This window comes from Aerolutibacter ruishenii (assembly GCF_007830115.1).
GTDB classification, from domain to species: Bacteria; Pseudomonadota; Gammaproteobacteria; order Xanthomonadales; family Xanthomonadaceae; genus Aerolutibacter; species Aerolutibacter ruishenii.
Window position 1 is genome coordinate 1 of sequence record NZ_VLKP01000013.1, and the last position, 56607, is coordinate 56607.

Consider the following 56607-nt stretch of genomic DNA (forward strand, 5'->3'; position numbering starts at 1 on the left):
CTCCAGGCGGGGTCCGCAGCTCGTACACGCCAGCCGCAGCCGCGGCACCCACAGCTCCACCGAATCGTTGAAAACCGGCAGATCACGGATCCGACGTACGCTGCGGTCATGGATCGTGGCCGCCGACTCGCCACAGCCCGAGCAATGGCGCACCACGCCGTCCAGCGGAGCCAGTTCCACGACCAGCCAACGCTGCTGGCCACGCTGCTCATGCCGCCATCGCGACACCCCATACCCCACCCAGCCACCCAGCTGGGCCATACAATCCTCTTCGGCCACGGCCGACCCCAGTTTGTAGTCTCGACAACCACAAATTAGCCGGGTCGGCCGTGTGCCACTCCCTCAGTTGGGAGAAGAACCTTTCTTTTCATCGCCTTGTGGTGCGTGGCGCGCCGACTGCGGATCAGGCGGCCGCTTCCTCAGGCGTCATGACGGGGACTTGAGCTTTGGCGTCATCTGCCTTCTGGGCGTTGTAGAGGTGCTTCGCCTTCTCCCATACGAGGGCAGCCGTGACGCGTGCATGGAGTTCGTGCATGCCCTCGAATCCGCGCAGGTAGTCAGTCAGCGCGGCGGTCGGCCAGTCCTCTGCGCCGTAGACGTCCGCCAAATCGATGTAGTAACGGTACCAGTCGTACTCCGCGTGGCAGTCGAGTACGTCCGCGCCGAACCCGCGCAGGGCAGTCGCCTCGTCGAGGTCCTTCTTCACCGCCTCGAGGAGTACCCAGCCCTCGTCGTTGTCATGGTCTCTGTCACTGAGGATACTCGTCGGCATCAGCTTCCAGGCCGAGACGAGGCGCTCCGTGGAGCCGCCGGTTTCCGACGGCGCAAGATCGATCGCGACCGCAAACAATTGGTAGCGAGCGAACTCATAGATACCAGCCACGGCCTTGGTGTTCGTTTCGATGTTTCGGTTCTGGCTCATGTGCATTTTTCCCAGTTGGTTGTCACTGATCGGGCGACCAGCTGGTGAGGAATGCTAAGCACACTTTTCGACGCCGTATGTAAACGAATGCTGGAACTGCCGCCTTCCCGACATTTCCGAGGAACGTTTATTTACAGCGCACCAGCGCGCGTGCTTGCGAGGCGAGGGGGCCACTCGCCCTCCGTCCACGCGAGGCCGAGCTGTTCGAGGATGTAGCGCGACGCCGCCTCCTGGTGCTTGCGCAGGTGCTCGGGCCCGACGTGGATGTAGCCCATCGTGACGTTGCTCGCCGCGTGGTTGAGCAGATACTTCAGCTCAAGCAGCGGGACTCCCGCCTGCACGGCGAGCGTGGCGAACGTGTGCCGCAGGGCGTGCCCCGTCAGTCCGTCCAGCTCGTGCTGCGCGACCTCGGCGACGTGGCCCGACTTCGAGTCGGCGGGGAACAGCCACGGGCTCTTGCGGTGCAGGCGCGGGTTCTCCTCGACGCGGTGGCCGAGCAGGTCGGCGAGCGGCCCGGACAGCGGCAGGTCGAACGCGCGGGTCGATCCGCCCTTGGGCTTGGGCACGTGCAGGCGCCCGGAAGCGAGGTCTAGGTCCGAGGCCCGCGCCTCGCAGGCCGACGTGCGCCGCATGCCGGTGAGCACCATGAATAGGTGCAGGTCCCGCCGCACCGGGTGGAGGCCGAGCACCGCCTTGCCCCACGCCTTGAGCCTGTCCGTCGGGGCGTCCACCTTGCGGCGCCGCAGCCCGTGGTAGTCCACGTTCCCGCAGGGGTTCGGCGGCAGGTCGGGGTGCTCCCGCAGGCCCCGGTTGTACACGGCCCTGAAGATGCGGAAGGCGTTGTCCGCCGAGGGCGCACCGTGCCGCTCGGTGATCCTGCGGTGCCTGTCGCGCACGCCCGAGCGGTCCGCGCCGAGCTCGGCCAGCGGCCGGTCGAGCCAGTCAGATAGGTATTGCTCGCAGTTGTAGCGGTAGTCGCCCTTGGTCCGCGGTGACAGCGGCTTGGCCGCTAGGTGGAGGTCGAGCGCCTCGCGCAGGGTGATCCCTCGGGCACGCGCCCGGCGGCGCTCCTCGTTCGGGTTGACCCCGCCGCGCATTCCGACCAGCGTTTGCCTGGCGGCGTCGCGGGCCTGCTTAGCGTCCATCGCCGGGTGGTCGCCCAGCTTCGTCCTGACTTGACGGCCGTTGACGAGGGATTGCACGTAGAAGCTGCGCTTGGTGGCGGTGACGATGAGGTAGAACCCCCTCATCTCTGTGTCGGCGTACAGGACCGACTTGCTGGGCTCGGGGCGGGGAGCCCTCTCGACGAGGGACTGGGTGATCTTCGACTTCATGCTGGCTCCGTGGGTGGCGGGGCCACGACGCGAACACGCTTTTGCGCCACAAGTTGCCGTGTTCAGACGCGCCGTAACTGCCCCTGAAGCCTCATTAAGTCGTGGATTTCCCTCGGTGTAAGCGGCCCCGGGCCGTCTGATTTCAAATCATGGCACTAAGCGCACGCAGCGATTCGTAATGCGTAGGTCGTAGGTTCGATTCCTATTTCCGGCACCATCTTCAAAGTCCCGCTCCGGCGGGACTTTGTCGTTTTGGGCCTGACGGCTGCGCGTTCGATGGCGCCTATTGCCAGCGCAGCCCAAACCGGCCGTCCGGCCCCAGATCCACGTCGCATCCGAACGGACGGCACTCTCGGCGCAGGCGGTCTCTCAGCCAGATGCGATCCCGGTCCCCGGCTTGGTTGATCCGCAGCCGACGGATACGGGTCGGCACCATGGCCAGTTCCAGCAGACGGCCGCTGCCTCGCGCCAGCGTGGGGAAATACAGCAGTCCGAGTTCGCCGCGGTACGCGTCGTGGCCCTCGATGCCCTCGTAATCGTTGAGCAGGTCGCCGCAGCCGTGCAGGATCAGTCGATCGCGATGCACCTCGATGGCTTTGACGTGGTGGGAGGAGTGGCCGTGGATCACGTCCACGCCTGCTTCGTCGATCAAGGCATGGGCAAATTCGCGTTGATCTTGTGGGACGGAGTAGTCCCAGTTGCCTCCCCAGTGCATCGAGAACACCACGCAATCGCCGTCCTGCCGGTATCGCTGGACGAGGGCAGCGAGCCGCCCCACGGTCCGGGATGAAAGGTCCGGAAGGCGATGCACGCCGGCGCGGGTTGATTGGGCGGCCCACGATGGCGGCACCCCCGAGTCGCCGGTCGCGGCGGCGAATACCAGCATGCGCGCGCCATTGCCCAGCGGCAGGATCGCCGGTGCCTGCGCCGCGGCCACGTCGTCGCCCGCCCCGGTGCTCGCCATGCGTGCGCCATGCAAGCTCGTGATGGTATCGCGCAGGCCAGTGCGACCCCAATCCAGTACGTGGTTGTTGGCGAGCACGCAACAATCGATGCCTGCGGCTGACAGGCAGGGCAGGTTGCGGGGATGCATGCGGTAGTGGATGCCCTTGGGCCAGTGCCGGTTGCTGAGGGTGATGGCGGTTTCCAGGTTGACGATGCGCACATCGGGCCGTTGCCGCTCCAGTTCCGCCAGCGCCTCGCCCCAGACATACGCGTACGTGGCAGGGCGGGGAATTTCACCGCTCTGCCGCTCGGCCAGCGCCACGTACCTGCGTGCATCGCGGACGTAGGTTTCATGGAGGGCCGGATCCGAGGGGTGCGGCAGGATCTGGTCGATGCCGCGCCCCAACATGACATCGCCGCACAGGAACAAGCGGATTGCATGTGGCATGGGAGTGCTCTCCGGTGCCGGTGCGGCGGCTGCCGCCAGCAGTGAGGCGACAGGCCCGGCCGTTGCGATGCCGCAACCCAGTCCGGTTGAAAGCTGCAGGAAGTGTCGTCGTCCACGCATGCCGGCTGCCCATCCAGCACCATCTTGGTCCTTCCATGCAGGTCACGCCAGCCGATGGAGACCAACGGCCGCACGCGGCGATGCGGGTAACGTGGGACGGGCAGCGGCATGTCGTCTCGTCCCGCGCGACACCGACCGGCTACAGTGTCGGTATCCAACCACCCACACCGTCATGTCCGTCTCCAGCAAGTCCACGTCCAGATCCCGCACCGCCTACGTCTGCTCCGAATGCGGCGCCGACCACACCAAGTGGCAGGGCCAGTGCGCCGAGTGCGGGGCGTGGAACACGCTGAGCGAGTTCGTGGTGCAGCCGGCGGCCAGCGTGGCGAAGGGCGGCGTGGCGGCCTCGCGCCGCAGCAGCTGGGCCGGCAAGGCCGACGCGCCGGCCATCACTCCGCTCAAGGACGTGCGCCATTCCGAGGAAAGCCGGGTCAGTACCGGTATCGGTGAACTGGACCGGGTGCTGGGCGGTGGTCTGGTGCACGGCGCCGTGGTGCTGGTCGGCGGCGACCCCGGCATCGGCAAGTCCACGCTGCTGCTGCAGGCGGTGGTGAAGATGGCCGGCGAGCTGCCGGCGCTGTACGTCACCGGCGAGGAGTCGTTGGCGCAGGTGGCTGGCCGCGGCGCGCGCCTGGGCCTGCCGCTGGACGGCGTGCACGCGCTGGCCGAGACCGGCATCGAACGCATCCTCGAACATGCGGCGACGATGCGGCCGCGGCTGATCGTGGCCGACTCGGTGCAGACGCTGTGGACCGAGGAACTGAGCGCGGCGCCCGGTTCGGTCAGCCAGGTGCGCGAGAGCGCGGCGCGGCTGGTGCGTTACGCCAAGGAGACCGGCACGTCGGTGTTCCTGGTGGGCCACGTCACCAAGGAGGGCGGCATCGCCGGCCCGCGTGTGCTGGAGCACATGGTCGATGCGGTGCTGTATTTCGAGGGCGAGAGCGGTAGTCGTTTCCGCGTGCTGCGTGCGTTCAAGAACCGCTTTGGCGCGGTCAACGAGCTGGGCGTGTTCGCGATGGGCGACAAGGGCCTGCGCGAGGTGCCCAACCCGTCGGCGATCTTCCTGTCCGGAAGCGAGCGCCCGCAGCCGGGCAGCTGCGTGATGGTCACCCGCGAGGGCACGCGCCCGCTGCTGGTGGAGGTGCAGGCGCTGGTGGATGCCTCGCCGCTGTCCAACCCGCGTCGCGTGGCGGTGGGCATGGAGGGCAACCGCCTGGCCATGCTGCTGGCGGTGCTGCATCGCCACGGTGGGGTGGGCGTGGGCGACCAGGACGTGTTCGTGAACATCGTCGGCGGTATCCGCGTGCAGGAAACCGCGGCCGACCTGCCGGTGTTGCTGTCGGTGCTGTCGTCGCTGCGCGACCGGCCGCTGGCCGAGCGCACGATTGCCTTCGGCGAGGTGGGCCTGTCCGGCGAGATCCGCCCGGTGCCCAACGGTGAGGAGCGGTTGAAGGAAGCGGCCACGCACGGCTTCAAGCGCGCCATCGTGGCCAAGGCCAATGCGCCCAAGTCCGGGCACGTCGGTGAGATGCAGGTCGTTGCCGTTGAGCGTCTGGCCGAGGCGTTGGACGCCGCGAGGGAGTGATTCCTGTCGGGGCGATGGGTGCCAGCGGCGGATTCGCGCTGGCACCCAACGGCGGGCGTACCCAGATCAACGCAGGTTGATCGTGCCCTTCATCAGCGTGGAGTGCCCCGGGAAGCTGCAGAAGAACGAGTAGGGCCCGCCGGCGGCGAGCTTGGCGACCGGGATCTTCACGGTGGTCGATTCGCCGCCGCCGATCAGCTTGCTGTGGGCGATGACCCGGGCATCGTTGGCCTTGAGATAGTCGTTGGCGACGCCCGCCTTGATGCCGTCGGCGTCGATGCCGGCCATGTCGCTGCTCTTGGCGATCACGATGTTGTGGCCCATGGCGGCCTTGGGCATCTTGCCGACGTGCTTGAGCGTGACGGTGAAGGTCTGGCAGGTGCGCGGGATGTCCAGGCTTGCCACGTTGTAGCGCATGGCGTCGTTGGCATCGATCGTGGCAGTGCAGCCGGACTGGGCGAAGGCCTGGGGTGCGAAGGCCAGCCCGCCCAGCAGCAGGCAGCCAGGAAGCGCGTATCGGAACATGTGAAAACTCCTTGGTGGGGGGAGGGACGGCTCAGTTGCCATAGAGGCTGGAAAGGTAGGATGACAGCGCGGCGATGCTGTCCGGGTCCAGGCGATGGCCGACGCCGCTCATGACCAGGTCGGGCGTGGAGTCGTTGAACTCGTCGCCCTGGTACTGGCCCAGGCGGATCTGCAGGTAGTCGCGCTGCTGGCCGCGCAGGATGGGATAGGTCGCGTACGGAACGTGGCCGCTGCGGTTGGGCTGCAGTGCGTTGCGGAAGCCGAGGGCATCGCGGCCATGGCAGCCCTGGCAGGGCGGGATGCCCGCCTCGGGCGAACCCTCCAGGTACAGCGCTTGTCCACGGGCCAATACGTCGGCCGCAGGCGGTGTAGCGGTCTCATCGCCGGGACGGTCCGCCGGCAGCGGTGGGTTGGGCGGCAGGCTGGCGTAGTACGCCGCGAGGTCGCGCATGTCCGCATCGCTCAGGTCGGCCACCAGGGGTGTCATCGTGCTGGGCGGCAGGTTGCCGAGTTTGCTTTCGACGAGTTGCCAGTACATGTACTCGGCACGCTGTCCGGCCAGGTTGGGGAAGATCGGCACGATGGAGATGCCCTGTTCACCATGGCAGTTCGAGCACAAGGCGGATTTGGCCTTGCCCGCGGCTGCGTCGCCCCGGAGCGGCTGGATGCGCCTGAGGTCAAGCAGCGGCCCCGCGGCGTGAGGCGCAGCCGATTCGTGTACCCCGTCCTGTGGTGCGGGCGGCGGTGCGTCCTGCGCGCGGACCTGGGCATACGCCAGCAGCACCAGCAGACTGCCGGTGGCCAGCGACAAAATCGTGGAGAGCGTGCCTGTTGGTTTCACAGCTCCATCTCCATCGTGACGCCGACCATGTTGACCGAATAGTCTTCCGGGCCGCCGTCGGTGTAGACCATGCGGCCGATCACCTGTCCGTTTTCGAAGCCGGTGTAGTGCCAGTCGAACAGGCTTCCCTTCTGCCAGGTATCGAACAGGCGCAGGTTGAGCCGTTCGTTGACCGGGAAGGTGATCCCGAGGGTGACGGTATTGGTCCGCCAGCTCATGGTGGGAAACTCACCGCGCAGGTCCGGGGTGGCTTGGGCCGGCACACTTAATGCGCCGGGCGAGACGTAACGGTAGCGGGTGTCGCCGCGGGAGTAGATGAAGTTCCAGTCGGCCGTCAGCGTGGCCCGGCCCATGCGCTGGCTGAGGTTGGCGCCGGCGTAGTGATTGCGCTGGCGGTCGTTCATCCACCAGCGGTTGGCCAAGGGGTAGCTGGTGCCGCCCAGGTTGGGGTCGGGGGTCAGGGCGAGGTCGTTGACGTTGGCGCTGTCCAGCTCGGACTGGTCGTGCCCGTACCAGGCGCTGGCCACGGTGCGCCAACCCGGCTGCCACTCCCATTGCAGGCTGGTGCCGTAGGTGTCCCAGCCGGTGCGACCGAGCTGGGCGTCGTAGTCGTTGCTTTCGCCGCGCACCTGCGCGCTGAGGGTCATGTCGTGCGGCAGCGTGAACATCGCCATCACGTTGAGCTTGTTGCGGGTCAGGCCGCCGACGTCGTACTTGCGCAGTTGCGCCACGGTGTGGGCAGCCGTACCGCCGGGCGGCGGAGTGTAGCCGGGCAATGAACTGGAAAAAGTGAAGTCGTAGGGGTCGTAGTTGTACTCGCTGCCCGTGCGATGCAGCCAGGTGTAGTTGGCGCGCAGGGTCAGCCAGTCGATGGCGCGGTTGTTCCACGTCAGCTTGACGCTGTGGTCGCGGCTGGTGGCGACCTCGCGGTGGGTGCGCTCCACGCGGTCGAAGGTGTAGCTGGCGCCGACGTTGTTCTTGTTGCCCAGCCGCCAGTCGCCGCCGAGCACGAATTGCTGCGTCTGCTTGTCCAGCGGCAGGTTGCGGATGCGGGTCAGGACATGGCTGTTCAGCCCGTCGTCCCAGAGGCCCATCTCGAAGGGAACGGCGCTGCCCTGCGCGCCATTTTCCGCGATGTAGCCCCATTGGTTGGTCAGCGGGTTGTAGCTGCGGTAGGTGCCGTCGTAATCGTCGCGCTGGTGGCGGGCGGTGACGCGCCAGGTGAACTTGTCGCTGGGCTGCATCACCAGCTTCGCATCAAGCAGGTGCGAGTTGATCGCCAGGTCCGCGTTGGGCCGGGATAGCGCGGCGGAGGTGTTCCAGTTGGCGCAGTCGATCAGTCCGCCGGGGATCGGAATGCCCAGCTGTCCCTGGCACTCGTTGTGCGCGGTGAGCGCTTCGTTCTGCCGGGAACGGCTGCCGGACAGCGCAAGGCTGAACTCGCCATCGCCGGACACCTTGCGGGTAAAGCTGGCGCGCAGGTTGTGGTAGTCGTTCTCGGGCTCGTAGGCAAACCCGCCACTGGTGATCAGCGGCGTCGTCACGCCCGGCACCACCGACCTGACGTTGAACGGCACTTCGTAATCGAAGCTGGAGAACGTATTGCGGAAGAACGAGCCCGAGTAGCTGAAGCTCATCCGCCAGACATTGCCGCTGAAACGCGCGCCGCCAGTGACGTTGATGGTGCTGTCGTCGATGGGGCGCGGGGTCTCGTAGATGCCGCCCAGCGAGGAGAAGAAGAACGCGCCGCCGAACGGCCGCGTGCCGTTGCGGCTTTCATGGCTGGCGTTGCCGAAGAAGCTCCAGCGGGGATTGAGGTAGTACTGGAGGCCGACGCCTTGCTTGTCGCGCACCACGCTCAGCATCCGTTCCGGACTGGCGGCCGATACCGCGGCCACCTGCGCGGTCGTGCTGGCTGCCGGGGCCAGGCCCGGCTTGAGGGTGAGATGGCGGCTGCCCACGCCGTTCCAGATGGAACGGGCGTTGCCGCTGGTCACATTGCTCTGCGCGCGCGCGAAAGCCTGGACGCGGTACTTGCCGGCCTGCCCGAAGACGGTGCGCAGGTAGTAGCTGTCGTCATTGATGAAACTGCTGCGCACCTCGGCGTAATGGCCGTCGGCGGGCCGCTCGAAGCGCAGGTTGGCGCTGAAGGTCACGCCGTCCTCGAAGTTGGAGAAGCGCCGCCAGGCCATGTTGTCTTCGTCCCCGCTGACCGCGAGCCAACCCAGGCCCAGCGTGCCGCGGTGGCGCCACGCGCCCGTGCCGGTGAAGGGCGGGTAGTCGGGCGTGCAGGCGAACAGGGCGCCCGTGGGGGTGTGCTTGCGCTCGTCGTTCAGCCAGCTGCTGCCGTAGGGCGTGCAGCCGTGGACGTTCTGTCCGTTGGGGTCCAGCGGTGTGCCGAACTGCAGGTCGACGCCGCTGCCGCTGTCCTGCGCCCATGCGATGCAAGGGGCGAGCGCCAAGGTCAGCAGGCTGCGCTGGAACAACATAGTGCGCTGGCATCCGGACATGACGGATTCTCCTTCAGCGGTGCAGACGCGGCCCCGATGGACTGTTGGACCCATGGATCTGCGCGTGGCAACTGATGCAGGCGCGGCCCATGGCCCGTTCATTGGGGCCGGCGCCGCTCGCCAGTTGCTGCGTGGTCATCAGGTCGTTCGGGTGGCGCATGTGCGAATGGCATTGCTGGCACAGCATCGGCATCGGCGCGACCAGCAAGGCGTGCTGGTTGGAGCCGTGCGGGGTGTGGCAGTTGAGGCAGTTGTCGCGTACCGGGGCATGCTCGAACAGGAAGGGACCGCGCTTCTCTGCATGGCACTGGTAGCAGGTCTCGTTGACCGTGTCGGTCTTGACCAGCGACGCGTTCAACGTGCCGTGCGGGTTATGGCAGTCCACGCAGGCCATCTGGCCTTCGGGCAGCGGCATGTGCGAGCGGCGGTTGAACTGCTGGCGGATGTCGTTGTGGCAGGTGGCGCAGGTCTGGTTGATCGATTGCTTGGCGGTCAGCCCCTCGGCGGCCACCTGGGTCATGGGGTTGTGGCAATCGCTGCACGACAGCCCGTTGCGCTGGTGGACGGAGCCGAGCCAGTGGTCGCGCGGGCCGCCCGAATGGCAGGCCATGCAGGTGGCGGCCTGGGTTTCAACCGGCGTGCCGCCCTTCTTGGTGAAGGCGATGATCTGGCCCGGCTGGGTCGGATTCCTGGCGTGCGTGGACCCGGGGCCGTGGCAGGCCTCGCAGGTGGCGGTGGAGCCATCGCGCTTGAGCGCGGTTTCCATGCCCAGGGCATGGGTGGAATGGGCAAAGTTGTCGGCCTCCTTGGCGTGGCAGGCGGTGCAGACCTGCTGGCCCACGGGCCGGGCGTCGGGCGCTTGCGGGTTGCGCGCCGCGCGCGCACCGCTGAAGCCGGTGACCATCCCGGAGGTGAGCGCCTGGCCGGAGTCGGGGGCACCAAAATGCGTGGCCGGCAGCTGCTGCTGCGCCTGGGCAGTGCCGGTCTTCAGTACGCTGGTGCCACCAATGGCCAAGGCCACGACGATCAGCAACAGCCAGAACAGGGCGTTTCGCATGCCCGTCTCCCCATGCGTCACTGCAAAGTGTAATTACTGTTACGGATGATTCAGCTGGCGTTTGGGGAATGTCAAGTTGCGCCGCGTCAACGCTCCCGCAGGCGGAAACCGTCCAGCATGATGGCGAGCGCGGCGTGTGCGGCCTGGCGGGTCCGGTCGGGGTCGGGGGTCTCGTCGATGCCGCTGATGCAGCGGATCAGCGTTTCCCCGACCAGGCCCATGAAGAACATGCGGGCCGCGTGCGCCGGGTGGGGTGCGTGCAGGCGTCCGGCGGCGTGCTGGCGCTGCAGGTAACGGCACAGGATGTCCTGGGCCGGCGCCACGGTCTGGGCAAAGAACATGTCGCGGATTTCCGGCACGTCCCGCCCGTCGGCGATGGCGATGCGGTTGATCAGCAGCGTCTCGGGCTTGAGCAGGACGTCGATCACCCCGTCCGCGGCCTCGGCCAGTGCCCGCGCCGGGGGCGTTGCGTCGTTGCCCAGCGGTAGCAAGCCCGCGACCAGCAGGTCGGCCTCGCGCGAAATCAGCGCGTGCGCCAGCCCCTGCTTGTTGCCGAAAGCGCGATAGAGCGTCGCCATGGAGCCGCCCGAGCGGGCGACGATATCGCCCAGTCGCGCGTTGCGCCAGCCCTTGGCGCTGAATTCGGCAACGGCCGCTTCCAGCATGAGTTCCGCACGCCGTTCGCCGCGCGCATCAAGCGAGGTGGGCGGGGGCGTGGCTGGTTCTGGTGTTCGGGGCATGGCGAAAGGACGTTGGGCCTCGCTCCATGCTAAGCCCCACTGCAGTGGAATCAACTCATCAATGCCCACCTGCCGCCGTACCCCCCATCTTGGCCGTGAACGGCGGCCTGGCCAGCCACACGAACGCGATCACCACCACGAAGGCGATGCCCAGCACGTGGAAGATCTCGTTGAAGCCGATTTGCCACGCCTGCTGCGCGATCATCCGGTCCAGCAGCATCGCGCCGCGCTGCAAGTCGCCCTGGCCCAGCGCGCCCACGGTCTGCTGCATGGCCGGGTCGGTGGCGCTGATGTGTTCGGTCAGTTGTGCGTGGTGGATGGTGCTGCGCTGCGTCCACGCCCACGTGGTCAGTGATGCGGCAAAGCTGCCGCCCAGCGTGCGCACGAAGGTGGCCAGGCCCGAGCCCGCGGCGATCTCGTGCGGCGCCAGGTCCGACAGCAGGATGGTCAGCACCGGCATGAAGAACAGCGCCACGCCCAGGCCCTGCCACAGCTGCACCATTGCCACGTGGTTGAAGTCCACGTCCAGGTTGAAGCCGGCGCGGATGAAGCTGGTGACGGCCAGCACGACGAACGCCAGGCTGGCCACCAGGCGCAGGTCGAAGCGCGCCGCGTACAGGCCCACGAACGGCGTCAGCAGCACCGGCAATATGCCGATAGGCGCGCTGGCGAAACCGGCCCAGATCGCGGTGTAGCCCAGGTTGCGCTGCAGCCACAGCGGCACCAGCAGGCCCACCGCGAAGAACGCCGAATAGGCGATCGTCAGCGCCAGCGTGCCCGCCGCGAAGTTGCGATGGCGGAACAGGCGCAGGTTGACGATCGGGTCCTTCTCGGTCAGTTCCCAGATCAGGAACACCGCCAGCGCGATAGCGGCGACAATGGCCAACACCACGATGGTGGGCGAGTTGAACCAGTCTTCGTCGTTGCCCAGGTCCAGAAGCACCTGCAGGGCGCCCACGCCGATCACCAGCGTGGCCAGGCCCACGTAATCCATCTTCGGTTTTTCCAGCCGCTCCGGACGGCCCTTGAGCTGCCGCCCGACCACCACGCTGGAGAAGATGCCGATGGGGATGTTGATGAAGAAGATCCATTCCCAGCTGTAGTTGTCGGTGATCCAGCCTCCCAGAATCGGGCCCGCGATGGGCGCGACCACGGTGACCATGGCCAGCAGCGCCAGCGCCTGCCCGCGCTTGTTGGGCGGGTAGATGGAGATCAGCAGCGCCTGCGTGACCGGGTACATCGGCCCGGCGACGAAGCCCTGCAACGCGCGCGCGGCCACCAGCAGGCCCATGCTGTTGGCCAGGCCGCACAGCAGCGAGGCCATCACGAACAGCAACGTGGACCACATGAACAGCTTGCGCTCGCCGAAGCGGCGGGTGAGGAAACCGGTCAACGGCAGCGCGATCGCGGTGCTCACCGCGAACGAGGTGATTACCCACGTGGCCTGGCTGCTGCTGCCACCGAGGTTGCCGGAGATGGTGGGCAGCGAGACGTTGGCGATCGTGGTGTCGAGTACCTGCATGAACGACGCGAGTGCAAGACCCATCGTCGTCAACGGGAGGCTGGCCGGGCGGAACGGGCCGGCGGCGGCCGTCGGGGCCGCGCCCGTGCCGTCGCCGGCCGTGGTGGCTTGCGCGCTCATGGTGGGGTCAGCCGTGCTTCGCGCCGGGCAGGTTGCGGCGGATAACATCCTCGATCAGCGCATCGGCATCGGCCAACTGCTTTTCGTAGGCCTTGGTCGCCAGCACCGGACCGGCCGGCGGCGCGGAGGCGAGCACCGCGCCGTTCTGGTCACGAATGCCGACGTCCACGTGCATGCTCAGCCCAAGGCGCAGCGGGTGCTTGGCCAACTGCGCCGGATCCAGTTCGATGCGCACCGGCACGCGCTGCACGATCTTGATCCAGTTGCCGCTGGCATTCTGCGCCGGCAGCAGCGAGAACGCGCTGCCGGTGCCCAGGCCCAGGCTGACCAGCTTGCCGTCGAAGGCCACGTCGTCGCCGTACAGGTCGGCATGCACTTCCACCGGCTGGCCGATGCGCATGTGGGCCAGTTGGGTCTCCTTGAAGTTGGCCTCCACCCACACCTGTTCCAGCGGGATGATGGTCATCAGTGCGGCACCCGGCTGGATGCGCTGGCCCAGCTGCACGTTGCGCTTGGCCACGTAGCCCGACACCGGCGCGACGATCGCGGCGCGTTGCAGGTTGAGGTAGGCCTGGCGAAGCTGCGCGACGGCGGCCTGCACTTGCGGCTGTTTCTGCAGCGTGGTCGCATCGACCAGTGCGCGGTTGCGCGACAGCTGGCCACGCGAGGCGGACAGCGCGGCTTCGGCCGCTGCGAGTTCCTCCCGGGCGTGTGCGAGTTCCTCCGCCGAGACGGCGCCGCTGGCGACCAGGCCCTGGCGACGCGCCACGTCTGCGCGCGTCTTCGTTACCGCCACCTGGCGCACCGCCAGGTCGGCCTGGCCGGCATCGACCGCGCTGTACAACCCGCGCACCTGGCGCACCGTGTTGGCCAGGTTGGCGGTGGCCTGCTCGTAGGCGACCTGTGCGTCGCTGGGGTCCAGCTGCACCAGCGTCTGGCCGGCGATGACCTTCATCCCGTCGTCCGCGCCGATGGCAATCACGGTACCCGTGGTCTGCGGAGTGATGGCGACGACATTTCCCTGCACGTAGGCGTCATCGGTGGTTTCGTGCCAGCGCGCGACCAGCAGGTACCACGCGGCCCAGGCGAGGGCAGCCAGCACGAGGAAGGCGAGCAGGATCAGCAGGGCGCGGTTGCGCTTGCCGTTGGATGGCGTGGCGGGCGCGTTGACGTTGGGGTTGAGTTCGGTGGTCATGGCGTGGGCCTTGGGATGCCGGGCGCGGACGCGGCGGCGTCAGGGGGCGGAGGTGGTGGATGCGGAGGCGGTAGCGTCGGTGGCGCTGGCGGGCGCGGTCAGTGGCAGCCCGCCCCCGAGCGCGCGGTTGAGTTCGATGGCGGCAAGCGCGCGTTGCGCGCGCAGCGCGGCCAGTTGCTGGTCGGCCTGCAGCAGCGGCCGCTGCGCGGCGAGCACGTCGAGTTGGGTGCCGAGGCCGGCGCGGTAGCGGGTACCGGCCAGCGTCCATGCCTGCTGCGCTGCATCGCGCGCGACGGTGACGTCGGCAATCTGCGCGTCCAGCGAGCGGGCGCTGGCCACCGCGTCGGCCACTTCGCGCAGCGCGGTGCTCAGGCTGCCGTTGTACTGCGCCACCGCCAGGTCGTAGTCGGCGTCGCTGCGTGCCAGTTGGCTGCGCAGGCGACCGCCGTCGAAGATCGGCAGGCTGATGGCGGGGCCGCCCTGCAACAGCAACGCGTTGCTGGAGAACAGGTCGCCGAGGTTCCCGGCCGCCAGGCCGACCATCGCGCTGAGGTTGATGGTGGGGTAGAACTCGGCCTTGCTGGCCTTGATGCCGTGTTGTGCGGCGTCCACGCGCCAGCGCGCGGCGACCACATCCGGGCGATGGCCCAGCAGCTCGCTGGACATCAGCGCCGGCACGGCGGGCGCTGGCGTCTTGAGCAGGGTGGGGCGCGCGATGGACAGGCCGCGGTCCGGCCCCTGTCCCAGCAGCGCGGCCAGGGCATGGCGCTGCGTCTCGATCTGGTGGCTGGCCGCCTCCTCCTGCTGCCGTGCGGTGGCGATGGCGCTCTCGGCCACGCGCACCTGCGTCTGGTTGTCCAGACCCGCCGCCACGCGTTGCTTGCCGAGTGCCAGCAGATGCTGGGCGCGGGCCTGCTCGGCCTTCGCCACGTCCTGCGCGTCGAACGCCTGCGCAAGGCCGACGTAGGCACTGCCAATCTGCGCCGACAGGGTCAGGCGCGCAGCCTGCGCATCGACTTCCGCCGCACGGGCCTGGCCGATGGCGGCCTCCCACTTGGCGCGATGGCCGCCCCACAGGTCGAAGCTGTGCTTGAAGTTGAGGCCGACGATGCCGACGCCGGTGTAATCACCGCCCAACGGCTCGGGCGCGAGGGTTTCCGGTATCCGCAGGCCGGCGTACTGCGCGCTGGCCGACAGCGACGGCTTGCGTGCGGCATCGGCCAGGCCGGCTTGGGCCTGCGCCTGGCGCATGCGGGCGTCGGCCACGTCCAGCGACGGCGTGCCGCGCAGGGCTTCGTTGATCAGCGCATCGAGTTGCGGGTCGCCGAGGGCCGTCCACCAGTCCTGGCGCGGGAAGGTGGCCTGGTCGCTGACGGCGTCGCCCAGCGTGAGGCGCGCGGAGAGCGCGTCGGCATCGGCTGGGGCGCCCGACGGCGCGAGGCCGTGCGTGCTGGCGCAACCGGTGGCGAGGGCGGCAAACAGCGCCATCGGCAAAGCCGCCGCCGTCCAGCGGCGGGTGCGGGGGAGGGAGGTCATGGTCAGGAGCCCGAAGGGGTGAGGTTGTCGCGGACCTGGATGAGCAGGGTGGTGAGGCGTTCACGGTCGGCGTCGCTCATGCCTTGCGTGGCCTGTTCGCGCACACGCTGCCCGCAATGGCTGACGTCGGTCCATAGCGACTCGCCGGCCTCTGTCATGTGGATGCGCCAGGCGCGGCGGTCCGCGGGGTCGGCCACGCGGCGGACGATGCCGCGCTCTTCCAGCCGGTCGAGCAGGCGGGTCATGGCGCCGGGGTGCAGTTGGACCACGCGGGCCAGTTCAGTCACGCCCGCGGGACCGTTGGCCAGTTCGTTCAGGGCCACGTACTGGCTGAACGTGAGTTCGTGACCGGCCTGGGCCAACTCCCGCTCCATCTGCGCCCACATGGCGTCGCGGACCTGCCGGAACAGCAGGCCAAGGGTGGAGCCGCTGCAGCTGCCAAGTTGGTTCATGCGGGCACAATATGTGCGAAGTATATATTTGTCAATGCAAATACATGTGCATGACGAATGACGCTGCAAGCCTGTTCAGATGTGTCATCTGATCAGCAGGGGCGTGAAGGGTCGTCAAACCCCTCGACGCAACACCAGCTCCAGCACGAACTTGCTACCAAAGAACGCGAGTACCAGCAACACCATCGCCACCAGGGTCCAGCGCACGGCGGTGGAACCGCGCCAGCCATAGCGCCAGCGGCCGATCAACAGTGCGCCAAAGGTCAGCCACGACAGCACGCTCAGCACGGTCTTGTGCACCAGGTGCTGGGCCAGCAGGTTGTCGACGAACAGGATGCCGGTCAGCAGTGTGGCGGTCAGCAGCACGAAGCCGGTGCTGATGGTGCGGAACAGCAGCGTCTCCAGTTCCACCAGCGGAGGCAGCGCACGCAACCAGCGATGGAACTCGCGGCGACGCAGGGCGCGTTCCTGCAGCCACAACATGATCGCCAGCAGCGCGGCCACGGCCAGGGTGGCATACGCCAGCAAGGCCAGCCAGGCATGCAACTGGAGTCGCCAATCCAGTGCTTCCGCCGCAGACGTGCCGTGGCCCTGCGCTGCAAACAGGAGCAGCATGGTGGACGCAAGCGGATAGACGACCACGCCCAGCGCGGCCATCCGCCCGCCCAGGCCGACCAGAGTGGTCAGCAGCGCCATGCCCAGCCCGACCAGCGACAGTGCGGCATAGAAGTGCATGTCGGCACCACCGTCGGCCCGCCACGAGACGGCGTGCACCAGGACGTGCGCCAGCACAGCAACGACGGCCGCCCAGGCCCAGTGGCGCGCGGTCCGGCGGTCGCTATGCATGCCATTGACGAGCAGCCCGGTCGCCAACAGGTAGAACAACACGGAAACGAGAACGAGTGTCATCGGCGAAGTGTCGCACAGCCACGCGGCCGCGGGGGTGGCGCGCACTTGGCCGCACCCGCTGGGAGCGGTGCTATCCTCGACATGGACGACTGCCTGGAGGGTTGCCATGCACGCTTCGCACGTGACGCATTCCACGGAGCACGGCCACAGTCCGCTGTGGAGGGTGTTCTGGCTTTATGGCGTGATTCCCAGCAACCTGCTCTGGATCGGGGTGCTGTGGCTGATGACCCACGGCGGGGCGCCGGGCGCCACGCTTGGCCTGCTGGCGTTCCTGCTGCCATATACCGCTTGGATCGTCTGGGCGGTATGGCAGGCCGCTCCCCACGCCAAGGACCAGCGTTACGGCGTCCTGGCCCGCGCGCTGACCGTGGCCTGGGCCATCAACACCGTGTTGATGGTGTTTTTCCTGGGGTTGCCCATGCTGCGCTGATGGCGCAGCCTCGCGTCATCCCATCGGTCAGGTCAGCCGAACTGCAGTACCTCGCCATTGCGGTCGAAGGCGGCGAAGTCCGACACCCGGCCGTTGTTGATGGCGTTCACCATGAACCGCAGCGGTTGCGCGGCCTCGTCGCTGTTGGGCGCCACGCCAGCGCGACCGCCCATGCTGCCGACGAACACGATGTCCCACGGCTGGCCGGTGGTTTCCGACTCGACCACCAGCGCCTCGAAATTCGCCACCTCGGCGGGGGTCTTGTCCACGCACAGGCTCGGGGACAGCGTTCCGCCTTCGCGTTGCGCGTGGCGCTGACGCTGGTCGTCGGTGGCGTTCTCCGGCAGGTCCACACGGGCGAACACGAACAGCAGTCGCTGCGGGTCGGGCTGGCGGTGGGCGGCGTCAAGCAGATCCTGGAAACTGGCAAGGCTCATGGTGCGGTGTCGCGTTGTAGGTGGCGGCACGCTACCACGGCCCAACGGTGGTTGCGCGTCCCGTGCTCCGCGCCGTAGTGGCAACCTGAACCACCTTGACTTCAATCAAGCGCGCCCCCCGGCTTTGGGTCTAATCTAGGCGGCAAGTGGGGTTACGCCCCGTGAGATCTCCAAGCCCGGCCGCCTGTGTCCACGTGGATATGGCAACCGGGCCGTGACCCCATCCCTGGTGGGGCCACCGGGTCGGACTGGAAACGGGCCGGCTTCCCTGTATCGGACTGGAGCACAACATGCAGACCCTCGTAGACGGCTTCGGGCGGGCGTTCCCGTACCTGCGTCTTTCATTGACGGAGGCCTGCAACTATCGGTGCAGCTATTGCCTGCCCGATGGTTACCACGCCGACGGCCCGTCCAAGTTCCTCGCGCTGGACGAGATCGAACGCCTGGTGCGCGGTTTCGCCGCGCTGGGCATGAGCAAGCTGCGCCTGACCGGCGGCGAGCCGAGCCTGCGCAAGGACCTGCCTTCGATCATCGCTTCGGTGTCGGCCGTGCCGGGCATCCGCAAGGTCGCCATCACCACCAACGGCTGCCTGCTGCCGCGCCACATCCGCACGTGGCGCGAGGCGGGCCTGACCGCGCTCAACGTGAGCCTGGACAGCCTGGACCCGGCACGCTTCGTGGCCATCACCGGTCATGACCGGTTTGCCGAGATCACCGAAGGCGTGGAGATGGCACTGGGACTGGGCTTCGACTCGGTCAAGCTCAATGCGGTGCTGTTGCGCGGTCTCAACGACGACGAGTTGCCCGCGTGGTGCCAGTACCTGCGCGAGCGCGACATCGCCATCCGCTTCATCGAGCTGATGCGCACCGGCGACAACGCGGCCTACTTCGAGCGCCACCACGTGCGCGCCGAGGCCCTGGAGGAGCAATTGCTGGCGACGGGCTGGTCGCTGCGGCCGCGTGCCGCCGATGCCGGGCCGGCCCGTGAGTACACCCACCCGGATTACCGTGGGCGCATCGGCGTCATAGCGCCGTATTCCAAGGATTTCTGCGCCGGCTGCAACCGCCTGCGCGTCACCGCGCGCGGTGACCTGCGGCTGTGCCTGTTCGGCGACTTCGGCATCGCGCTGCGGCCGTTGCTGCAGTCCGACGCGGACCACGACGCACTGGTGGCGCGCATCGCCACGCAACTGGGACTCAAGGCGGCCGGTCACGGCCTGCACCAGGGGAACACGGGCATCACCCCGCACCTGGCATCGATTGGAGGTTGAACTGGCAATGACGACGGACCGTGGCGCTGCGTTCTACATGGCCGATATCCGCAACAAGCGCCCCACGCGGCGGCGCGCCGTGGCGGTGGGTGAACTGAAGGCGGGGCCGGTGGCCTACCCGTTGATCGTGGAGCGGCGCCTGCCCAAGGGCGATGCGCTGGTGATGGCCGAAGTGGCCGGCCTGCAAGGCGCGAAGATGGCGTCGGCACTGATGCCGCTGTGCCACCCGCTGCCGCTGGAGCTGGTGCGCGTGCGCTGCGAGCCGGTGCCCGAACGCCATGCCATCCGCGTGTACTGCGAATGCGCGACCGAGGCCCGCACCGGCGTGGAGATGGAGGCGCTGGCCGGCGTCAACGCCGCGCTGCTCACCCTGTACGACCTGAGCAAGCCGGTGGAGCCGGCGCTGGGCATCGACGCCATCCGCCTGCTGTTCAAGGAAGGCGGCAAGAGCGGCCTGTGGCTGCACCCGGACGGCATGACCGACGCCGAACGCGAGCACTACCGCCCGCGCGACATGGCGCGCCTGCACGACGTGCCGTGCGCGGTGATCACGCTCAGCGACCGCGCCAGCCGCGGCGAGTACGAGGACCGCTCCGGTCCGGTGCTGGTGGAGGGCCTGCGTCGCCTGGGCGCGCGCGTGGACCACGTCGAAGTGTTGCCCGACGGGATCGATCCGCTGGCCGAACACTTGCGTTCGCTGGCAGCGCACGGCGTGCGCATCTGCCTGTGCACCGGCGGCACCGGCCTGGGGCCGCACGACGTGACCCCCGAAGCGCTGCGGCTGGTCGCCGACCGGCACGTGGAGGGGCTGGCCGAGATGTTCCGCAGCGAGAGCGCGAGACACACGCCGCTGGCGTGGCTCAGCCGCGCCGAGGTGGTGCAGGTGGGGCGCATGCTGGTGTTCGCGCTGCCCGGCAGCCCGCGCGCGGCAAAACAGGGCATGGACATCCTCGCCCCGTTGCTGGCGCATGCGCTGGCCATGGTCGATGGCGAGGCGCACGCGTGATTGGTTACGACGAGGCACTGGCCATCATCCAGCGCGAAACCGCGCGGCTCGACGTGCACCGTTGCACGCCGGAGCAGGCGCTGGGTCAGGTACTGGCCGAGACCGTGGCAAGCGGCGAGCACCTGCCACCGTTCGACAACTCGGCCATGGACGGGTTTGCGCTGCACGTGGGCGGGGCGACGCTCCGCACCGGCAGCGAGTTCGACGTGGCCGGGGCGCAGGCGGCCGGCGATGAGCGCGTACAGGCGATTGGCGGCGCGTGGGAGATCATGACCGGCGCGCGCATGCCCGAAGGGCTGGACGCGGTGGTGCCGGTGGAGCAGGTGGAGGTGCTGGCGCGCGATGCCGACGGCCGTCCGCTGCGCATCCGCCTGGCGGCTGACGTGGAAGCCGGCCAGCACGTGCGCCTGCGCGGCGAGGACGTGCTGCACGGCGCGACCGTGGTGGAAGCGGGCACGCGACTGGCACCCCAACACCTGATGCTGCTGGCGGCGCTGGGTGTGCCGTCGGTTGCAGTGACGCGGCGTCCGCGATTGGCGGTGATCACCACCGGGCGTGAATTGGTGGATGACCCGACACGACCGCTGGCCTCGGGCGAGATCCGCAACAGCAACGGTCCGTTCCTGGCGGCCCGTGCGGTGGCGGCGGGCGCCGATGTGGTGCTGCGCGAAACGGTCAGCGACGAGCCGACGGCCTATCTGGCGGCGCTGGAGCGCGCGCTGGCGGCCGGTGCCGACGTGGTGCTCAGCACCGGCGCGGTGTCGATGGGGCGCTACGACTTCGTTCCCGACACGCTGCGCGGCATCGGCGCGACCATCCACTTCCACAAGGTGCGCATCCGCCCGGGCAAGCCGCTGCTGTTCGCGCGGCTGGCGGACGGCCAGTTGTATTTCGGGCTGCCGGGCAACCCGGTCTCCAGCGCCGTGGGCCTGCGCTTCTTCGTCGAGCCGGCGTTGCGCGCCATGACCGGCCTGGCGCCGGAGCAGCCGCTGCGCGTTCCGCTTGCCATGGCGTACCGCAAGCGTGCACCGCTGCGCTTCCACCTGAAGGGGCGCGTGGAAGTGGATGGCGGCGGGCGTATGCAGGCACGCGTGCTGCAGGGCCAGGAATCGTTCCGGATCCTGCCCCTGCTGGCGGCGAATGCGTGGATCGTGGTGCCGGAGGAAGCCGATTTCCCCGGGGCGGGTGATCTGGTGGAGGTGTATGGACTGGGGCACCTGGAGGCCCCATGCATCGGCGAGGTGGTGACATGAGGGTGCAGGTGAGCCTGTTCGGGGCGTTCCGCAGTTTCGATCCGGGCGCGCAGGTGCTGCTCGACCTGCCCGATGGCGCGCGCGTGGCGGACCTGCGGCAGGCGCTGGAGCAGTACGGCAGCACGCATTGGCAGGACTTCAACCCGGCGCTGCTGCGGCGCTCGGCGTTCGCCAGCGAGACCACGGTGCTGCGCGAGGCGGACGTGCTGCCGGCCGATGGCCGGATGGCGGTGCTGCCACCGGTGAGCGGAGGTTGAGCATGGACCGGCATCATTGCGCCGTCGTCGATATCGTCGAAGGCCCGCTCGACCCGGCCGCCGCACTGGACTTCGTGTCCGACCCGGGCTTTGGCGGCATCACCCTGTTCGTCGGCCGGGTACGCGACCTGAACCACGGCCGCGTGGTCACCGGCGTCAGTTACGACATGTTCGTGCCGCTGGCCCTGAACGGCTTCCGCGAGATCGCGGCACGTGCCGACGGCGACTTCGGCCCGAAGTTGAAGCTTTACATCGCACACGCCAAGGGGCGGCTCGCGGTGGGGGACCTGGCGGTGGTGGTCGCGGCTGGCACGCCGCACCGCGACGAGGCGTTCCGCGCGTGCCGGCAGGTGATCGAGGCGGTGAAGCACACCAGTCCGATCTGGAAGCAGGAACACTATGAGGATGGCGACAGCGTGTGGAGCGAAGGCTGCTCGCTGTGCGGAGACGAGCATGGGCACGCAGGGCACTGAGTCGCAGCCGTGGACCGGCGTGGTGCTGGCCGGCGGGCATTCTTCACGCATGGGCCGCGACAAGGCGCAGTTGCCATGGCGTGGTCAGACCCTGCTGGCGCATGCCTGCGCCACGCTGCAGGCGGCGGGTGCGGCCAGAGTCGTGGTGAGCGGCGACTACCCCGGCTTCGACTGCGTGGCCGATGGAGCGCCGGGCCTGGGGCCACTGGGCGGCGTGGCCAGCGTGGTCGCCGCGGTGCCCGATGGACCGCTGGTCTTGATTCCGGTCGACATGCCGCTGCTGTCGCCCGCGTTGCTGCGACAACTGGCTGCCGATGGTCGCGCGCGCTGTGTCGTGTATCGCGATTACATCCTGCCGATGCGCTTGTCCGTGGACGCGCTTAGCCGCGTGCTCATTGGCCGGTTGCTGGCCGACCCGGCGGCAGGTCGGTCGATGCGTGCACTGCACGCGACCCTGGGCGGTGCATCCATCCAGCCCAGGGTGGGTGCTGCGGTGGAGTTGGTGAACTGCAATACCCCTGAGCAATGGCAGGCGGTGACCCCATGAAAGTGCAGATGCAGGGCCAGAGCCTGCGCCTTCGGATCAACGAAGCCGAGCTGGCACGGCTGCAGGCCGGCGACGCGGTGGACAACCTGACTCGCCTGCCCGGCGGCGCGGTGAGTCGACAGGCCGTGCAACTGGTGGATGCGGAGGCACCCGCGCTGATGGCAACTGGCGAGGGATGGACCTACCAACTGCCACGTGAACTGCTGGCGCCCTACGTCGCCCGCCTGCCATGCCGTGATGGACTGTCGGCCCGTCTGTCCGTGGGCGATGGCACTGAACTGACCGTCGAGTTTGAAGTGGACGTGCGCGACAGTGTCCGCAGCCGTGGCACACCGCGGCGCGGAGCGCAATCCCGTCGGGACCCTGACCGGGGATCGGGTTGACCTGCGTCAAGACCGCGTGAGGACCAAAATCCGGATTTGATCCGGATCAAACTTTGGTCCAATGCCCAAGACGACACTGCGGACATCGTGATCAGGCCGCGCTCCAGACAGGAGCGCGCTTCGTCACACCCGGATTTCCCTACCGCAGGTACGTCCCATGAACGCGCAACTGGCGAACCGGCCACGCAGCGTTGGTTCCCTGATCCACGATTGGAAGCCGGAGGACGCCGCATTCTGGGCGCGAACCGGCAACCGGATCGCCAACCGAAACCTCGCCATCTCCATCCCCGCGCTGCTGCTGGCATTCGCGATCTGGATGATGTTCTCCGCGGTGGCCGTGAGCCTGCCGCAGGTGGGCTTCACCTTCACCACCGACCAGTTGTTCTGGCTGACGGCATTGCCGGGACTTTCCGGCGCCACGTTGCGCATCTTCTACTCGTTCGTCGTGCCGCTGTTCGGCGGGCGGCGGTGGACCGCCATCGCCACCGCATCATTGTTGATCCCCGCTGTGTGGCTGGGCATCGCGGTGCAGGATCCGGCCACGCCGTACTGGCAGTTCGTCGCCATCGCCATCCTGTGTGGGCTGGGCGGGGGCAACTTCGCCTCGTCGATGTCCAACATCTCGTTCTTCTATCCCAAGGCCAGGCAGGGTTTCGCGCTGGGGCTGAACGCGGGCCTGGGCAACCTGGGCGTGTCGGTGACCCAGTTCGTCATTCCGCTGGTGATCACGTTCGGCCTGTTCGGCACGCTGGCCGGGGCGCCGCAGGTCACCGCTGACGGCAAGCTGCTGTTCCTGCAGAACGCCGGCTTCGTATGGGTGCCATTCCTGGTGGTGTGCAGCATCGCCGCGTGGTTCGGGATGAACGACCTGTCCGCTGCGCGCTCCTCGTTCGCCGAGCAGGCGGTGATCTTCAAGCGAAAGCACAACTGGTTGATGTGCTGGCTGTACATCGGCACGTTCGGGTCGTTCATCGGCTTCTCGGCCGGCTTCCCGATGCTGATCAAGACCCAGTTCCCGGACGTCAACCCGATGACCTACGCCTTCCTCGGGCCGCTGGTCGGTGCGCTGATGCGTTCGGTCGGCGGCTGGCTGGCCGACAAGTTCGGCGGTGCGCTGCTCACCTTCTGGGTGTTCGTGCTGATGATCGCCGGCGTGTTCGCGGTGCTGCACTTCCTGCCCAGCAATGGGCAAGGCGGCAATTTCTACGGCTTCCTGGCCAGCTTCATGGCGCTGTTCGTGGTCAGCGGCATCGGCAATGCCTCCACGTTCCGCATGATCCCGGTGATCTTCCGCACGCTGCATGAGCGCTGGTCGGCCAACGAAGACGCCGATGGCAAGACCGCCGCCATGCGCCAGGCCAGCATCGAGTCGGCGGCCGTGATCGGCTTCAGTTCCGCCATCGGCGCGTACGGCGGCTTCTTCATTCCCAAGAGCTACGGCTCTTCGATCGCGATGACCGGCGGCCCGGAAATGGCCCTGTACGGGTTCATCGCGTTCTACGCCACCTGCCTCGTGGTCACGTGGTGGTGGTACTTCCGCCGCGGCGCGGAAACACCGTGCTGATGCAAGGAAAGAAATACCGGGCCGGCATCGCCGGCCCTACCGACAGGATGCGTGACACCGTGAAGCAATCGATTGCCAAGAGGGTCTTCCCATGAGTTATTTCCTTGACCGGCTGCAGTTCTTCAACCGCAGCCCGGACACGTTCTCCGACGGCCACGGCGTCACCAGGACCGAAAGCCGGGAGTGGGAAAACAGCTACCGCGCCCGCTGGCAGTACGACAAGATCGTGCGCTCCACGCACGGCGTGAACTGCACCGGCTCGTGCAGCTGGAAGATCTACGTCAAGAACGGCCTGGTCACCTGGGAAACCCAGCAGACCGATTACCCGCGCACGCGCCCGGACCTGCCCAACCACGAGCCGCGTGGCTGCCCGCGTGGCGCGAGCTACTCCTGGTACCTGTACAGCGCCAACCGCCTGAAGTACCCGCTGGTGCGCGGCGCGCTGCTGCGCATGTGGCGCGAGGCGCGCAAGACCAAGTCGCCGGTGGAGGCGTGGGCGAGCATCGTCAATGACCCGGCCAAGGCGAAGGACTACAAGTCACGCCGCGGCATGGGCGGTTTCGCCCGCGTGCGCTGGGACGAGGCCAACGAGATGATCGCGGCCGCCAACCTGCATACGGTCAAGCAGCACGGCCCGGACCGCGTGGTCGGCTTCTCGCCGATCCCGGCGATGTCGATGGTGTCGTACGCCGCCGGCGCGCGTTACCTGTCGCTGCTGGGCGGTGCCTGCCTGTCGTTCTACGACTGGTACTGCGACCTGCCGCCGTCCTCGCCGCAGGTGTGGGGCGAGCAGACCGACGTGCCCGAATCGGCCGACTGGTACAACAGCCGTTACATCATCGCGTGGGGCTCCAACGTCCCGCAGACCCGTACGCCGGATGCGCACTTCTTCACCGAGGCGCGCTACAACGGCACCAAGACGGTGGCGATCACCCCGGACTACTCGGAAGTCGCCAAGCTCACCGACCACTGGCTGCATCCCAAGCAGGGCACCGACGCGGCGCTGGCCTTCGCCATGGGCCACGTGATCCTCAAGGAATTCCACGTCGACAACCCGTCGCAGTACTTCACCGACTACTGCCGCCAGTACAGCGACATGCCGCTGCTGGTGCGCCTGGAGAAGCGCGCCGACGGGCGCCTGGTGCCGGAGCGCTTCCTGCGTGCCAGCGACCTGGGCGGGCTGGGCGAGGCCAACAACCCCGAGTGGAAGACGCTGGCCTATGACGAGGCGGCCGGCATCACCGTGCCCAACGGCTCGGTGGGTTTCCGCTGGGGCGAGAAGGGCAAGTGGAACATCGAGGAAAAGGACAGCCAGGGCCGCGAAACGCGCCTGCGCCTGAGCCTGAAGGATGCCAACGACGGCATCGAATCGGTCAGCTTCCCGTACTTCGGCGGCATCGAGAACGAGTACTGGACCGAGTCGAAGTTCGACGAGGTGCTGGAGCGCAACCTGCCGGTCAAGCGCTTGCAGCTGGCCGATGGCAAGGAATGGGCCGTGGCCACCGTCTACGACCTGCTGCTGGCGCAGTACGGCATCGACCGTGGCTTCGGTGGCGGCAACGTGGCGGCCAGCTTCGACGACAACATCCCGGGCACCCCGGCGTGGCAGGAGAAGATCACCGGCGTGCCGCGGCTTGACGTGATCGAGGTGGCCCGCGAGTTCGCGCGCACCGCCGACAAGACGCATGGCCGCAGCATGATCATCGTCGGCGCGGCGATGAACCACTGGTTCCACAACGACATGAACTACCGCGGCCTGATCAACATCCTGGTGATGTGCGGCTGCGTGGGTCAGAGCGGTGGTGGCTGGGCGCACTACGTGGGCCAGGAAAAGCTGCGGCCACAGTCGGGCTGGGTGCCAGTGGCGTTCGGCCTGGACTGGAGCAAGCCGCCGCGCCAGATGAACGGCACGTCGTTCTTCTACTTCAACAGCAGCCAGTACCGTTACGAGAAGCTGGGCGTCGAGGAGATCCTCTCGCCGCTGGCGGATGCGTCCAAGTACACCGGCTCGCTGGCCGACTACAACCTGCGCGCGGTGCGCATGGGCTGGCTGCCGTCGGTCCCGCAGCTCAACACCAACCCGCTGGCGCTGGTGCGCGAGGCCGAGAAGGCCGGCGTGGCGCCGGTGGACTATGCGGTGGGCAAGCTCAAGGATGGCAGCCTGGATTTCGCCTTCGCCGACCCGGACGCGCCGGAGAACTTCCCGCGCAACCTGTTCATCTGGCGCTCCAACCTGCTGGGCAGCTCGGGCAAGGGCCACGAGTACATGCTCAAGCACCTGCTGGGCACCCGCCATGGCCTGCAGGGCAAGGACCTGGGCGAGCGCGGCGCGGCCAAGCCCGAGGAAGTGAAGTGGCGCGACGAGGCGCCGGAAGGCAAGCTCGACCTGCTGGTCACGCTCGACTTCCGCATGTGCACCACCGCGCTGTACAGCGACATCGTGCTGCCCACCGCAACCTGGTACGAGAAGAACGACCTTAACACCTCCGACATGCACCCGTTCATCCACCCGCTGTCCAAGGCGGTGGACCCGGCGTGGGAGGCCCGCAGCGACTGGGACATCTTCAAGGGCATCGCGCGCACCGTCAGCGACCTGGCGCCGGGCGTGCTGGGCGTGGAGAAGGACCTGGTGCTGGTGCCGACCCTGCATGACACCCCCGGCGAAATCTCCATGCCGTTCGGCGTCACCGACTGGAAGAAGGGCGAGTGCGAGCTCATCCCGGGCAAGACCGCCCCGTCGATGGTGGTGGTGGAACGCGACTACCCCAACCTGTACAAGAAGTTCACCTCGCTGGGGCCGCTGCTGGACAAGCAGGGCAACGGCGGCAAGGGCATGCAGTGGGATACGAAGCACGAGGTGGAATTCCTCGCCAAGCTCAACCACGCGGTGCTGGACGAGGGCGTGAGCAAGGGGCGTCCGCAGCTGGAATCGGCCATCGACGCCGCCGAGGCGATCATGCACCTCGCGCCGGAAACCAACGGCCACGTCGCGGTCAAGGCGTGGGAGTCGCTGGGCGGATTCACCGGTCGCGACCACACCCACCTGGCCGTGGGCAAGGAACACGAGGCGATCCGCTTCCGTGACATCCAGGCGCAGCCGCGCAAGATCATCTCCTCGCCGATCTGGTCGGGGCTGGAGGACGAGAACGTCAGCTACAACGCCGGCTATACCAACGTGCATGAGCTGATCCCGTGGCGAACCCTGACAGGCCGCCAGCAGTTCTACCAGGACCACGAGTGGATGGTGGCCTTCGGCGAGGGCTTCATGGGTTACCGCCCGCCGGTCGACACCAAGACGGTCAAGCCGATCCTGGGCAAGAAGCCCAACGGCCACAAGGAGATCGTCCTCAACTGGATCACGCCGCACCAGAAGTGGGGCATCCACAGCACCTACAGCGACAACCTGATCATGCAGACGCTGTCGCGCGGTGGTCCCATCGTGTGGCTGTCCGAGGATGACGCGCGCTCGGCGGGTATCGAGGACAACGACTGGATCGAACTGTTCAACGTCAATGGCGCCATCGCCGCGCGTGCGGTGGTCAGCCAGCGCATGATGAACGGCATCGCGATGATGTATCACGCACAGGAACGGATCATCAACACGCCCGGCTCGGAAATCACCGGTACCCGCGGCGGTATCCACAACTCGGTGACGCGCGTGGTGGTCAAGCCGACCCACATGATCGGCGGGTACGCGCAACTCGCCTATGGCTTCAACTACTACGGAACCGTGGGTACCAACCGCGACGAACTGGTGGTCGTGCGCAAGATGGACAAGATCGATTGGCTGGATGGCGAGCCGGTTCCGGCCAATGCCCAGGAGGTGGTGTGATGAAAGTCCGTGCACAGATCGCGATGGTGCTGAACCTGGACAAGTGCATCGGCTGCCACACCTGCTCGATCACCTGCAAGAACGTCTGGACCAGCCGCGAAGGCGTGGAATACGCCTGGTTCAACAACGTGGAAACCAAGCCCGGCGTGGGCTACCCCAAGGAGTGGGAGAACCAGGACAAGTGGAACGGCGGCTGGGTGCGTACGCAGGCTGGCAAACTGGTGCCGCGTGCCGGCGGGCGCTGGCGCATGCTGGCCAAGATCTTCGCCAACCCGGACCTGCCGCAGATCGACGACTACTACGAGCCGTTCGACTTCGATTACCAGCACCTGCACGAAGCCCCTGACGGCAAGCACCAGCCCACCGCGCGCCCGCGCTCGCTGATCAGCGGCCAGCGCATGCAGAAGATCCACTGGGGTCCGAACTGGGAGGAGATCCTCGGCACCGAGTTCGCCAAGCGCTCCAAGGACCGCAACTTCGACAACGTGCAGAAGGAGATCTACGGCGCGTTCGAGAAGACCTTCATGATGTACCTGCCGCGCCTGTGCGAGCACTGCCTCAACCCGGCGTGCGTGTCGGCGTGCCCGTCGGGCGCGATCTACAAGCGGGAGGAGGACGGCATCGTCCTGATCGACCAGGACAAGTGCCGCGGCTGGCGCATGTGCGTGTCGGCGTGCCCGTACAAGAAGATCTACTACAACTGGAAGAGCGGCAAATCCGAGAAGTGCATCTTCTGTTACCCGCGCATCGAGATGGGCGAACCGACGGTGTGCTCGGAGACCTGCGTGGGCCGGATCCGCTACCTGGGCGTGATGCTGTACGACGCCGACCGCATCGAGGCCGCGGCATCGGTCCCGGCGGAGAAGGACCTGTACCAGGCACACCTGGACATCTTCCTGGATCCGTTCGACCCGAAGGTGATCGAGGCCGCGCGCGCCGCGGGCATTCCCGACAGCTGGCTGGAAGCCGCCAAGGGTTCGCCGGTGTACAAGATGGCCATCGACTGGAAGCTGGCGCTGCCGCTGCACCCCGAATACCGCACGCTGCCGATGGTGTGGTACGTGCCGCCGCTGTCGCCGATCCAGTCCGCCGCCGAGCGTGGCCGCGTGGGCATGAACGGCGAACTGCCGGACGTCGCGTCGCTGCGCATCCCGGTGCGTTACCTGGCCAACATGCTCACCGCCGGTGACGAAGCGCCGGTTGTACGTGCGCTGGAACGCATGATGGCCATGCGCGCCTGGCGCCGTGCGTTGAACGTGGAGGGCGTCGAGGACCACGCGGTGCTGCAGCAGGCCGGTCTCACCGCGGCGCAGGCAGAGGAGATGTATCGCTACCTGGCCATCGCCAACTACGAGGATCGCTTTGTCATCCCGTCGGCGCACCGCGAGTACGCCAACGACGCCTTCGGCGAGCGCGGCGGCTGTGGCTTCACCTTCGGCAACGGCTGCAGCGGTGACAGCCCGGCCGATCTGTTCGGCCAGCGCAAGACCACTGCGTACGCGGTGCACCCGAACCGCCAGGAGAAGCACGAGGTGGTCGAATGAGCCTGCTCAAGCTGGTAGGGGTGCTGCTGGACTACCCGCAGGACGAGCTGTGGCAGCACGGCGACGAACTGCTGGACGCCGCGGCCGATCCCATGCTGTCGGGTGAGCGCCGACAGCAACTGGTCGACTTCACCCGCGAGTTGCTGGCGCTGGAGCCGCTCACCGCACAGGACCGCTGGCTGGCCATGTTTGACCGCGGCCGGGCGATGAGCCTGCTGCTGTTCGAACACATCCACGGCGAGTCGCGCGACCGTGGCCAGGCCATGGTCGACCTGATCGAGGCCTACCGCAAGAACGGCTTCGAGCTGTCCGCCAAGGAATTGCCGGATTACCTGCCGCTGCTGCTGGAATACCTGGACCGGCGCCCGCAGGCGGAGGCCCGCGACTGGCTGCACCATGTCAGCCACATCGTCGGCCTGCTGGCCGCCCGCGCGGGCGAGCGCAACAGCCCGTACGCGGTGCTGTTCGAGATCCTGGTCGAGTACGCCGATGGCAAGCTCGACCTCGGGGCGCTGCGCCAGCGTGCCAGCGAGGAGCCCCGCGATGACACCCCTGAAATGATGGACCGGCTGTGGGAAGAGGAGGCCGTGCGCTTCGGTGCCGAAGCACCGGGCGACGACTGCTCGCCGCCCACCCGCAGCCCCGCACGCCCCGCCGCCACCCGACAGGTGCAGCCATGAGCTACTTCCACCAGTTTGCCTTCCAGATCTATCCGTACATCGCGCTGGCGGTGTTCTTCATTGGCAGCTGGGTGCGCTTCGACAAGTCGATGTACACCTGGCGCACCGGCTCCAGCCAACTGCTGTCCGACAAGGGCATGCGCGTGGGCAGCAACCTGTTCCACATTGGCATCATTGCGATCCTGCTGGGCCACCTCGTCGGCCTGCTGACCCCGCACGCGGTGTACGAACACTTCATCACGGCCCCGCAGAAGCAGCTGATGGCGATGGTGGTGGGTGGCGTGTTCGGCGCGCTGTGCTTCATCGGCATCAGCATCCTGCTGGTGCGCCGCCTGACCAACCCGCGCGTGCGCGCCACGGGTACCTTCGGCGACACGCTGGTACTGGTGTTGCTTTTCGCGCAGCTGGTGCTGGGCATGGTCAGCATTACCGTTTCGGCCACGCACATGGACGGCGGCGTGATGATGCAGCTGGGTTCATGGGCGCAGCACATCGTGACGTTCCGTTGGGGCGCGGCCAACTTCATCACCGACGTGCACTGGATCTACAAGGCGCACGTGTTCCTGGGCATGACCCTGTTCCTGATCGCACCGTTCACCCGCCTGGTGCATGTATGGAGCATTCCGGTCAGCTACCTGTGGCGCCCGTACCAGGTGGTCCGCCGCCGCCAGCCGGCGCTGCGCTACGGTCCGAGGGTCTGAACGATGAGCGATGCAAAGCCAGGCGTGCGCGCCCTGCCGATCACCGTCATCGACTCGCAGAAGCCGGTGGCGGAAGAGGCTCGCGAACACCATCACGACCATGCGGACGAAGGTCCGCGGTCGCTGGGGCGTCCCGCACCGTGCGTACTGTTCGTGGCCGATACCGCCATCAGCGAAGCCGACATCGCCCGCGAGATGCAGTTCCATCGGGCGATGAAGCCGGAGCTTTCGCGGGCGCACGCCGCCCGCGCGCTGGTGGTGCGCGAGCTGCTGCGGCGTGAAGTCGAGCGGCTGGGCTTGGGCGACGAGGTCCAGCCAATCGGCAACGAACCGGCCGAAGAGGCGCACATCCGCGTGTTGCTGGAGCATGAGGTGGAGAACCGCGTCCCCAGCGACGACGACTGTCGCCGATACTTCGAGCAGAACCCCGAGCGGTTCCGTTCGCCGGACCGCGTGCGCGTGCGCCATATCCTGCTGGGCGCCGCGGCGGACGACGTGACCGGACGCTTCAACGCACGCAGCGAAGGCGAGCGCCTGATCGGTGAGTTGCAGGCCAGCCCGGTGCTGTTCGCCGACTTCGCCATGCGTTTTTCCGATTGCCCGTCCAAGGATCAGGGCGGCGAGCTGGGCTGGCTGGAACGAGGGCAAACCACACCCGAGTTCGACCGCCAGGTGTTCCGCCTGCGAGAGGGTTTGGCAGGGTTCCCGGTGGAGTCGCGCTGGGGCTACCACGTGGTGAGCGTGGACGCGATCGCCGCTGGCGAGCCACTTGAGTTTGATCAAGTCCACGAGCGCATTTCCGACTACCTTGAGCTGCAAGTGCGACAGCAGGAGCTGCAGCACTACCTGCTCGAGTTGCAGGCGCGGTACGAAGTGCGCGGGCTGGATGCGATCGAGGCCGAAGCGGCCTGAGTCCGGCCCACGGATGCACCGGCGACGTTGCCGGTAGCGCGTCAGGGCGCCCTGCTGGCGACGGACGTGCCTCCGGTGACGGGGCCTGCCTTCCGCAAAGGCTCGGAAGGCGCTGCACGGGTTCCCAATCCAGACCGGAAGTATGTCCATGCAGGACCTTTCCCAGATAAGCAGCGCCCGCCAGCAACGCGCGCTGTGGCTCAGTACCTTCGCCTTCACCACCTGCTTTGCGGTGTGGATGATCTTTTCGATCATCGGCATCCAGATCAAGCAGCAACTTGGGCTCAACGACACGCAGTTCGGCTTGCTGATCGCCACGCCGGTGCTGACCGGCTCGTTGATCCGCCTGTTCCTTGGCATCTGGGCCGACCAGTTCGGCGGCCGTCGCGTACTGCTGTTCGTGATGCTGGCCGCGGCTGCGGCCACGTGGGGCCTGACCTGGGCCCGGACCTATCCGCAGTTCCTGCTGGGTGCGTTGCTGGTCGGCATTGCCGGCGGCTCGTTCTCGGTGGGCGTGGCCTACGTATCCAAGTGGTTCCCGGCATCAAAGCAGGGGACCGCGCTGGGCATCTTCGGCGCGGGCAACATCGGCTCGGCGGTGACCAAGCTGCTGGCCCCGATGGTGATGGTGGCCTACGGGTGGATGACGGTGGCGAAGGTCTGGGCAGTAGGCCTGGCCGTGGTCGGCATCCTGTTCTACCTGCTGTCCGAGGATGACCCTTCACTTGCCGAGCGGCGTCGCACCGGGGTCAAGCCGATCCCATTCCGCCAGCAGATGGAACCGCTGCGCAACGTGCAGGTGTGGCGCTTCTCGCTGTACTACTTCTTCGTGTTCGGCGCCTTCGTGGCGCTGGCGCTGTGGCTGCCGCGCTATTTGATTGGTGCCTATGGCATGGACGTGGCGACCGCTGGCATGTTCGCGGCGGCGTATTCCATCCCGGCGAGCCTGTTCCGCGTGGTCGGTGGATGGCTTTCGGACAAGGTGGGTGCGCGCAAGGTCATGTACTGGACCTTTGGCATGTCGGTGTTGTGCACGTTCCTGCTGTCGTACCCGAATACGACCTACACCATCCACGGCATTGAGCGTGACATGACCTTCAACCTGGCCGTTGGACTGGTGCCGTTCACGGTACTGGTGTTCGTGCTGGGCTTCTTCATGTCGCTGGGCAAGGCGGCGGTGTACAAGCACATCCCGGCGTACTACCCGCAGCACGTGGGTGCGGTGGGTGGCGTGGTCGGCATGATTGGCGGGCTGGGTGGCTTCGTGCTGCCGATCGCCTTCGGTGCGATGAACGACCTGATCGGCGTGTGGACCAGCTGCTTCATGCTGCTGTTCGTCCTGGTATCCATCGCGCTGATCTGGATGCATTTCGCGATCCGCCGCATGGAGCGCCGCAAGTTCCCGCAGATCGACCGCGAGACGGATTTGCCGGAGATCATCGACGCACAGGCATCGCGCTGAAGATTGGCGGCGGCCACGTGGCGTGTTTGTCGGCCTGGAAGGGCGGCACCGCCACGTGTTCGCCTGCCCTGAGGGGCGGTGGCCGCCACGCGGCATCAGCGCCGGCTGATCGCCTGCACCGCACGCCGCATGGCGCCCACGAACGTGGCCGTCCATGCCAGCAGCGCCGCGTCAAGGAAGACGGCGGGAAGCGGCTCGAGGAAGCGCAGCTTCAATGCCAGTGACAGTTCGTACGTGCAGGCCGCATACATGCCCAGCGGAAACACCGCGCCCCAGTACAGCGGGTCGTACTGCAGCGGGAAGCGCTTGTACACGTGGCGCCACAGCCCCAGCACCAGCAGCATCGGGATCCACCAGGTGCCGGTGGTCCAGTAGAAGATGGTGAAACCCTTGATGAAGGGCAGCAGCGATATCAGGAACGGGGCGTCCGGGCTGTTGAGCACCAGCAGCGAGCCGGCCAGGGTGGAAATGGCCATCGCGCCCATGTTGATCCAGTACGGCGGTGACAGGTCGCCGGGCTGGAAACGGAAGAACGTGTAGCGGTAGAAGATCAGCGACATCATCCAGATGTAGAGCATGCCGCCCCACAGCCACATCGACAGCGCCAGGAAGTTCAGCTCCAGCTTCCACGGCTGGCCGATATGCGTGGCCAGCAACGCACTGAGCACACTCACCGACTGCGTGGCCACCACCGCCAGCCGCCAGCCGCCGTTGATGCCCTGGTCCAGCGGTGGCTTGTCTTCCTTGATGGTGAGGATGGTGAAGATGGTGTAGGTCAGCAGCACCCACAGCGCGACGGCCACGCCCCACAGTACGGCGGCCAGGTTGCGCTGGCCGCCGAGCAGCAGCACCTGCGCGCCGAGCACGCTGGTGGCTGCCACCGCGGTGAAGAAGCCGGGGCCGCGCAAGTGGTCCTGCAAGTCGTGAAGGAAGGCGTGGCGATGGCGGTGCAGGCGCAGCAGGTACAGGCCCAACAACGTCGCGTACATGGCCACGTTGAGCGCGAACATCGCCTGCGCGAGCCAGTGCAGGCCCTGCATGTGCGCGGCCAGCGAGACGATGCCGGTGGCCATGACCATGCCGAAGTACGCTGGCGACAGGCTGGCGAGCCCGGGTTGCTGCGATGGGTCCGACATGACGTGCCCCCTGTACCGAACGATACCTTCAAACCAGCAATGCCACCGCCTTCACTTGCGCCCACAGTGCCATGCCGGGTGACAGCTTCAGCCGCTCCACCGAGCGGTGCGAGATCCGCGCCAGCAGCGGCGCGCCGGACGCATCCAGCCGCGCCTGCACCTGGCCGCCCGGCAGTTCCGCCAGTTCCACCAGCGTGGCCGGCAGCACGTTGAGCAGGCTGGAATCCTCGTGCCGGCTCAATGCCAGGCTGACGTCGCGGGCCTGGACCCGCACGCGCATGCGCGTGCCGGTGGCATGCCTGGATGCATGGGGCGAAGCGTTGGCCATCCCGTGCGCGTGCAATCGGCCTGCTGGCGTGTGCAGGGTCAGCAGGCCATGGGCGTCCGTCTCTTCCACGCGCGCCTCCATCACCACGCCCGCATCATCGCGCAAGGCCATGGGCAGGTCGCTGCGGTTGAGCACGTCCAGCGCGGGGCCGGCCACCGTCACCCGGCCGCCTTCGAGCAGCACCAGATGGTCGGCCAACCGCGCCACTTCCTCCACCGAGTGGGTGACGTACAGCACGGGGATGCCGGCGTCGCGGCGGATCGCCTCGATGTAGGGCAGTATCTCGGCGCGGCGGTTGGCGTCCAGTGCACTCAACGGCTCATCCAGCAGCAGCCAGCGCGGTTGGGTCACCAGCGCGCGGGCGAGGGCGACGCGCTGGCGCTCGCCGCCGGACAGCGTGTCGGGGCGGCGGGCCAGCAGCGGTGCCAGGTCGAGGCGTTGGATCCACGCATCCAGCACGTGCGCGGGCGAGCCGGTGCGACGCCAGCCATAGCGCAGGTTGGCGTCCACGCTGAGGTGCGGCAGCAGCGCCGTGTGCTGGAAAACCACGCCGGTTGCGCGCTGATGTGCAGGCAGCCGCTCGCGCTCGTCCTGCCAGGTTTGTCCCGCGACGTGGAGCGTGCCTTCGGCGTCGGGTTCGAGACCGGCAATGGCCCGCAGCAGGGTGCTCTTGCCACCGCCGGAGGGTCCGAACACGGCCGTCGTGCCCTGGCCGGGCAGGGTCAGGTCGACCTCCAGGTGGAAGTCGCGACGCGCGACCGCCAGGCGCACCAGGATGTCGTCGGCCGCGTCAGGCATGCGCCACCGCCGTGCGCCGTCCGAGCCACTGCATCACCAGCAGCAGGACGAAGGAGAACGCCAGCAGCCCCGCCGCCAGCACGTGCGCGTCGGCGTAGGCCATGCCTTCGACCTGGTCGTAAAGCAGCACCGACAGCACCCGCGTTTCGCCTTCGATGTTGCCGCCCACCATCAGCACCACGCCGAACTCGCCGACGGTATGCGCGAAGCCGAGCAGGGCGGCAGTGACCAGCGCCGGGCGCGAGAGCGGCAGCACCACGCTGAAGAAGCGGTCCAGCGGCGAGGCGCGCAACGTGGCAGCGGCTTCCAGCACTGCGGGCGAAACGGCGGCAAACCCGGCCTGCAGCGGATGCACGACAAAGGGCATCGAATACAGCACCGAGGCCAGCAGCAGGCCTTCGAAGGTGAAGGCCAGCGTGCCCAGCCCCAGCGCGTTCGTCATCTGTCCGATCGGGCCCTGCGGCGCCAGCCCGATCAGCAGGTAGAAGCCCAGCACCGTGGGCGGCAGCACCATCGGCAGCGCGACCACCGCGCCCACTGGCATGCGCCAGGCCGAACGGGTGCGCGCCAGCCACCACGCCAGCGGCATGCCCAGCGCCAGCAGGATCAGCGTGGTCAGCCCGGCCAGCTTGAGCGTGACCCACGTGGCCGCCACCCAGGGGGCGGCGTGCCAGGCAGGTTCGGCGAAGGCTGGATCCATCGGCACGCGTCAGTCGTAACCCAGCGCGCGGATGCGCGCGCGCACCGGCGCGCTGCGCAGGTATTGCAGGAAACCACGGGCCGCGGCGTTGCCTTCACCGTGCTTGAGCAGCACCGCTCTCTGCACGATGGGCGCATGCCACGACGCCGGCACCTCCCAGCTCGAGCCGGGGGTGGTCTTGCGCGCCTCCAGCACCAGCGAGCGCGGCAGCAGGCCCAGCGGTGCGGCGCCGCTGACCACGAACTGCGTGGCCTGGCCGATGTTCTCGCCCATCACCACGCGCGGCTGAAGCGCATCCCACCGGCCCACGTGACGGAGGGCCTCGCGTGCGGCGGCGCCATAGGGCGCCAGTTCTGGGTTGGCGATGGCGAGCCGGTCGATGTGGCCGCGGCGGAGCAGCGCCTCGCCGTCCTTCACCATGCCGGGATCGCGGCTCCACAGCACCAGCCTTCCAATGGCGTAGTCGTGCAGTGTCGCACCGTCGGCCAGGCCCTCGGCGACCAGCTTGCGCGGGGTGGTGTCGTCGGCCGCCAGCAGCGCATCGAAGGGCGCCCCGTTGCGGATCTGCGCGTACAGCTTGCCTGTGGACGCCGCGCTGATCTCGATGCGGTGGCCACTCTGGCGGCCGTAGTCGACGGCGAGCTGGCGCGCGGCATCGGCGAAGTTGCTGGCCACCGCAACACGGGCCTGTGCAGCCACCGCGACCCGGGCCTGTGCGGCCATACCGGTGCCCGGCACCCACGCGGCCAGCGCCAGCAGGACGGCCAGGGCTCGTGTGAAACGCATGTCGCCTCATTCCTTGGTGCGGTCGCGGCGAGTCTAGCGCGTCTGCCCGCCGGCCCGGCTGATGGAGGTCAACCGCTATACTTGCCAGTCCGCTGTTCCGTCCTGCCGCCTCCCCGCATCCCCCGCAAGGTCCTGCCCGCATGTTCGAATCCCTCACCCAGCGCCTCTCCGGCACCATCGAGCGCCTGCGCGGCCGCGGCCGGCTGACCGAGGAGAACATCCGCGAGTCGCTGCGCGAGGTGCGGATCGCCCTGCTGGAGGCCGACGTGGCCCTGCCGGTGGTGCAGGCCCTGATCGAGCGCATCAAGGTGCGCGCCGTAGGCCAGGAGGTCCTGAAGTCGCTGACCCCGGGCCAGGCCCTGATCAAGATCGTCCGCGACGAAATGACCGCGGTGATGGGGTCGCAGGCCGCCGACCTGAATCTCAACGTGCCGGCGCCGGCGGTCATCCTGATGGCCGGTCTGCAGGGCGCGGGCAAGACCACCACCGTCGCCAAGCTGGCCAAGCACCTCAAGGAAAAGCGCAAGAAGAAGGTGATGGTGGTGTCGGCGGACGTGTACCGCCCGGCCGCCATCGAGCAGCTGAAGACACTGGCGCAGCAGGTGGACGTGCTGTTCTTCCCATCCAGCGCCGACCAGAAGCCCGAAGCGATCGTGAAGGCCGCCATCGACGACGCGCGCAAGTCGTTCGTCGACGTGCTGCTGGTCGACACCGCTGGCCGCACCAGCATCGACGACGCGATGATGGCCGAGATCAAGGCGCTGCACGCCGCCGTGAATCCGGTCGAGACCCTGTTCGTGGTCGACTCGATGACCGGCCAGGACGCCGCCGTCACCGCCAAGCACTTCGGTGAGGCACTGCCGCTGACCGGCGTGGTGCTGACCAAGACCGACGGTGACGCCCGTGGCGGCGCCGCGTTGTCGGTGCGTTACATCACCCAGCGCCCGATCAAGTTCATAGGTGTCGGCGAGAAGCCCGACGGCCTGGATGTGTTCCACCCCGACCGCATCGCCAGCCGCATCCTCGACATGGGCGACGTGCTGTCGCTGGTCGAGCAGGTGGAGCAGCAGGTCGACAAGGACAAGGCGCAGAAGCTCGCCGAGAAGGTCGCCAAGGGCAAGAAGTTCGACCTCAACGACATGCGCGACCAGCTCGAGCAGATGCAGAACATGGGCGGCATCGGCGGCCTGATGGACAAGCTGCCGGGCATGGGCAAGATCCCCGACGAGGTGAAGAGCCAGGTCACCGGCAAGGAAGTGCCGCGCATGATCGCCATCATCAACTCGATGACGAAGAAGGAGCGCCGCAACCCGGGCCTGCTGAATGGCAGCCGCCGCGCGCGCATCGCCAAGGGCGCCGGCATGACCCCGGCCGACGTCAACAAGCTCATGAAGCAGTTCCAGCAGATGGAAAAGATGATGAGCAAGCTGGCGGGCGGCGGCATGAAGGGGCTCATGCGCGGGATGAAGGGCATGATGGGCGGCCGCGGGTCGATGCCGTTCCGTTAAGGCGGGCCACCCCGGCAGGGGCAGCCCGTTCATCTTGCCGCAGTGCCGCAATTCCCTCTATAATCGCCGGCTTACCCTGCCATCCCGGCAGCTGGGCAACACAGAGAGCAACCTCATGGTCAAGATTCGACTGACCCGCGGCGGCGCCAAGAAGCGTCCGTTCTACCACATCATCGTGACCGACAGCCGCAGCGCCCGCGACGGCCGCAACATCGAGCGCGTCGGTTTCTACAACCCGGTTGCCCAGGGCAACGAGAAGCGCGTCGAGCTGAACGTCGAGCGCGTGAAGCACTGGGTCGCCAACGGCGCGCAGCTGACCGACAAGGTCGCCGTGCTGTACAAGGAAGCGGCCAAGGCCGCTGCCTCGGCCTGATCCCCTGGCTGCGCCCGAGCGCGTAGCCATGGAGACGAAAGACCCCGGGCGCCACATCCTGCTGGGCAGGATGATTGGCGCCCTTGGTTTACGTGGGGACGTGAAAATCGAGTCCTGGACCGAGTCCCGCGAGACCATCTTCCGCTACCAGCCGTGGGTCCTGCGTTCGCCGCAGGGCACGCAGGACGTCGTGTCCGGCATCCGCGGCCGCGACACCGGCAAGCACGTGCTCGCCCAGATTCCGGGCGTGGCCGACCGCGACGCCGCCGAGGCGCTGCGTGGCACCGAAATCCTCGTGCCGCGTTCCGCGCTGCCGCCGCCCAAGCCCGGCGAGTACTACTGGGTGGACCTGGAAGGGCTGCGCGTGGTCAACGTGGAAGGCGTTGAGCTGGGCACGGTCTCGCACCTGTTCTCCACCGGCGCCAACGACGTGGTGGTGGTCCGCGATGACGAGCGCGAGCGCATGATTCCCTTCGTGCAGCCGCAGTTCGTCACCGACATCAATTTCGACACCGGTGTGATCACGGTCGACTGGGCCCCGGAGTTCTGAGCTCCCGGTGCGTCTGCGCACGTATCGCATTCCGGTTGCGGCATGCGTCGTTTTCCGGTTCGGCATGAGCTCTTGAGGGATCGGCGCCAGCCTGCCGCCCGGTCAGATTCCACGAGGCAACCAACAGCATGCGCTTCGACATCATCAGCCTGTTCCCCGAGTTCGTCGCCCAGTGCGCCGCGTTCGGCGTGGTCGGGCGGGCAGGGGAGCGCGGGGTGCTGTCGGTGCACGGCTGGAACCCGCGCGACTACGCCGAAGGCAATTACCGCCGCGTGGACGACCGCCCCTTCGGCGGCGGCCCCGGCATGGTGATGATGATTGAGCCACTGCGCGCCTGCTTGGCCGACGTTCGTGCCGCCGACCCTTCGCCGGCCCGCGTGGTGTACATGAGCCCGCAGGGCGCGCCCCTGACCCAGGCCAAGGTGCGTGAACTGGCTGCCCATCCCCGTCTCGTGCTGCTGTGCGGTCGCTACGAAGGCGTGGACGAGCGCTTCCTGCAGGCCGAGGTCGACGAGGAAATCTCCATCGGCGACTACGTGCTCTCCGGTGGCGAGCTGGCGGCGGCCGTGGTGCTGGATGCCGTGGCCCGCCTGCAGGAGGGGGCGCTCAATGACGCCGAGTCCGCCGTGCAGGACAGCTTCGAGGACGGCCTGCTGGACTGCCCGCACTACACCCGCCCGGTGGAGCATGCGCTGGGCAACGTCCCGCCGGTGCTGCTGTCGGGCAACCACGCCGAGATCGCCAAGTGGCGCCGGCAGCAGTCGCTGGGCCGCACCTGGCTGCGCCGCCCGGACCTGCTGGACGAGTCTGCATTGTCCAAGGCCGATCGCAGGTTGCTGGAGGGCTTTCGCGCAGCGCAGGCAGTGGAGGCCGTCTCCGTATCGAATGAGACAGGCTCCGTGTCCCGGGCTTCCCCGCCAGCATCGGATCCTGTCGAAGCGGCCTCCGGGGCCGAGCCCATCGCCAGGCCCGGCAGCGGGCCGGCAACCAGCGCCCCCGCCGCACCCACCCCCGGCGTGCCGGAGCCGCCTTCGGCCGGCCAGCGACTAGCCGCCAAGAGAAAAACTCCGCTATAATGCGCGGCTTAGCTATACCCTTGCGTCACCCATAAGCTCCATCCACATGCCAGACGCGGGTCCACGTGCACTCGCGCTACAACGAATCCAACAGGCCGGACCATGAACAAGCCCTCGCTCAACACGCTGCTGCAGAACTTCGAAGCCGAACAGATCCAGCGCAAGCTGCCGGACTTCGCCCAGGGCGACACCGTCGTCGTCAACGTCAAGGTGAAGGAAGGCAACCGTGAGCGCGTGCAGGCTTACGAGGGCGTGGTCATCGCCATCAAGAACGGCGGCCTGAACTCCTCGTTCACCGTGCGCAAGATCTCGCACGGCTACGGCGTGGAGCGCGTGTTCCAGACCCACAGCCCGACCATCGACTCGGTCGAGGTCAAGCGCCGTGGCAAGGTCCGCGCCGGCAAGCTGTACTACCTGCGTGGCCTGGAAGGCAAGAAGGCGCGCATCAAGGAAGACCTGGCCGGCAACGCCAAGGCCAAGGCTGCGGCCGCCGCGGCCGCTGCTGCTTCCGCCGAGTAATTCGCGCAGGGTGGGCCGAGAGGTCCATCGCGCAGCAAACGGCCGCCCCTGGGCGGCCGTTTTCGTTTCGCGTCCGGTTGACGATGCGGTCGCCGCAGCACTCGCATCGGTCCGCGTGCTCGCGTGGCGTGAACGAACGCCTCGTCACGACGACGTCGCTGATTGATTCCCGCACGCCCGCCATCATCATGTGACTTGTGACTTCAGCACTCGCCACTGCCAGCGACACCGTCCGCCTCGACCTGTGGTTGTGGGCGGCGCGCTTCTACAAGACCCGAGCGTTGGCCAAGCACGCCATCGAGACCGGCAAGGTCGAAGTCGGTGGGCAACGCGCCAAGGCCTCGCGATCGGTGCGCATCGGCGACGCCTTGAAGGTCGGCCGTGGCGAGGAGGTATTCCTGGTGGAGGTGCGGGGGCTCAGCGACAACCGAGGCCCGGCCAACGTTGCCCAGCAACTGTACCTGGAGAGTGAGGCCTCGCGGCTGCAGCGTGAACAGACACGCGCGCTTCGCATGGCCGAACGCAACGGCTATCGGGCACCCGAAACCAAGCCGGACAAGCGCGCCCGTCGCCTGATCCGTGCGTTGGGCGACATCGACGCGATGTGACCAGCGGGCGCGGCGGGCAGAGGGTCCGCCGGCCCGCCGCTAGCGTCAGCGCTTGCCGCCCAGCATCCCGCCGCCGAGCTTGAGCAGGTCGCCCAGGCCCAGTTGCCCGTCGCCATCCTGATCGAGCACCGCGCCCAGCAGGCCGCCGCCCACGCCGCCCTGCTGACGGATCTGCTGCTGTTCCTGGCCGAGGATGTCGCCCAGCCCCTGCGGCGTGCTCGCTGCCGCCTGGCCCTGCCCGAACATGCGCTTGCCCAGGTAGGCCATGACGATGGGGGCCAGCACCTTCAGCAGCATGTTGGCCTGGTCGCCCTGCAGCCCGGTGGCGGCGCCCAGGCCTTGAGTTGCACCTTGCTGACGCGCACCGAAGATGTGGCCCAGGATCTGCTCACCCTGTCCGCCACCACCCAGCACGCTTCCCAGCAGGCCGCCCAGGTCGCCCGGGGTGGCATGGTCGCGTTGCAATGCGCCAAACAACGATTCCGCCCCCGCCGGCTGGCTGGCGTTCTTGCCCAAGGCCCCCATCAGCAGCGGCAGCGCGGCCGCGACGGCACCGGACGCCTGCTCCCGGGGCAGCCCCAGTTGTTGGCTGATCTGCTGCAGAGGCTGGCCCTGCAGTTGCGACAGCAGGTCATTGGCAAGGGATGCGGACATTGTCGTCTTCCATGGGTGAGAGTGACCCAAGCCTAGCGTGGGTCCGTTGACCGGCATGTGATGGGCGCCCGTTCAGGCCATGGCCGGCCGGATGACAGTTTGGCGTCGCTGTAATCAGGGTTGTCAGGGATGCCAGGCGCAGAAGGTCGAGGATGCCCTCATGCCGGATTGCGGTCCGCTAGGTACGTTGCAGCAGATGGCTGGCGGCTACTGCGTGAGCCGATGCCTGCACGCGGTCGTTGAACTGGGCGTGGCGGACGCCATCGGGGAGCAGCCTGTCGATACAGGCACGTTGGCCGAGGCGGTGGGCGCCAACCGCGATGCCCTGGGTCGCGTCCTGCGGCTGTTGGCCGCACACGGCGTATTCGCGCTGGACCATGGGCGGTATTCCCATACCCCGGCTTCGCGCCAGTTGCGCGAGGACCATCCGCAGTCGATGCGTGCGCTCGTGCGCATGTTCGGACTGCCGCTGTTCTGGGACGCCTACGGCGTCTTCGGTCATTCAGTACGTACAGGACGGCCTTCCATCGAGTTGCTGCAGCCCGATGGCCTGTGGAACTGGTTTGCACGCAACCCGGAAGCGGCGGGAATCTTCGACGCCGCCATGGTCGCCAAGGCAAGCGGCCAAGTGGATGCCGTGCTGGCCGCCTACGACTTCAACCGGTTCGGGCTGGTAGGCGACATCGGCGGTGGGCGCGGGCACCTGCTCAGGGCGGTGCTGGAGGCATGCCCCGGGGCAAAGGGCATCCTGTTCGACCTGCCGCACGTCATTGCGGGCGTCGCGCCGGCGTCGCGGATGGAATGCAGGAGTGGCGACTTCTTCGTGGATGCACTGCCCAGTTGCGATGCCTACCTGTTGATGGAGGTGCTACACGACTGGGATGACGACCATGCGCTGGTCCTGCTCAAGGCCATCCGACGTGGTGCACCGCCCGGTGCGACACTGCTGTTGATCGAGGCGTTGATTCCGACAGAGCCCGGACCGGACTTCGCACACATGCTCGACATCCACATGCTGACTCTGGTCGGTGGTCGGCAACGCACGTCTGACGACTACGCTTACCTGCTGCGCAATGCCGGCTTTGGCCAATCACGCACGCTGGACACTGGCGGCGGGGTGTCGATCATGGAGGCGATCGCGTGTTGAGTGGCGTTGCACCGCATGAGCCGAGGTGCATCCAGGTTGGACCAGGCTCCCGTGCCCCCACAAGGACAGGGCACGGGAGTCGCCAAGCCTTACCGCTCCTCGCCCAGGCTGTTGGGCGAGGTGGTGCCGGCAAAGGCGCCCAGCTTGCGTAGCGCCGCATCCACGCCCGCGCCATAGGCCGGGTCGGCCTTGGTGCAGTTGTCCACGTGGCGCTGCTTGATGAAGTCCGGTGCGTCGCCCATGGCGCGGGCGGTGTTGTCGAACAGCACTTGCTGCTGCGCCGGGGTCATCAACCGGAACAGGTCCCCGGGCTGCTTGTAGTAGTTGGCATCGTCGTCGCGGTAGTTCCACCAGTCCGCATCGCCGTTGATCTGCAACGGCGGCTCGCGGTACTGCGGTTGCTCCTGCCACTGCTGGAAACTGTTGGGCTCGTAGTGCGGCAGGCGGCCGTAGTTGCCATCCACGCGGCCGGCGCCGTCGCGGTGGTTGCTATGCACCGGGCAGCGCGCGGCGTTGACCGGGATCTGGTGGTAGTTCACGCCCAGGCGGTAGCGCTGCGCATCGGCGTAGTTGAACAAGCGGGATTGCAGCATCTTGTCCGGCGATACGCCAATGCCGGGCACCAGGTTGCTGGGTGCGAACGCACTCTGCTCGACATCGGCGAAGAAGTTCTCCGGATTGCGGTTGAGCTCGAACTCACCGACCTCGATGAGCGGGTAGTCGCCCTTCGGCCACACCTTGGTCAGGTCGAACGGGTGGTAGGGCACCCGCTCCGCCTCGGCCTCGGGCATGACCTGGATGTACATCTTCCACTTGGGGAACTCGCCGCGCTCGATGGCGTCGAACAGGTCGCGCTGGTGGCTCTCGCGGTCGTTGCCGATGATCCCGGCGGCCTCGGCGTCGGTCAGGTTCTTGATGCCCTGCTGGGTGCGGAAGTGGAACTTGACCCAGTAGCGCTCGCCCTTCTCGTTCCAGAAGCTGTAGGTATGCGAACCGAAGCCGTGCATGTGCCGGTAGCTGGCCGGAATGCCGCGGTCGCTCATCACGATGGTGACCTGGTGCAGTGCCTCGGGCAGCAGCGTCCACCAGTCCCAGTTGTTGGTGGCCGAGCGCAGGTTGGTGCGCGGGTCGCGCTTGACCGCCTTGTTGAGGTCAGGGAACTTGCGCGGGTCGCGGATGAAGAACACGGGGGTGTTGTTGCCCACCATGTCCCAGTTGCCTTCCTCGGTGTAGAACTTCAGCGCGAAGCCGCGGATGTCGCGTTCGGCATCGGCCGCGCCGCGCTCGCCGGCCACGGTGGTGAAACGGGCGAACATCTCGGTCTTCTTGCCTGCCTTGGAGAAGATCGCGGCGCGCGTGTACCTGGTGATGTCATGGGTGACGGTGAAGGTGCCAAAGGCACCCGAGCCCTTGGCGTGCATGCGCCGCTCGGGGATGACTTCGCGCACGAAGTTGCCGAGCTTCTCGTGCAGCCACACGTCCTGCGCCAGGAGCGGGCCGCGCGGGCCGGCGGTGAGGCTGTTCTGGTTGTCCGGCACTGGAGCGCCGAATTGCGTGGTGAGGTGGGTGACCGGACACTTCTTGCCGTTGTCGGAAGGCTTGTTCATGGCGACTCCTGTCGTTGGCGGGGAGGAGCTTTGACGATAGACGCGACGAAGCCGCAAAGGAAGTTGAACTTTGCAAACAGGTTGATAGGTTCAAGCTATCGAATGGTGCGCGGCGACGCTGTCTGTCCATTGGAACGCGGACTCAAGCGCAGGCAGGCAATCCCCCGGACTTGTACTGCAAAGCCGGGGGTCTTGTGACAGGCGAACGGACGGGGAAGCAGGCGTGCCTGGCGTTCAGCCAAGCGCCTTGAGCCGATACAGCGCTTCCAGCGCCTGTTTGGGAGTCAGTTCGTCCGGGTCGATGGATGCCAATGCATCCAACGCGGCGGAGCTTGGCGCAAACAGGCCGAACTGCTGCGGCTGGTCCAGCGCCGGAGCGGCCATCGACGGCTGCGGCGCGTCACGGCTCTGTCGCTCCAGCTCCGCCAGCCGGCCGCGCGCCTGTTTCACCACGGCCTTCGGCAGGCCGGCCAGGGCCGCCACCTGCAGTCCAAAGCTGCGGTCGGCGGGGCCGTCCTTCACCGCGTGCATGAACACCAGTTGCTCGCCGTGTTCCACCGCGTCCAGGTGCACGTTGGCGATGCCGCTGCCAGGTTCGGCCAGCGTGGTCAGCTCGAAATAGTGCGTGGCGAACAGGGTGAAGGCGCGGTTGGCCTGCGCGAGGTGGCGGGCGCAGGCTTCCGCCAGGGCGAGGCCATCGTAGGTGGAGGTGCCGCGGCCGATCTCGTCCATCAACACCAGCGACTGGTCGGTGGCGTGGTGCAGGATATAGCTGGTCTCGCTCATCTCCACCATGAAGGTGGATTGGCCGCGGGCGAGATCGTCGCCAGCGCCGATGCGGGTCAGGATGCGGTCGATGGGGCCCATTTCCGCGCGTGTGGCCGGCACGAAGCTGCCGATGTGCGCCAGCAACACGATCAGCGCGTTCTGCCGCATATAGGTGCTCTTGCCGCCCATGTTGGGGCCGGTGATGACCAGCATGCGGCGGCGGCCGTGCGCTTCGGTGTCTCCCAGTACCAGGTCGTTGGGCTCGAACGGGTCCTTGCGCACCGCTTCCACCACCGGGTGGCGGCCGCGTTCGATGCGCAGGCCGGGTTCGGCGCTGAGTTGCGGTTGTGACCAGTCCAGCGCCTGCGCGCGTTCGGCGAAGCAGGACAGCACGTCCAGTTCGGCCAGCGCCGCCGCGCAATGCTTGAGCGGCCCAAGACGCGCGTTGAGCGCATCGAGGATGCCTTCGTACAGCAGGCGCTCGCGCGCCAGCGAGCGTTCGCGCGCCGACAGCACCTTGTCTTCGAACTGCTTCAGCTCTTCGGTGATGTAGCGCTCGGCGTTGGCCAGTGTCTGCCGGCGGGTGTAGTGGGTCGGCGCCTTCTCGGCCTGCGCCTTGCTGATCTCGATGTAGTAGCCGTGGACGCGGTTGTAGCCCACCTTGAGCGTCGGAATGCCACTCGTTTCACGCTCGCGCACCTCCAGGTCCAACAGGAACTGGTCGGCATGGGTGGACAGGCGACGCAGCTCGTCCAGTTCATGGTCGTAGCCTTCGGCGAAGACGCCGCCGTCGCGGGCGAGCACCGGTGGCTGCGGCACGATGGCGCTGCGCAGCAGGTAGGCCTGCTCGTCGTGTTCGCCCAGTTCGGCCGCGAGGGCGGCCAGCAGTGGCGAGTCCAGCCGCGCCAGTTGCGCGCGCAGTGCCGGCAACATCGCCAGTCCGTCGCGCAGGGTGGACAGGTCGCGCGGCCGCGCGCTGCGCAGTGCGACGCGCGAGAGGATGCGCTCGAGGTCGCCGATGGCGCGGAACTCGTCGCGCAGGTCATCGCCGGCGCGCGCTTCCAGCAGCGTGGCCACGGCGTGGTGGCGCTGGCGCAGCAACCCCTGGTCGCGCAGCGGGCGATGCAGCCAGCGACGCAGCAGGCGGCCGCCCATCGGGGTGATGGTGCTGTCGAGCACGCCCAGCAGGGTGTGCTTGCTGTCGCCATCGATGCGGCTGTCCAGTTCCAGGTGGCGGCGGGTGGCGGCATTCATGGCGATGGCGCCATCGCCGGACTCCACCGCCATGGAGGTCAGGTGCGGCAGACGCTGCTTCTGGGTCTCCTCCACGTAGCCCAGCAGTGCGGCGGCGGCGGCCACGGACAGCGGCTTGTCCTCCAGCCCGAAGCCGGTCAGGTCGTGCAGGTTGAAGAAGCGCAGCAGTTGGCGGCGACCGCTGTCGGCGTCGAACAGCCACGGCGGACGGCGTCGCATGCCCAGCCGGGTCTCGACGAAGGGCGGCCAGCCCTCCTCGTCGGCCACCAGTGTCTCGGCGGGCTCCAGTCGTGCCAACTCCGCTTCCAGCGCGTCCTCGGTGGCCACTTCGTTGACCAGGAAGCGGCCACCGGCAAGATCGGCCCAGGCCAGGCCGTAGCCCGTCTTGCCGCGCGCAACGGCCATCAGCAGGGTGTCGCGACGCTCATTGAGCAGCGCCTCGTCGGTGACCGTGCCCGGGGTGACGATGCGCACCACCTTGCGCTCGACGATGCCCTTGGCCAGAGCCGGATCGCCGATCTGCTCGCAGATGGCCACCGACTCGCCCAGTGCCACCAGCCGCGCCAGATACCCCTCGGCGGCGTGGTGCGGCACGCCCGCCATCGGGATCGGCTGTCCGGCGGAGCTGCCGCGCTGGGTCAGGGTGATGTCCAGCAGCCGCGCGGCCTTGCGGGCGTCGTCGTAGAACAGCTCGTAGAAGTCGCCCATCCGGAAGAACAGCAGCACGTCGGGGTGCTCGGACTTCGCCGCGAAGAACTGCTTCATCAACGGGGTGTGTTCGGGCGTCTTCTCGGCAATCTGGGTCATTCGGTGGGCTGGTCGCTTAGCGGGGTCGTGGCGGGCGTACGTGCGCGCCGAGGGCCGATTGTAGCCATTGCGAAGGGTGGGCCGGACAGCCGGATGCCTGCCGGTTGCTGCTTTGCAGCGTGTACTGGATCGGGGGCGTGCTAGCTTCGCCCCAAGTGGCCGGAATGCGGCTGTAACGGCGCGAATCCGGCTTTCAGGGGGACGGGCGGAAGGGGCGGGGGCCCCGGAGCCCAACATTCGGGGGGAGCCACAATGGCATCACGCACGCTGCAACGTCATGGCCTGTCGCAGGCCGTCGCCACCATCCTGGTCCTGGCGTTCGCCGCGCCACTCGCCGCACAGCAGGCGCCCACCCAGCCACCGGAGGAGGAAAAGGCCACCACGCTGGCGGCGGTCACCGTGACCGCGCAGAAGCGCGAGGAGGCGATGCAGGACGTTCCCATCATGGTTACCGCCTTGCCGGAACAGCTGTTGCGCGATTCCGGCGTGCGCGACGTGAAGGACGTGCAACTGCTGGTGCCGGGCCTCACCGTGACCAGCACCCAGAGCGAAGTGCAGACCACCGCCCGGATTCGCGGCATCGGCACGGTGGGCGACAACGCCGGGCTGGAGTCGTCGGTGGGCGTGCTCATCGACGGGGTTTACCGCCCGCGCAACGGCGTGGGTTTCGGCGACCTGGGTGAACTGGAGCGCATCGAAGTGCTCAAGGGGCCGCAGGGCACGGTGTTTGGCAAGAACACCTCCGCCGGCGTGATCAACGTGATCACCCGCAAGCCCGACTACGAAACCTCCGCCGAAGGCGAGTTGACGTTTGGCAACTACGGTGCGGTGGGCGCGGCCGGCACGTTCAACAGCGCGCTGGGCGAAAGTGCGGCTTTCCGCGTGTACGGCGCCAAGCGCAAGCGCGATGGGTTCATCGATGTGCGCACCGGCGAAGGTCCGCGTCGCGAGACCGAGGACGGTGACCAGGACTTCCACACGCTGCGCGGCCAGTTGCTGCTGGAGCCCAGCGACCGCCTCGACATCCGCATCAGCGGCGACTTCACCAGCCGCGAGGAGAACTGCTGCGCCGGCCTGACCGTGGTGCGCGGCGCCACGGCCCGCATCATCGATGCGCTGGCCACCGACGAGGGCGTCGTGCCCGTGGCCGACCCCTTCGCCCGGGTGGCCTACAGCAACCGCAGCACCGAGCAGGACATCAAGGACAAGGGCGTGGCCGCCCACGTTGACTGGGTCACGCCGTGGTTTGGCGAGGCAACGCTGAGTTCGATCACCGCCTGGCGCGACTGGGGTGCGATCAACGGCCTTGACTACGATTACAGCAGTGCCGACATCCTCTATCGCAACGCAGAGAAGGATGAGTCGTTCACCGGCTTCGAGACCTTCAGCCAGGAAATCCGCCTCACCGGCTCGACCGATCGCGTCGACTGGATGGTGGGGGCGTTCTATGCGGACGAGGACCTGACGCGCAACGAGACCTACCGCATCGGGCCCGACTACGAGCCCTACCTGTCCATCGCGCTGCTGTCGATGATCAACCCCGCGCTGGGCACGTCGCCCACCGCGCCGCTGTTCCTGTCGCAGGCCAGTGGGCGGCCGTTCGGCACGGCGTTCGCCGGTCTCGGGGCCGATGACCAGTACCGCCAGAATGCCACCAGCACCGCGTTGTTCACCAACAACACCTGGCACGCCACCGACGCGCTCGACCTGACGCTGGGCCTGCGTTACACGCGGGAAAAGAAGGAACTGCGTTCGGTGTACAGCAATCCCAATGGTGGCGTGGGGTGCGGGTCGATGCTGGCCAACCAGTCGCGCGTGGTCGCGGCACTGATGGCCCGTGGGCTGACACAGGCCCAGGCCATAGGGGCGACACCCACCGTGATCGGTTTCAGCTGCCTGCCGTGGACCAACCCGCTGCATAACGGCCGTTCGACCAACCAGGAGCGGGAGGAGAAGGAGTGGTCGGGCACGCTCAAGGCGGCTTACCGCTGGAATGGGAACGTGATGGCCTACGTCTCGGCGGCGCGCGGGTACAAGGCCGGCGGCTTCAACCTTGACCGGGTGCAGTCGGCCACCGGACTTTCCATTGACGGTGCGGGCATTCGCCCGGTCAACGACACGTCTTTCGAGGGCGAATTCGTCGACAGCTACGAGCTGGGCGCCAAGACCACGTGGCTGGGTGGCAACCTGCTGCTCAACGGCACGCTGTTCCACCAGACCTACGAGGACTTCCAGCTCAACAGCTTCCTCGGCACCAGCTTCGTGGTGCGTTCCATTCCCGAGGTCACCTCCAAGGGCCTGGACGCCGAGCTGATGTGGCAGGCCACCAAGGGGCTGCTGCTGCAGGGCGGCTTCACCTACGCGCGCACGCGCTATGCCGACACGATTCCCGGGGTGGATTTCGTTGCGCCGACAGGAGCGCTGTACAAGCTGCCGGGTGCGCAGGTCAGCTTCGCACCGGACTGGTCGGGTTCGGTGGCCGTGACGTATGAGCACGGCTTCAGTGGCGGGCTGGTGGGGCGCTTCAACATTGGCGCCAAGTACATGTCCGACTACAACACCGGCTCGGACCTGGATGTGGAGAAGGCGCAGGACGCCTTCACGGTGGTCAACGCGCGCATCGGTATCGGCCGCAAGGACAACCGCTGGATGGTCGAGCTGTGGGCGCAGAACCTTTTTGACGAGGAATACGTCCAGGTGGGCTTCGACGCGCCGCTGCAGAACGTTTCGCCGCAACCGGGCAACCCGTTCAACTCGTACAACGCGTTCCTGGGTGCGCCGCGCACCTATGGCGTGACCTTCCGGGTGGCCTACTGACCCACCGGGCCGGGGTCGGGCGCGTTCACCAGCCCACCCTGTCCAGACAAAGCGGCCGCGCGCCGGATTCCAGGCGCGTGGCCGCCAGTGCCGCTGTTGGCCATGGACGCCCAACCGGTATAGTCGCCGCATGAACGTCGACGTCTCCGATGCCGCGCTGTGCGCACTGGCCGACCAGGTGGGCCGCAACGCCCTGGCCAACCACCAGACCCTGGTCACCGCCGAAAGCTGCACCGGCGGGTGGATCGCCAAGACCCTGACCGATATTGCCGGCTCATCGTCATGGTTCGAGTGCGGCATGGCTGCGTACAGCTACGAAGCCAAGCAGGCTCTGCTTGGCGTGCGGCCACAGACCCTGGAAGAACACGGGGCCGTCAGCCGCGAGACGGTCATCGAAATGGTCTCGGGCGCACTGGTCCATTCCGGGGCCACGGTGGGCGTAGCGGTGACCGGTATCGCCGGACCGGGGGGCGGTACCGAGGACAAGCCGGTGGGCACTGTCTGGATTGCGTGGAAAAAGCGGGGCGGTTACCCCACGGCCGTGGTATTCCACTTCGACGGCGACCGCGAGGCGGTGCGTCGGCAGACGGTGGCGGCCGCGCTGCATGGCCTGCTTGACCTGATGAACTGAGGCGACGGACCGCGTGGGGGATGTCCGCGGGCAGGGAGGGCTTGCGGGGTCGTCCAGTTAGTAGTATTACTACTAACATGCAGATCACCGACACCCAGCACGCCATCCTGGAACTGGTCGCCGCCCGCATCGCACGGGACGGGCTGCCGCCCTCGCAGACCGAGATCGCCGCGGCCATGGGCTTCAGCAGCGTCCGCGCGGCGCAATACCACCTTGAAGCCCTGGAGCAGGCCGGGGTCATCCGCAAGGTGCCGGGCAAGGCCCGTGGACTCCGGTTGACCGAGGCAGGCCTGGCAGCGCTGGGGCGCGCAGGGGATGGCGATGACGTCACGTCCGCCGATCTGCTGCCTCGCGGAGGGGTGGCTGCCAATGGTGCGCCTGACGATGCCCTTCGTTTGCCGGTGCTGGGGCAGGTCGCGGCGGGCCGTCCCATCGGCGCCGATATCGGGTCCGATGACTACGTCCTGCTGGACCGTGTCTTCTTCTCGCCGGCACCTGACTACCTGCTCAAGGTGAAGGGCGATTCGATGATTGACGAAGGCATCTTCGACGGTGATCTGATTGGCGTGCACCGTACCCCGGACGCCCGCTCCGGGCAGATCGTGGTGGCCCGTGTCGACAACGAGATCACCGTGAAGCTGCTGAAGATCGGTCGTGATCGAATCCGCCTGCTGCCCCGCAATCCCGACTACGAACCCATCGAGGTGTCGCCCGACCAGGACTTCGCCATCGAGGGTCTGTATTGCGGCCTGGTGAGGCCCAACCGGTGAGGGTGCCGTCGCGCCGTCGGCTTTTCCTATGTCGCGCGGCGGTTCGTTCCTACACAGCGGCGCGGCCTGGCCCGCTGCCACGCTCCCCGCGACGCCCCTAATGTTTCTCGGGTGGCAGGGTCTCAGTCTGTGCGACCTGCCACCCCTACAGTGATCCCAACATACGAATGCCACCAAGGAACCCGACGATGGACGAGAACAAGAAGCGCGCCCTTTCCGCTGCCCTGGGCCAGATCGAGAAGCAGTTCGGCAAGGGCTCGGTGATCCGCATGGGCGATCGCGCGGTCGAGGCCGCCGAGGTCATCGGCACCGGTTCGCTGATGCTCGACATCGCGCTGGGCATTGGCGGCCTGCCGAAGGGCCGCGTGGTGGAGATCTATGGGCCGGAATCGTCGGGCAAGACCACGCTGACCCTGCAGGCGATCGCCGAATGCCAGAAGCAGGGCGGCACTGCGGCCTTCATCGACGCCGAGCACGCGCTCGACCCGGTGTACGCGACCAAGCTGGGCGTGAACCTCGACGACCTGCTGGTCTCGCAGCCGGACACCGGCGAACAGGCGCTGGAAATTGCCGACATGCTGGTCCGTTCCAATGCCGTGGACATGGTGGTGGTCGACTCGGTCGCCGCGCTGACCCCCAAGGCCGAAATCGAAGGCGAGATGGGCGACCAGCTGCCGGGCCTGCAGGCCCGCCTGATGAGCCAGGCGCTGCGCAAGCTGACCGGCAACATCAAGCGCTCCAACTGCCTGGTGATCTTCATCAACCAGCTGCGCATGAAGATCGGGATCATGATGCCGGGCCAGAGTCCGGAAACCACCACCGGCGGCAACGCGCTCAAGTTCTATGCCTCGGTGCGCCTGGACATCCGCCGCATCGGCGCGATCAAGAAGGGTGACGAGATCATCGGCAACCAGACCCGCATCAAGGTGGTCAAGAACAAGATGGCGCCTCCGTTCAAGCAGGTCGTCACTGAGATCCTCTACGGCGAGGGCATCTCCCGCGAGGGCGAGCTGATCGACATGGGCGTGGAGGCCAAGCTGGTCGACAAGTCCGGTGCCTGGTACAGCGTGGGCGACGAGCGCATCGGGCAGGGCAAGGAAAATGCCCGCCAGTACCTCAAGGACAACCCCGCCCTGGCCCAGCGTCTGGAAGCGTCGCTGCGCGAGAAGTTCGTACCGGCCGAAGCCCGTCGCGACGAAGCCGATGACGCCGGCTCGGACGACTGATTTCTTGGCTGCGTGCCTCGGCTCCCGCGGGGGCTGAGACGTCATGGGCATGGACGGCAATGGCGATGAGGGCGCGCCTCCACCGCGCGCACGCCGCAAGCGGGCCGAGCCGACCCCGGTGCAGCGGGCCATCGGCCTGCTGAGCCGGCGCGAGCACTCGCGCCGGGAGCTGACCCGCAAGCTCAAGGTCCGGGGTGTCGAGGACGACGCGGCAAAGGCGGCAGTGGGCCGCCTTGCCCACGACGGCTGGCAGGACGATGCCCGCTTTGCCGAAAGCCTGGTCCGCAGCCGCTCCGCCAGCGGCTACGGCCCCCTGCACATCCGCGCCGAACTGGGCACCCACGGCCTGGACCGTGATGCGGTGGCCGCCGCCATGGACACCTTCGACGGTGACTGGGCTGCCAACGCCCGTGACCTGGTCCGCCGCCGCTACGGCACCGAGGCCCTGGCCGACATTGCCGCACGCCGCAAGGCCGCAGACCTCCTGGCGCGCCGCGGCTTCGACGTCGACACCATCCGCTCCGCCACCCGCTACGATCCGGACGACGCAGAGTGACGGGAGGCTGCTCCAATCGTGGGCACCCAACCGCACACGCGCTCTGCTCTTCAACACGCCCACAACGTCCGGAGCGCCCCCGGGCGGGTGTCGCAACCAAGCGGATAACGGGCCGCGACTTGCGGCACCTGCCCGGGGGCGCCCTCCAGCCAACCCCCAACCTGCTACCCTAGTCGGCTATTCCGGCTTCTGGTTGCCTGCTCGAAACCACTGCCCCATTGTGGCGGTATCGGCGGGCCGACCCGGCGCCGCCCCCGCATTCGACTTTGCGTGCCAGGCATGAAAACCACCAGCGACATCCGCCGCGACTTCCTCGAGTTTTTCCGCAGCAAGGGCCACACCATCGTGCCGTCGGCGCCGCTGGTCCCGGCCAACGACCCGACCCTGCTGTTCACCAACTCGGGCATGGTCCAGTTCAAGAACGTGTTCCTGGGCAGCGAGAAGCCCGGTTACGTGCGCGCCGCGGACGTGCAGCGCTGCCTGCGTGCCGGCGGCAAGCACAACGATCTCGACCAGGTCGGCTACACCGCCCGCCACCACACCTTCTTCGAGATGCTGGGCAACTGGTCGTTCGGCGATTACTTCAAGGAAGAGGCCATCGCCTGGGCCTGGGAACTGCTGACCCAGGTGTGGGGCCTGGACCCGCACCGCCTGCTGGTCACCATTTACCACACCGATGACGAGTCCTTCGACATCTGGCACAAGAAGATCGGCCTGCCTGCCGACCGCATCATCCGCATCGGCGACAACAAGGGCGCGCCGTTCGCCTCCGACAACTTCTGGCAGATGGCCGACACCGGCCCCTGCGGCCCGTGCACCGAGATCTTCTACGACCACGGCGCGCACATCGCCGGCGGTCCGCCGGGCAGCCCGGACGAGGACGGCGACCGCTACATCGAGATCTGGAACAACGTCTTCATGCAGTTCGACCGCCAGCCCGACGGCACCCTGGTGCCGCTGCCGGCGCCGTGCGTCGACACCGGCATGGGCCTGGAGCGCCTGGCCGCCGTGCTGCAGGGCGTGCACGGCAACTACGACATCGACCTGTTCCAGCACCTGATCCGCAAGGCCGCCGAGTTCACCGGCACTGCCGACCTGCAGAACAAGTCGCTGCGCGTCATTGCCGACCACATCCGCGCGTGCGCGTTCCTGATCGTCGATGGCGTGCTGCCGAGCAATGAAGGCCGCGGTTACGTCCTGCGCCGCATCATCCGCCGCGCGCTGCGCCACGGCTGGATGCTGGGCCAGAAGGGTCCGTTCTTCAGCCGCATGGTCGCGCCACTGGTCGAGGTGATGGGCGAGGCCTATCCCGAACTGGCCGCCAAGCAGGAGTTCGTGGAGAAGGCGCTGCTGGCCGAGGAGGAGCGCTTCGCCGAAACGCTGGACTCGGGCATGCGCATCTTCGACGAAGTGGCCGACAAGGCTCGTGCCGCCGGTGGCGCGCAGCCGGTGATCGCCGGCGCCGACGCCTTCCGCCTGTACGACACCTACGGCTTCCCGGTGGACCTGACCGCCGACATCGCCCGCGAGCGCGGCCTGTCGGTCGACATGGACGGCTTCGAGGCCGCCATGGAGCAGCAGCGCGAGACCGCGCGCGCCGCCGGCAAGTTCGGCAACGCCACCACCATGCCGGCCGAGCTGGCGGCACAGCTGTCGCCGACGCAGTTCCTCGGCTACGACAAGCTCACCGACGGCGGCCTTGAGGTCGTCGCGCTGCTGAAGGATGGCCGCCCCGTCGACGCCATCGAGGCGGGCGACGAGGCCGTGGTCATCCTCGACCGTACCCCGTTCTACGCCGAAAGCGGCGGCCAGGTCGGCGATGCCGGCGAGCTGGACGAGAAGGGCAGCCGCTTCCAGGTGCGCGACACGCTGAAGTTCGCCGGCCAGTTCCATGGTCACATCGGCAAGCAGCTCAATGGTGGGCTGAAGCGCGGCGACCGCGTGATGGGCGCCGTGGATGCCGCCCGCCGTGGCGCCACCGTGCTCAACCACTCAGCTACCCACCTGTTGCACGCCGCGCTGCGCAGCGTGCTGGGCACCCACGTGACCCAGAAGGGTTCGCTGGTCGCCCCCGAGCGCCTGCGCTTCGACTTCTCCCACTTCCAGCCGCTGACCGCCGCCGAACTCGCCGAGATCGAGCGCCGCGTCAACGTCGAGATCCGCCACAACCACGCGGCCGAAGTGCGCCACATGGGCATGCAGGACGCGCTGGACTTCGGCGCCATGGCCCTGTTCGGCGAGAAGTACGGCGACGAGGTGCGCGTGCTGCGCATGGGCGAGACATCCACCGAGCTGTGCGGTGGCACCCACGTTTCACGTACCGGCGACATCGGCGTGTTCAAGATCGTGTCCGAAGGCGGTGTCTCCGCCGGCGTGCGCCGCATCGAGGCGCTGACCGGGCAGGGAGCGCTGGACTACATCGCCACCGGGGAGCAGCGTCTGGACGAAGCCGCGCGCCTCCTGGGGGGTAATGCA

The 56607-nt window shown here is 67.5% G+C and carries 50 protein-coding genes, 1 pseudogene and 1 riboswitch (1 of these 52 only partly in view); of the genes and pseudogenes, 29 read left to right on the forward strand and 22 right to left on the reverse strand.

What is annotated here, in order from left to right:
* The 4 genes from IP93_RS15990 to IP93_RS13565 form a co-directional block, all read right to left on the reverse strand.
* Positions 1 to 261 (reverse strand): transposase family protein (locus IP93_RS15990; protein WP_144816585.1); only part of this gene is annotated, 261 nt, incomplete at its 3' end.
* Between the two features lie 142 nt (positions 262 to 403).
* Positions 404 to 922, reverse strand: coding sequence for a hypothetical protein (locus IP93_RS13555; RefSeq protein WP_144816587.1), 519 nt, complete (start codon positions 920 to 922; stop codon positions 404 to 406).
* 131 nt (positions 923 to 1053) lie between these two features.
* Positions 1054 to 2256, reverse strand: a complete 1203-nt coding sequence (locus tag IP93_RS13560; protein WP_144816589.1) for an integrase family protein — start codon at positions 2254 to 2256, stop codon at positions 1054 to 1056.
* Positions 2257 to 2539: 283 nt separating this feature from the next.
* A complete protein-coding gene (locus IP93_RS13565) occupies positions 2540 to 3769 on the reverse strand; it encodes a CapA family protein (RefSeq protein WP_338419422.1) in 1230 nt (409 codons plus the stop codon).
* A 172-nt stretch (positions 3770 to 3941) separates the two neighbouring features.
* On the opposite strand from IP93_RS13565, the gene radA reads away from it, so the two are divergent.
* A complete protein-coding gene (gene radA / locus IP93_RS13570) occupies positions 3942 to 5354 on the forward strand; it encodes a DNA repair protein RadA (protein ID WP_144816592.1) in 1413 nt (470 codons plus the stop codon).
* A 66-nt stretch (positions 5355 to 5420) separates the two neighbouring features.
* Here the strand turns inward: radA and azu are convergent, their stop codons facing one another.
* The 10 genes from azu to IP93_RS13620 form a co-directional block, all read right to left on the reverse strand.
* Positions 5421 to 5879, reverse strand: a complete 459-nt coding sequence (gene azu / locus IP93_RS13575) for an azurin (protein WP_144816594.1) — start codon at positions 5877 to 5879, stop codon at positions 5421 to 5423.
* Between the two features lie 31 nt (positions 5880 to 5910).
* Positions 5911 to 6720 carry a c-type cytochrome gene (locus IP93_RS13580; RefSeq protein ID WP_158636352.1) on the reverse strand — a complete coding sequence of 270 codons (810 nt, stop codon included), beginning with the start codon at positions 6718 to 6720 and terminating at the stop codon, positions 5911 to 5913.
* Positions 6717 to 9230, reverse strand: a complete 2514-nt coding sequence (locus IP93_RS13585; RefSeq protein ID WP_158636353.1) for an MtrB/PioB family outer membrane beta-barrel protein — start codon at positions 9228 to 9230, stop codon at positions 6717 to 6719. The genes IP93_RS13580 and IP93_RS13585 overlap by 4 nt, the downstream gene beginning before the upstream one ends.
* 13 nt (positions 9231 to 9243) lie before the next feature.
* Complete coding sequence (locus tag IP93_RS13590; protein ID WP_144816599.1) at positions 9244 to 10287, reverse strand: DmsE family decaheme c-type cytochrome; 1044 nt, start codon at positions 10285 to 10287, stop codon at positions 9244 to 9246.
* 86 nt (positions 10288 to 10373) lie between these two features.
* Positions 10374 to 11027, reverse strand: coding sequence for a TetR/AcrR family transcriptional regulator (locus tag IP93_RS13595; RefSeq protein WP_144816601.1), 654 nt, complete (start codon positions 11025 to 11027; stop codon positions 10374 to 10376).
* Between the two features lie 58 nt (positions 11028 to 11085).
* A complete protein-coding gene (locus IP93_RS13600; protein ID WP_144816604.1) occupies positions 11086 to 12669 on the reverse strand; it encodes a DHA2 family efflux MFS transporter permease subunit in 1584 nt (527 codons plus the stop codon).
* A gap of 7 nt (positions 12670 to 12676) precedes the next feature.
* Positions 12677 to 13864, reverse strand: a complete 1188-nt coding sequence (locus IP93_RS13605; protein WP_144816605.1) for an HlyD/EmrA/EmrK family protein — start codon at positions 13862 to 13864, stop codon at positions 12677 to 12679.
* Between the two features lie 39 nt (positions 13865 to 13903).
* On the reverse strand, positions 13904 to 15400 hold the full coding sequence (locus tag IP93_RS13610) for an efflux transporter outer membrane subunit (RefSeq protein ID WP_144816607.1): 1497 nt from the start codon (positions 15398 to 15400) through the stop codon (positions 13904 to 13906).
* A 2-nt stretch (positions 15401 to 15402) separates the two neighbouring features.
* A complete protein-coding gene (locus IP93_RS13615; RefSeq protein WP_144816608.1) occupies positions 15403 to 15852 on the reverse strand; it encodes a MarR family winged helix-turn-helix transcriptional regulator in 450 nt (149 codons plus the stop codon).
* A 114-nt stretch (positions 15853 to 15966) separates the two neighbouring features.
* Positions 15967 to 16761 carry a cytochrome C assembly family protein gene (locus IP93_RS13620; RefSeq protein ID WP_144816610.1) on the reverse strand — a complete coding sequence of 265 codons (795 nt, stop codon included), beginning with the start codon at positions 16759 to 16761 and terminating at the stop codon, positions 15967 to 15969.
* 106 nt (positions 16762 to 16867) lie between these two features.
* On the opposite strand from IP93_RS13620, the gene IP93_RS13625 reads away from it, so the two are divergent.
* Positions 16868 to 17191 carry a hypothetical protein gene (locus IP93_RS13625; RefSeq protein WP_144816612.1) on the forward strand — a complete coding sequence of 108 codons (324 nt, stop codon included), beginning with the start codon at positions 16868 to 16870 and terminating at the stop codon, positions 17189 to 17191.
* A gap of 32 nt (positions 17192 to 17223) precedes the next feature.
* Here IP93_RS13625 and IP93_RS13630 read toward each other — a convergent pair whose 3' ends face one another.
* A complete protein-coding gene (locus IP93_RS13630; RefSeq protein ID WP_144816613.1) occupies positions 17224 to 17628 on the reverse strand; it encodes a ribonucleotide reductase subunit alpha in 405 nt (134 codons plus the stop codon).
* Positions 17629 to 17784: 156 nt separating this feature from the next.
* A riboswitch (molybdenum cofactor riboswitch) is annotated at positions 17785 to 17928 on the forward strand.
* On the opposite strand from IP93_RS13630, the gene moaA reads away from it, so the two are divergent.
* The 14 genes from moaA (at position 17919) to IP93_RS13700 (ending at position 33513) form a co-directional block, all read left to right on the forward strand.
* Positions 17919 to 18899 (forward strand): GTP 3',8-cyclase MoaA, encoded by a 981-nt coding sequence (moaA, locus tag IP93_RS13635; protein WP_144816615.1) that lies wholly within the window; start codon positions 17919 to 17921, stop codon positions 18897 to 18899. It overlaps the preceding riboswitch by 10 nt.
* A 7-nt stretch (positions 18900 to 18906) precedes the next feature.
* The gene (moaCB, locus tag IP93_RS13640; RefSeq protein WP_144816617.1) at positions 18907 to 19905 is read left to right on the forward strand and encodes a bifunctional molybdenum cofactor biosynthesis protein MoaC/MoaB; all 999 of its coding nucleotides are present in this window, start codon (positions 18907 to 18909) and stop codon (positions 19903 to 19905) included.
* Positions 19902 to 21158 (forward strand): molybdopterin molybdotransferase MoeA, encoded by a 1257-nt coding sequence (locus IP93_RS13645; protein ID WP_144816619.1) that lies wholly within the window; start codon positions 19902 to 19904, stop codon positions 21156 to 21158. Before moaCB ends, IP93_RS13645 begins: the two co-directional genes overlap by 4 nt.
* Positions 21155 to 21415: a MoaD/ThiS family protein gene (locus tag IP93_RS13650; protein WP_144816621.1), complete on the forward strand. Its 261-nt coding sequence runs from the start codon at positions 21155 to 21157 to the stop codon at positions 21413 to 21415. Before IP93_RS13645 ends, IP93_RS13650 begins: the two co-directional genes overlap by 4 nt.
* Before the next feature lie 2 nt (positions 21416 to 21417).
* Positions 21418 to 21888, forward strand: a complete 471-nt coding sequence (locus IP93_RS13655; RefSeq protein ID WP_144816622.1) for a molybdenum cofactor biosynthesis protein MoaE — start codon at positions 21418 to 21420, stop codon at positions 21886 to 21888.
* On the forward strand, positions 21869 to 22435 hold the full coding sequence (mobA, locus tag IP93_RS13660; protein WP_158636354.1) for a molybdenum cofactor guanylyltransferase: 567 nt from the start codon (positions 21869 to 21871) through the stop codon (positions 22433 to 22435). The genes IP93_RS13655 and mobA overlap by 20 nt, the downstream gene beginning before the upstream one ends.
* Positions 22432 to 22818: a hypothetical protein gene (locus IP93_RS13665; RefSeq protein ID WP_144816627.1), complete on the forward strand. Its 387-nt coding sequence runs from the start codon at positions 22432 to 22434 to the stop codon at positions 22816 to 22818. Before mobA ends, IP93_RS13665 begins: the two co-directional genes overlap by 4 nt.
* Positions 22819 to 22975: 157 nt before the next feature.
* Entirely contained in the window at positions 22976 to 24382 is a 1407-nt protein-coding gene (locus IP93_RS13670) for a NarK family nitrate/nitrite MFS transporter (protein WP_144816629.1), read from the forward strand.
* Positions 24383 to 24473: 91 nt separating this feature from the next.
* Positions 24474 to 28214, forward strand: coding sequence for a nitrate reductase subunit alpha (locus tag IP93_RS13675; protein ID WP_144816631.1), 3741 nt, complete (start codon positions 24474 to 24476; stop codon positions 28212 to 28214).
* Positions 28214 to 29758 (forward strand): nitrate reductase subunit beta, encoded by a 1545-nt coding sequence (gene narH / locus IP93_RS13680; RefSeq protein WP_144816633.1) that lies wholly within the window; start codon positions 28214 to 28216, stop codon positions 29756 to 29758. The genes IP93_RS13675 and narH overlap by 1 nt, the downstream gene beginning before the upstream one ends.
* A complete protein-coding gene (gene narJ / locus IP93_RS13685) occupies positions 29755 to 30438 on the forward strand; it encodes a nitrate reductase molybdenum cofactor assembly chaperone (protein ID WP_144816635.1) in 684 nt (227 codons plus the stop codon). The genes narH and narJ overlap by 4 nt, the downstream gene beginning before the upstream one ends.
* Positions 30435 to 31139: a respiratory nitrate reductase subunit gamma gene (gene narI, locus IP93_RS13690; protein WP_144816637.1), complete on the forward strand. Its 705-nt coding sequence runs from the start codon at positions 30435 to 30437 to the stop codon at positions 31137 to 31139. Before narJ ends, narI begins: the two co-directional genes overlap by 4 nt.
* Before the next feature lie 3 nt (positions 31140 to 31142).
* Complete coding sequence (locus IP93_RS13695; protein ID WP_144816639.1) at positions 31143 to 32051, forward strand: peptidylprolyl isomerase; 909 nt, start codon at positions 31143 to 31145, stop codon at positions 32049 to 32051.
* Between the two features lie 148 nt (positions 32052 to 32199).
* The gene (locus IP93_RS13700; RefSeq protein WP_144816641.1) at positions 32200 to 33513 is read left to right on the forward strand and encodes an MFS transporter; all 1314 of its coding nucleotides are present in this window, start codon (positions 32200 to 32202) and stop codon (positions 33511 to 33513) included.
* Between the two features lie 95 nt (positions 33514 to 33608).
* On the opposite strand, the gene IP93_RS13705 is transcribed toward IP93_RS13700, so the two are convergent.
* From IP93_RS13705 to modA, 4 genes are read right to left on the reverse strand one after another with little or no spacing between them, the layout of a single operon-like run.
* Positions 33609 to 34649, reverse strand: coding sequence for a tellurite resistance/C4-dicarboxylate transporter family protein (locus tag IP93_RS13705; protein WP_144816643.1), 1041 nt, complete (start codon positions 34647 to 34649; stop codon positions 33609 to 33611).
* A gap of 28 nt (positions 34650 to 34677) precedes the next feature.
* Positions 34678 to 35775 carry a molybdenum ABC transporter ATP-binding protein gene (modC, locus tag IP93_RS13710; RefSeq protein ID WP_144816645.1) on the reverse strand — a complete coding sequence of 366 codons (1098 nt, stop codon included), beginning with the start codon at positions 35773 to 35775 and terminating at the stop codon, positions 34678 to 34680.
* On the reverse strand, positions 35768 to 36475 hold the full coding sequence (gene modB / locus IP93_RS13715) for a molybdate ABC transporter permease subunit (RefSeq protein WP_144816686.1): 708 nt from the start codon (positions 36473 to 36475) through the stop codon (positions 35768 to 35770). The genes modC and modB overlap by 8 nt, the downstream gene beginning before the upstream one ends.
* A gap of 9 nt (positions 36476 to 36484) precedes the next feature.
* Positions 36485 to 37261, reverse strand: a complete 777-nt coding sequence (modA, locus tag IP93_RS13720; RefSeq protein WP_144816647.1) for a molybdate ABC transporter substrate-binding protein — start codon at positions 37259 to 37261, stop codon at positions 36485 to 36487.
* A 140-nt stretch (positions 37262 to 37401) separates the two neighbouring features.
* Between modA and ffh the strand changes: the two genes are divergently transcribed.
* From ffh to IP93_RS13750, 6 genes and pseudogenes are all read left to right on the forward strand, one after another.
* Complete coding sequence (gene ffh / locus IP93_RS13725; protein WP_144816649.1) at positions 37402 to 38769, forward strand: signal recognition particle protein; 1368 nt, start codon at positions 37402 to 37404, stop codon at positions 38767 to 38769.
* 115 nt (positions 38770 to 38884) lie between these two features.
* On the forward strand, positions 38885 to 39142 hold the full coding sequence (gene rpsP, locus IP93_RS13730) for a 30S ribosomal protein S16 (RefSeq protein WP_036138587.1): 258 nt from the start codon (positions 38885 to 38887) through the stop codon (positions 39140 to 39142).
* Between the two features lie 28 nt (positions 39143 to 39170).
* Positions 39171 to 39692, forward strand: coding sequence for a ribosome maturation factor RimM (gene rimM / locus IP93_RS13735; RefSeq protein WP_144816650.1), 522 nt, complete (start codon positions 39171 to 39173; stop codon positions 39690 to 39692).
* Positions 39693 to 39820: 128 nt separating this feature from the next.
* Positions 39821 to 40543: pseudogene (gene trmD / locus IP93_RS13740) on the forward strand (tRNA (guanosine(37)-N1)-methyltransferase TrmD); the annotation flags it as partial.
* Between the two features lie 327 nt (positions 40544 to 40870).
* Positions 40871 to 41287 carry a 50S ribosomal protein L19 gene (gene rplS / locus IP93_RS13745; RefSeq protein WP_144816652.1) on the forward strand — a complete coding sequence of 139 codons (417 nt, stop codon included), beginning with the start codon at positions 40871 to 40873 and terminating at the stop codon, positions 41285 to 41287.
* Between the two features lie 197 nt (positions 41288 to 41484).
* Complete coding sequence (locus tag IP93_RS13750; RefSeq protein ID WP_144816654.1) at positions 41485 to 41895, forward strand: RNA-binding S4 domain-containing protein; 411 nt, start codon at positions 41485 to 41487, stop codon at positions 41893 to 41895.
* A 45-nt stretch (positions 41896 to 41940) separates the two neighbouring features.
* Here the strand turns inward: IP93_RS13750 and IP93_RS13755 are convergent, their stop codons facing one another.
* Complete coding sequence (locus tag IP93_RS13755; RefSeq protein WP_144816656.1) at positions 41941 to 42549, reverse strand: DUF937 domain-containing protein; 609 nt, start codon at positions 42547 to 42549, stop codon at positions 41941 to 41943.
* A gap of 160 nt (positions 42550 to 42709) precedes the next feature.
* On the opposite strand from IP93_RS13755, the gene IP93_RS13760 reads away from it, so the two are divergent.
* Positions 42710 to 43696: a methyltransferase gene (locus tag IP93_RS13760; protein WP_158636355.1), complete on the forward strand. Its 987-nt coding sequence runs from the start codon at positions 42710 to 42712 to the stop codon at positions 43694 to 43696.
* A gap of 89 nt (positions 43697 to 43785) precedes the next feature.
* Here IP93_RS13760 and IP93_RS13765 read toward each other — a convergent pair whose 3' ends face one another.
* Together IP93_RS13765 and mutS are read right to left on the reverse strand one after the other, a co-directional pair.
* Positions 43786 to 45303 carry a catalase gene (locus IP93_RS13765; protein WP_144816660.1) on the reverse strand — a complete coding sequence of 506 codons (1518 nt, stop codon included), beginning with the start codon at positions 45301 to 45303 and terminating at the stop codon, positions 43786 to 43788.
* Between the two features lie 234 nt (positions 45304 to 45537).
* On the reverse strand, positions 45538 to 48132 hold the full coding sequence (mutS, locus tag IP93_RS13770) for a DNA mismatch repair protein MutS (protein ID WP_144816662.1): 2595 nt from the start codon (positions 48130 to 48132) through the stop codon (positions 45538 to 45540).
* A gap of 252 nt (positions 48133 to 48384) precedes the next feature.
* On the opposite strand from mutS, the gene IP93_RS13775 reads away from it, so the two are divergent.
* From IP93_RS13775 to alaS, 6 genes are all read left to right on the forward strand, one after another.
* Positions 48385 to 50949: a TonB-dependent receptor gene (locus IP93_RS13775; RefSeq protein ID WP_144816663.1), complete on the forward strand. Its 2565-nt coding sequence runs from the start codon at positions 48385 to 48387 to the stop codon at positions 50947 to 50949.
* Between the two features lie 130 nt (positions 50950 to 51079).
* Entirely contained in the window at positions 51080 to 51580 is a 501-nt protein-coding gene (locus IP93_RS13780; protein ID WP_144816665.1) for a CinA family protein, read from the forward strand.
* A 77-nt stretch (positions 51581 to 51657) separates the two neighbouring features.
* Entirely contained in the window at positions 51658 to 52350 is a 693-nt protein-coding gene (gene lexA, locus IP93_RS13785; protein WP_144816667.1) for a transcriptional repressor LexA, read from the forward strand.
* Positions 52351 to 52538: 188 nt separating this feature from the next.
* On the forward strand, positions 52539 to 53576 hold the full coding sequence (recA, locus tag IP93_RS13790; protein ID WP_144816669.1) for a recombinase RecA: 1038 nt from the start codon (positions 52539 to 52541) through the stop codon (positions 53574 to 53576).
* 49 nt (positions 53577 to 53625) lie between these two features.
* Entirely contained in the window at positions 53626 to 54132 is a 507-nt protein-coding gene (gene recX, locus IP93_RS13795) for a recombination regulator RecX (RefSeq protein ID WP_144816688.1), read from the forward strand.
* Between the two features lie 279 nt (positions 54133 to 54411).
* Positions 54412 to 56607, forward strand: partial view of an alanine--tRNA ligase gene (alaS, locus tag IP93_RS13800; RefSeq protein WP_144816670.1) — the 5' portion only. 456 nt of this gene lie beyond the right edge of the window; only the first 2196 of its 2652 coding nucleotides appear in the window; it begins with the start codon at positions 54412 to 54414; its stop codon lies off the right edge, out of view.

What these genes read in the sequence shown, in the direction of transcription:
- IP93_RS13555 (WP_144816587.1), bottom strand. Translation starts at nt 922, where the DNA reads ATGAGCCAGAACCGAAACATCGAAACGAACACCAAGGCCGTGGCTGGT.
- IP93_RS13560 (WP_144816589.1), bottom strand. Translation starts at nt 2,256, where the DNA reads ATGAAGTCGAAGATCACCCAGTCCCTCGTCGAGAGGGCTCCCCGCCCC.
- IP93_RS13565 (WP_338419422.1), bottom strand. Translation starts at nt 3,769, where the DNA reads ATGCGTGGACGACGACACTTCCTGCAGCTTTCAACCGGACTGGGTTGC.
- radA (WP_144816592.1), top strand. Translation starts at nt 3,942, where the DNA reads ATGTCCGTCTCCAGCAAGTCCACGTCCAGATCCCGCACCGCCTACGTC.
- azu (WP_144816594.1), bottom strand. Translation starts at nt 5,879, where the DNA reads ATGTTCCGATACGCGCTTCCTGGCTGCCTGCTGCTGGGCGGGCTGGCC.
- IP93_RS13585 (WP_158636353.1), bottom strand. Translation starts at nt 9,230, where the DNA reads ATGTCCGGATGCCAGCGCACTATGTTGTTCCAGCGCAGCCTGCTGACC.
- IP93_RS13590 (WP_144816599.1), bottom strand. Translation starts at nt 10,287, where the DNA reads ATGCGAAACGCCCTGTTCTGGCTGTTGCTGATCGTCGTGGCCTTGGCC.
- IP93_RS13595 (WP_144816601.1), bottom strand. Translation starts at nt 11,027, where the DNA reads ATGCCCCGAACACCAGAACCAGCCACGCCCCCGCCCACCTCGCTTGAT.
- IP93_RS13600 (WP_144816604.1), bottom strand. Translation starts at nt 12,669, where the DNA reads ATGAGCGCGCAAGCCACCACGGCCGGCGACGGCACGGGCGCGGCCCCG.
- IP93_RS13605 (WP_144816605.1), bottom strand. Translation starts at nt 13,864, where the DNA reads ATGACCACCGAACTCAACCCCAACGTCAACGCGCCCGCCACGCCATCC.
- IP93_RS13610 (WP_144816607.1), bottom strand. Translation starts at nt 15,400, where the DNA reads ATGACCTCCCTCCCCCGCACCCGCCGCTGGACGGCGGCGGCTTTGCCG.
- IP93_RS13615 (WP_144816608.1), bottom strand. Translation starts at nt 15,852, where the DNA reads ATGAACCAACTTGGCAGCTGCAGCGGCTCCACCCTTGGCCTGCTGTTC.
- IP93_RS13620 (WP_144816610.1), bottom strand. Translation starts at nt 16,761, where the DNA reads ATGACACTCGTTCTCGTTTCCGTGTTGTTCTACCTGTTGGCGACCGGG.
- IP93_RS13625 (WP_144816612.1), top strand. Translation starts at nt 16,868, where the DNA reads ATGCACGCTTCGCACGTGACGCATTCCACGGAGCACGGCCACAGTCCG.
- IP93_RS13630 (WP_144816613.1), bottom strand. Translation starts at nt 17,628, where the DNA reads ATGAGCCTTGCCAGTTTCCAGGATCTGCTTGACGCCGCCCACCGCCAG.
- moaA (WP_144816615.1), top strand. Translation starts at nt 17,919, where the DNA reads ATGCAGACCCTCGTAGACGGCTTCGGGCGGGCGTTCCCGTACCTGCGT.
- moaCB (WP_144816617.1), top strand. Translation starts at nt 18,907, where the DNA reads ATGACGACGGACCGTGGCGCTGCGTTCTACATGGCCGATATCCGCAAC.
- IP93_RS13650 (WP_144816621.1), top strand. Translation starts at nt 21,155, where the DNA reads ATGAGGGTGCAGGTGAGCCTGTTCGGGGCGTTCCGCAGTTTCGATCCG.
- IP93_RS13655 (WP_144816622.1), top strand. Translation starts at nt 21,418, where the DNA reads ATGGACCGGCATCATTGCGCCGTCGTCGATATCGTCGAAGGCCCGCTC.
- mobA (WP_158636354.1), top strand. Translation starts at nt 21,869, where the DNA reads ATGGGCACGCAGGGCACTGAGTCGCAGCCGTGGACCGGCGTGGTGCTG.
- IP93_RS13665 (WP_144816627.1), top strand. Translation starts at nt 22,432, where the DNA reads ATGAAAGTGCAGATGCAGGGCCAGAGCCTGCGCCTTCGGATCAACGAA.
- IP93_RS13670 (WP_144816629.1), top strand. Translation starts at nt 22,976, where the DNA reads ATGAACGCGCAACTGGCGAACCGGCCACGCAGCGTTGGTTCCCTGATC.
- IP93_RS13675 (WP_144816631.1), top strand. Translation starts at nt 24,474, where the DNA reads ATGAGTTATTTCCTTGACCGGCTGCAGTTCTTCAACCGCAGCCCGGAC.
- narH (WP_144816633.1), top strand. Translation starts at nt 28,214, where the DNA reads ATGAAAGTCCGTGCACAGATCGCGATGGTGCTGAACCTGGACAAGTGC.
- narJ (WP_144816635.1), top strand. Translation starts at nt 29,755, where the DNA reads ATGAGCCTGCTCAAGCTGGTAGGGGTGCTGCTGGACTACCCGCAGGAC.
- narI (WP_144816637.1), top strand. Translation starts at nt 30,435, where the DNA reads ATGAGCTACTTCCACCAGTTTGCCTTCCAGATCTATCCGTACATCGCG.
- IP93_RS13695 (WP_144816639.1), top strand. Translation starts at nt 31,143, where the DNA reads ATGAGCGATGCAAAGCCAGGCGTGCGCGCCCTGCCGATCACCGTCATC.
- IP93_RS13700 (WP_144816641.1), top strand. Translation starts at nt 32,200, where the DNA reads ATGCAGGACCTTTCCCAGATAAGCAGCGCCCGCCAGCAACGCGCGCTG.
- IP93_RS13705 (WP_144816643.1), bottom strand. Translation starts at nt 34,649, where the DNA reads ATGTCGGACCCATCGCAGCAACCCGGGCTCGCCAGCCTGTCGCCAGCG.
- modC (WP_144816645.1), bottom strand. Translation starts at nt 35,775, where the DNA reads ATGCCTGACGCGGCCGACGACATCCTGGTGCGCCTGGCGGTCGCGCGT.
- modB (WP_144816686.1), bottom strand. Translation starts at nt 36,475, where the DNA reads ATGGATCCAGCCTTCGCCGAACCTGCCTGGCACGCCGCCCCCTGGGTG.
- modA (WP_144816647.1), bottom strand. Translation starts at nt 37,261, where the DNA reads ATGCGTTTCACACGAGCCCTGGCCGTCCTGCTGGCGCTGGCCGCGTGG.
- ffh (WP_144816649.1), top strand. Translation starts at nt 37,402, where the DNA reads ATGTTCGAATCCCTCACCCAGCGCCTCTCCGGCACCATCGAGCGCCTG.
- rpsP (WP_036138587.1), top strand. Translation starts at nt 38,885, where the DNA reads ATGGTCAAGATTCGACTGACCCGCGGCGGCGCCAAGAAGCGTCCGTTC.
- rimM (WP_144816650.1), top strand. Translation starts at nt 39,171, where the DNA reads ATGGAGACGAAAGACCCCGGGCGCCACATCCTGCTGGGCAGGATGATT.
- rplS (WP_144816652.1), top strand. Translation starts at nt 40,871, where the DNA reads ATGAACAAGCCCTCGCTCAACACGCTGCTGCAGAACTTCGAAGCCGAA.
- IP93_RS13755 (WP_144816656.1), bottom strand. Translation starts at nt 42,549, where the DNA reads ATGTCCGCATCCCTTGCCAATGACCTGCTGTCGCAACTGCAGGGCCAG.
- IP93_RS13760 (WP_158636355.1), top strand. Translation starts at nt 42,710, where the DNA reads ATGCCGGATTGCGGTCCGCTAGGTACGTTGCAGCAGATGGCTGGCGGC.
- IP93_RS13765 (WP_144816660.1), bottom strand. Translation starts at nt 45,303, where the DNA reads ATGAACAAGCCTTCCGACAACGGCAAGAAGTGTCCGGTCACCCACCTC.
- mutS (WP_144816662.1), bottom strand. Translation starts at nt 48,132, where the DNA reads ATGACCCAGATTGCCGAGAAGACGCCCGAACACACCCCGTTGATGAAG.
- IP93_RS13775 (WP_144816663.1), top strand. Translation starts at nt 48,385, where the DNA reads ATGGCATCACGCACGCTGCAACGTCATGGCCTGTCGCAGGCCGTCGCC.
- IP93_RS13780 (WP_144816665.1), top strand. Translation starts at nt 51,080, where the DNA reads ATGAACGTCGACGTCTCCGATGCCGCGCTGTGCGCACTGGCCGACCAG.
- lexA (WP_144816667.1), top strand. Translation starts at nt 51,658, where the DNA reads ATGCAGATCACCGACACCCAGCACGCCATCCTGGAACTGGTCGCCGCC.
- recA (WP_144816669.1), top strand. Translation starts at nt 52,539, where the DNA reads ATGGACGAGAACAAGAAGCGCGCCCTTTCCGCTGCCCTGGGCCAGATC.
- recX (WP_144816688.1), top strand. Translation starts at nt 53,626, where the DNA reads ATGGACGGCAATGGCGATGAGGGCGCGCCTCCACCGCGCGCACGCCGC.